The 54,578-nt window shown below is 73.0% G+C and carries 60 protein-coding genes (2 of these 60 only partly in view); 22 read left to right on the top strand and 38 right to left on the bottom strand.

Annotation, left to right across the window (positions count from 1 at the left end; translation table 11 throughout):
• A protein-coding gene (locus tag ABD993_RS04070; RefSeq protein ID WP_345412780.1) for a malonic semialdehyde reductase crosses the window boundary here: on the bottom strand, positions 1-237 show its 5' portion. Its footprint begins 381 nt before the window's first position; only the first 237 of its 618 coding nucleotides appear in the window; its start codon is at positions 235-237; its stop codon lies beyond the left edge, outside the window.
• A gap of 98 nt (positions 238-335) precedes the next feature.
• On the opposite strand from ABD993_RS04070, the gene ABD993_RS04065 reads away from it, so the two are divergent.
• Genes ABD993_RS04065 through ABD993_RS04050 form a run of 4 tightly spaced genes read left to right on the top strand, consistent with a single transcriptional unit; the run spans position 336 to position 2,023 of the window.
• On the top strand, positions 336-650 hold the full coding sequence (locus tag ABD993_RS04065; RefSeq protein ID WP_345412778.1) for a hypothetical protein: 315 nt from the start codon (positions 336-338) through the stop codon (positions 648-650).
• 19 nt (positions 651-669) lie between these two features.
• Positions 670-1,251 (top strand): ribonuclease H family protein, encoded by a 582-nt coding sequence (locus tag ABD993_RS04060; RefSeq protein WP_345412835.1) that lies wholly within the window; start codon positions 670-672, stop codon positions 1,249-1,251.
• 17 nt (positions 1,252-1,268) lie between these two features.
• Positions 1,269-1,457, top strand: coding sequence for an antitoxin VbhA family protein (locus ABD993_RS04055; RefSeq protein WP_345412776.1), 189 nt, complete (start codon positions 1,269-1,271; stop codon positions 1,455-1,457).
• On the top strand, positions 1,454-2,023 hold the full coding sequence (locus ABD993_RS04050; RefSeq protein WP_345412774.1) for a Fic/DOC family protein: 570 nt from the start codon (positions 1,454-1,456) through the stop codon (positions 2,021-2,023). Before ABD993_RS04055 ends, ABD993_RS04050 begins: the two co-directional genes overlap by 4 nt.
• Positions 2,024-2,436: 413 nt before the next feature.
• On the opposite strand, the gene ABD993_RS04045 is transcribed toward ABD993_RS04050, so the two are convergent.
• From ABD993_RS04045 to ABD993_RS04020, 6 genes are all read right to left on the bottom strand, one after another.
• Entirely contained in the window at positions 2,437-2,937 is a 501-nt protein-coding gene (locus ABD993_RS04045; RefSeq protein WP_345412772.1) for a hypothetical protein, read from the bottom strand.
• 27 nt (positions 2,938-2,964) lie between these two features.
• Positions 2,965-5,340, bottom strand: coding sequence for an ATP-binding cassette domain-containing protein (locus ABD993_RS04040; protein WP_345412769.1), 2,376 nt, complete (start codon positions 5,338-5,340; stop codon positions 2,965-2,967).
• Between the two features lie 17 nt (positions 5,341-5,357).
• Positions 5,358-5,777, bottom strand: coding sequence for a VOC family protein (locus tag ABD993_RS04035; RefSeq protein WP_345412767.1), 420 nt, complete (start codon positions 5,775-5,777; stop codon positions 5,358-5,360).
• Between the two features lie 4 nt (positions 5,778-5,781).
• Positions 5,782-6,228, bottom strand: coding sequence for a helix-turn-helix transcriptional regulator (locus ABD993_RS04030; RefSeq protein WP_345412765.1), 447 nt, complete (start codon positions 6,226-6,228; stop codon positions 5,782-5,784).
• 26 nt (positions 6,229-6,254) lie between these two features.
• The gene (gene bfr, locus ABD993_RS04025) at positions 6,255-6,740 is read right to left on the bottom strand and encodes a bacterioferritin (protein ID WP_345412763.1); all 486 of its coding nucleotides are present in this window, start codon (positions 6,738-6,740) and stop codon (positions 6,255-6,257) included.
• A 99-nt stretch (positions 6,741-6,839) separates the two neighbouring features.
• The gene (locus ABD993_RS04020; protein ID WP_345412761.1) at positions 6,840-7,037 is read right to left on the bottom strand and encodes a (2Fe-2S)-binding protein; all 198 of its coding nucleotides are present in this window, start codon (positions 7,035-7,037) and stop codon (positions 6,840-6,842) included.
• A gap of 107 nt (positions 7,038-7,144) precedes the next feature.
• Here ABD993_RS04020 and ligD point away from each other — a divergent pair, with 107 nt between their 5' ends.
• From ligD to ABD993_RS03995, 5 genes are all read left to right on the top strand, one after another.
• Positions 7,145-9,016 carry a non-homologous end-joining DNA ligase gene (ligD, locus tag ABD993_RS04015; RefSeq protein WP_345412758.1) on the top strand — a complete coding sequence of 624 codons (1,872 nt, stop codon included), beginning with the start codon at positions 7,145-7,147 and terminating at the stop codon, positions 9,014-9,016.
• 27 nt (positions 9,017-9,043) lie between these two features.
• A complete protein-coding gene (locus ABD993_RS04010; protein WP_345412756.1) occupies positions 9,044-9,811 on the top strand; it encodes a glycerophosphodiester phosphodiesterase family protein in 768 nt (255 codons plus the stop codon).
• Between the two features lie 9 nt (positions 9,812-9,820).
• On the top strand, positions 9,821-11,104 hold the full coding sequence (locus tag ABD993_RS04005; RefSeq protein ID WP_345412754.1) for an MFS transporter: 1,284 nt from the start codon (positions 9,821-9,823) through the stop codon (positions 11,102-11,104).
• A 326-nt stretch (positions 11,105-11,430) separates the two neighbouring features.
• Entirely contained in the window at positions 11,431-11,772 is a 342-nt protein-coding gene (locus tag ABD993_RS04000; protein ID WP_345412752.1) for an RNA polymerase-binding protein RbpA, read from the top strand.
• Between the two features lie 82 nt (positions 11,773-11,854).
• Positions 11,855-13,486: a DUF885 domain-containing protein gene (locus tag ABD993_RS03995; RefSeq protein ID WP_345412750.1), complete on the top strand. Its 1,632-nt coding sequence runs from the start codon at positions 11,855-11,857 to the stop codon at positions 13,484-13,486.
• Here the strand turns inward: ABD993_RS03995 and ABD993_RS03990 are convergent.
• From ABD993_RS03990 to ABD993_RS03965, 6 genes are all read right to left on the bottom strand, one after another.
• Positions 13,483-13,971, bottom strand: coding sequence for a phosphoribosyltransferase (locus ABD993_RS03990; RefSeq protein ID WP_345412749.1), 489 nt, complete (start codon positions 13,969-13,971; stop codon positions 13,483-13,485). The genes ABD993_RS03995 and ABD993_RS03990 overlap by 4 nt on opposite strands.
• On the bottom strand, positions 13,968-14,723 hold the full coding sequence (locus tag ABD993_RS03985) for a polyprenol monophosphomannose synthase (RefSeq protein ID WP_345412747.1): 756 nt from the start codon (positions 14,721-14,723) through the stop codon (positions 13,968-13,970). The genes ABD993_RS03990 and ABD993_RS03985 overlap by 4 nt, the downstream gene beginning before the upstream one ends.
• A complete protein-coding gene (gene lnt / locus ABD993_RS03980) occupies positions 14,716-16,338 on the bottom strand; it encodes an apolipoprotein N-acyltransferase (RefSeq protein WP_345412745.1) in 1,623 nt (540 codons plus the stop codon). Before lnt ends, ABD993_RS03985 begins: the two co-directional genes overlap by 8 nt.
• 9 nt (positions 16,339-16,347) lie before the next feature.
• On the bottom strand, positions 16,348-16,773 hold the full coding sequence (locus ABD993_RS03975) for a maleylpyruvate isomerase N-terminal domain-containing protein (protein ID WP_345412743.1): 426 nt from the start codon (positions 16,771-16,773) through the stop codon (positions 16,348-16,350).
• The gene (locus ABD993_RS03970) at positions 16,770-17,576 is read right to left on the bottom strand and encodes a PIG-L deacetylase family protein (RefSeq protein ID WP_345412741.1); all 807 of its coding nucleotides are present in this window, start codon (positions 17,574-17,576) and stop codon (positions 16,770-16,772) included. Before ABD993_RS03970 ends, ABD993_RS03975 begins: the two co-directional genes overlap by 4 nt.
• Positions 17,577-17,815: 239 nt before the next feature.
• Positions 17,816-18,004 carry a PspC domain-containing protein gene (locus tag ABD993_RS03965; RefSeq protein WP_345412739.1) on the bottom strand — a complete coding sequence of 63 codons (189 nt, stop codon included), beginning with the start codon at positions 18,002-18,004 and terminating at the stop codon, positions 17,816-17,818.
• A gap of 314 nt (positions 18,005-18,318) precedes the next feature.
• Here ABD993_RS03965 and ABD993_RS03960 point away from each other — a divergent pair, with 314 nt between their 5' ends.
• A complete protein-coding gene (locus tag ABD993_RS03960; protein ID WP_345412736.1) occupies positions 18,319-19,389 on the top strand; it encodes a GDSL-type esterase/lipase family protein in 1,071 nt (356 codons plus the stop codon).
• An 8-nt stretch (positions 19,390-19,397) separates the two neighbouring features.
• On the opposite strand, the gene ABD993_RS03955 is transcribed toward ABD993_RS03960, so the two are convergent.
• On the bottom strand, positions 19,398-20,525 hold the full coding sequence (locus ABD993_RS03955; protein ID WP_345412734.1) for a M24 family metallopeptidase: 1,128 nt from the start codon (positions 20,523-20,525) through the stop codon (positions 19,398-19,400).
• A 94-nt stretch (positions 20,526-20,619) separates the two neighbouring features.
• On the opposite strand from ABD993_RS03955, the gene ABD993_RS03950 reads away from it, so the two are divergent.
• Positions 20,620-21,567: a 5'-3' exonuclease gene (locus ABD993_RS03950; protein WP_345412833.1), complete on the top strand. Its 948-nt coding sequence runs from the start codon at positions 20,620-20,622 to the stop codon at positions 21,565-21,567.
• Between the two features lie 83 nt (positions 21,568-21,650).
• Here ABD993_RS03950 and ABD993_RS03945 read toward each other — a convergent pair whose 3' ends face one another.
• The 8 genes from ABD993_RS03945 to ABD993_RS03910 all read right to left on the bottom strand — a co-directional run bounded on the left by ABD993_RS03945 (position 21,651) and on the right by ABD993_RS03910 (position 30,383).
• Positions 21,651-22,877, bottom strand: coding sequence for a GNAT family N-acetyltransferase (locus ABD993_RS03945; protein WP_345412732.1), 1,227 nt, complete (start codon positions 22,875-22,877; stop codon positions 21,651-21,653).
• 53 nt (positions 22,878-22,930) lie between these two features.
• Positions 22,931-24,034, bottom strand: coding sequence for a DUF4333 domain-containing protein (locus tag ABD993_RS03940; protein WP_345412731.1), 1,104 nt, complete (start codon positions 24,032-24,034; stop codon positions 22,931-22,933).
• Positions 24,035-24,146: 112 nt separating this feature from the next.
• Positions 24,147-26,894, bottom strand: coding sequence for a DEAD/DEAH box helicase (locus ABD993_RS03935; RefSeq protein ID WP_345412729.1), 2,748 nt, complete (start codon positions 26,892-26,894; stop codon positions 24,147-24,149).
• Between the two features lie 80 nt (positions 26,895-26,974).
• Positions 26,975-27,874 carry a twin-arginine translocase subunit TatC gene (gene tatC / locus ABD993_RS03930; protein WP_345412831.1) on the bottom strand — a complete coding sequence of 300 codons (900 nt, stop codon included), beginning with the start codon at positions 27,872-27,874 and terminating at the stop codon, positions 26,975-26,977.
• Positions 27,875-27,928: 54 nt separating this feature from the next.
• Positions 27,929-28,192, bottom strand: coding sequence for a Sec-independent protein translocase subunit TatA (gene tatA, locus ABD993_RS03925; RefSeq protein ID WP_345412727.1), 264 nt, complete (start codon positions 28,190-28,192; stop codon positions 27,929-27,931).
• A gap of 79 nt (positions 28,193-28,271) precedes the next feature.
• Complete coding sequence (locus tag ABD993_RS03920; protein ID WP_345412725.1) at positions 28,272-28,457, bottom strand: hypothetical protein; 186 nt, start codon at positions 28,455-28,457, stop codon at positions 28,272-28,274.
• 1 nt (position 28,458) lies between these two features.
• Positions 28,459-29,412: a helix-turn-helix transcriptional regulator gene (locus tag ABD993_RS03915; RefSeq protein WP_345412723.1), complete on the bottom strand. Its 954-nt coding sequence runs from the start codon at positions 29,410-29,412 to the stop codon at positions 28,459-28,461.
• A complete protein-coding gene (locus tag ABD993_RS03910) occupies positions 29,409-30,383 on the bottom strand; it encodes a helix-turn-helix transcriptional regulator (protein ID WP_345412721.1) in 975 nt (324 codons plus the stop codon). Before ABD993_RS03910 ends, ABD993_RS03915 begins: the two co-directional genes overlap by 4 nt.
• A gap of 102 nt (positions 30,384-30,485) precedes the next feature.
• On the opposite strand from ABD993_RS03910, the gene ABD993_RS03905 reads away from it, so the two are divergent.
• On the top strand, positions 30,486-30,752 hold the full coding sequence (locus ABD993_RS03905) for a hypothetical protein (RefSeq protein WP_345412719.1): 267 nt from the start codon (positions 30,486-30,488) through the stop codon (positions 30,750-30,752).
• Positions 30,753-30,838: 86 nt separating this feature from the next.
• Here ABD993_RS03905 and pafA read toward each other — a convergent pair whose 3' ends face one another.
• Positions 30,839-32,200 carry a Pup--protein ligase gene (gene pafA / locus ABD993_RS03900; protein WP_345412718.1) on the bottom strand — a complete coding sequence of 454 codons (1,362 nt, stop codon included), beginning with the start codon at positions 32,198-32,200 and terminating at the stop codon, positions 30,839-30,841.
• A 42-nt stretch (positions 32,201-32,242) separates the two neighbouring features.
• On the opposite strand from pafA, the gene ABD993_RS03895 reads away from it, so the two are divergent.
• Positions 32,243-33,820: a bifunctional phosphatase PAP2/diacylglycerol kinase family protein gene (locus ABD993_RS03895; protein ID WP_345412716.1), complete on the top strand. Its 1,578-nt coding sequence runs from the start codon at positions 32,243-32,245 to the stop codon at positions 33,818-33,820.
• A gap of 30 nt (positions 33,821-33,850) precedes the next feature.
• Here ABD993_RS03895 and ABD993_RS03890 read toward each other — a convergent pair whose 3' ends face one another.
• The gene (locus ABD993_RS03890) at positions 33,851-34,897 is read right to left on the bottom strand and encodes an LLM class flavin-dependent oxidoreductase (protein ID WP_345412714.1); all 1,047 of its coding nucleotides are present in this window, start codon (positions 34,895-34,897) and stop codon (positions 33,851-33,853) included.
• Positions 34,898-34,949: 52 nt separating this feature from the next.
• On the opposite strand from ABD993_RS03890, the gene ABD993_RS03885 reads away from it, so the two are divergent.
• Positions 34,950-35,732 carry a methyltransferase domain-containing protein gene (locus ABD993_RS03885; RefSeq protein WP_345412711.1) on the top strand — a complete coding sequence of 261 codons (783 nt, stop codon included), beginning with the start codon at positions 34,950-34,952 and terminating at the stop codon, positions 35,730-35,732.
• On the opposite strand, the gene ABD993_RS03880 is transcribed toward ABD993_RS03885, so the two are convergent.
• On the bottom strand, positions 35,699-36,502 hold the full coding sequence (locus ABD993_RS03880) for a siderophore-interacting protein (RefSeq protein ID WP_345412709.1): 804 nt from the start codon (positions 36,500-36,502) through the stop codon (positions 35,699-35,701). The two genes, ABD993_RS03885 and ABD993_RS03880, sit on opposite strands and share 34 nt — an antisense overlap.
• 71 nt (positions 36,503-36,573) lie before the next feature.
• Here ABD993_RS03880 and ABD993_RS03875 point away from each other — a divergent pair, with 71 nt between their 5' ends.
• Together ABD993_RS03875 and fdhD are read left to right on the top strand one after the other, a co-directional pair.
• Complete coding sequence (locus tag ABD993_RS03875; RefSeq protein WP_345412707.1) at positions 36,574-37,080, top strand: LacI family DNA-binding transcriptional regulator; 507 nt, start codon at positions 36,574-36,576, stop codon at positions 37,078-37,080.
• Between the two features lie 121 nt (positions 37,081-37,201).
• Entirely contained in the window at positions 37,202-38,023 is an 822-nt protein-coding gene (fdhD, locus tag ABD993_RS03870) for a formate dehydrogenase accessory sulfurtransferase FdhD (RefSeq protein WP_345412704.1), read from the top strand.
• Here the strand turns inward: fdhD and ABD993_RS03865 are convergent.
• Complete coding sequence (locus ABD993_RS03865; RefSeq protein ID WP_345412702.1) at positions 37,993-38,592, bottom strand: alpha/beta hydrolase; 600 nt, start codon at positions 38,590-38,592, stop codon at positions 37,993-37,995. The two genes, fdhD and ABD993_RS03865, sit on opposite strands and share 31 nt — an antisense overlap.
• A gap of 17 nt (positions 38,593-38,609) precedes the next feature.
• Here ABD993_RS03865 and ABD993_RS03860 point away from each other — a divergent pair, with 17 nt between their 5' ends.
• Positions 38,610-38,969, top strand: coding sequence for a VOC family protein (locus tag ABD993_RS03860; protein ID WP_345412700.1), 360 nt, complete (start codon positions 38,610-38,612; stop codon positions 38,967-38,969).
• Between the two features lie 99 nt (positions 38,970-39,068).
• Here ABD993_RS03860 and prcA read toward each other — a convergent pair whose 3' ends face one another.
• The 5 genes from prcA to fdhA all read right to left on the bottom strand — a co-directional run bounded on the left by prcA (position 39,069) and on the right by fdhA (position 44,066).
• Positions 39,069-39,851, bottom strand: coding sequence for a proteasome subunit alpha (gene prcA / locus ABD993_RS03855; protein ID WP_345412698.1), 783 nt, complete (start codon positions 39,849-39,851; stop codon positions 39,069-39,071).
• Between the two features lie 46 nt (positions 39,852-39,897).
• The gene (gene prcB / locus ABD993_RS03850) at positions 39,898-40,809 is read right to left on the bottom strand and encodes a proteasome subunit beta (protein WP_345412695.1); all 912 of its coding nucleotides are present in this window, start codon (positions 40,807-40,809) and stop codon (positions 39,898-39,900) included.
• A gap of 101 nt (positions 40,810-40,910) precedes the next feature.
• Positions 40,911-41,108 carry a ubiquitin-like protein Pup gene (locus ABD993_RS03845; protein WP_093077575.1) on the bottom strand — a complete coding sequence of 66 codons (198 nt, stop codon included), beginning with the start codon at positions 41,106-41,108 and terminating at the stop codon, positions 40,911-40,913.
• A gap of 144 nt (positions 41,109-41,252) precedes the next feature.
• Positions 41,253-42,755, bottom strand: a complete 1,503-nt coding sequence (dop, locus tag ABD993_RS03840) for a depupylase/deamidase Dop (protein WP_345412829.1) — start codon at positions 42,753-42,755, stop codon at positions 41,253-41,255.
• A 96-nt stretch (positions 42,756-42,851) separates the two neighbouring features.
• Entirely contained in the window at positions 42,852-44,066 is a 1,215-nt protein-coding gene (fdhA, locus tag ABD993_RS03835; RefSeq protein ID WP_345412692.1) for a formaldehyde dehydrogenase, glutathione-independent, read from the bottom strand.
• A 52-nt stretch (positions 44,067-44,118) separates the two neighbouring features.
• Between fdhA and ABD993_RS03830 the strand changes: the two genes are divergently transcribed.
• Positions 44,119-44,634, top strand: a complete 516-nt coding sequence (locus ABD993_RS03830; protein ID WP_345412690.1) for an NUDIX domain-containing protein — start codon at positions 44,119-44,121, stop codon at positions 44,632-44,634.
• On the opposite strand, the gene lpdA is transcribed toward ABD993_RS03830, so the two are convergent.
• On the bottom strand, positions 44,624-46,036 hold the full coding sequence (lpdA, locus tag ABD993_RS03825; RefSeq protein WP_345412689.1) for a dihydrolipoyl dehydrogenase: 1,413 nt from the start codon (positions 46,034-46,036) through the stop codon (positions 44,624-44,626). The two genes, ABD993_RS03830 and lpdA, sit on opposite strands and share 11 nt — an antisense overlap.
• A 69-nt stretch (positions 46,037-46,105) precedes the next feature.
• Positions 46,106-46,609, bottom strand: coding sequence for a MarR family winged helix-turn-helix transcriptional regulator (locus ABD993_RS03820; protein WP_345412687.1), 504 nt, complete (start codon positions 46,607-46,609; stop codon positions 46,106-46,108).
• 85 nt (positions 46,610-46,694) lie between these two features.
• Between ABD993_RS03820 and ABD993_RS03815 the strand changes: the two genes are divergently transcribed.
• On the top strand, positions 46,695-47,252 hold the full coding sequence (locus tag ABD993_RS03815) for a YceI family protein (protein ID WP_345412685.1): 558 nt from the start codon (positions 46,695-46,697) through the stop codon (positions 47,250-47,252).
• A 63-nt stretch (positions 47,253-47,315) separates the two neighbouring features.
• Positions 47,316-48,122 (top strand): helix-turn-helix domain-containing protein, encoded by an 807-nt coding sequence (locus ABD993_RS03810; RefSeq protein WP_345412683.1) that lies wholly within the window; start codon positions 47,316-47,318, stop codon positions 48,120-48,122.
• On the opposite strand, the gene ABD993_RS03805 is transcribed toward ABD993_RS03810, so the two are convergent.
• From ABD993_RS03805 to ABD993_RS03795, 3 genes are all read right to left on the bottom strand, one after another.
• On the bottom strand, positions 48,062-48,460 hold the full coding sequence (locus tag ABD993_RS03805) for a VOC family protein (protein ID WP_345412681.1): 399 nt from the start codon (positions 48,458-48,460) through the stop codon (positions 48,062-48,064). The genes ABD993_RS03810 and ABD993_RS03805 overlap by 61 nt on opposite strands.
• Before the next feature lie 162 nt (positions 48,461-48,622).
• Positions 48,623-50,434 (bottom strand): proteasome ATPase, encoded by a 1,812-nt coding sequence (gene arc / locus ABD993_RS03800; RefSeq protein WP_425568886.1) that lies wholly within the window; start codon positions 50,432-50,434, stop codon positions 48,623-48,625.
• A gap of 161 nt (positions 50,435-50,595) precedes the next feature.
• Positions 50,596-51,432 carry a tRNA (adenine-N1)-methyltransferase gene (locus ABD993_RS03795; protein ID WP_345412825.1) on the bottom strand — a complete coding sequence of 279 codons (837 nt, stop codon included), beginning with the start codon at positions 51,430-51,432 and terminating at the stop codon, positions 50,596-50,598.
• A 244-nt stretch (positions 51,433-51,676) separates the two neighbouring features.
• Here ABD993_RS03795 and ABD993_RS03790 point away from each other — a divergent pair, with 244 nt between their 5' ends.
• Positions 51,677-52,624 carry a RecB family exonuclease gene (locus ABD993_RS03790; protein ID WP_345412679.1) on the top strand — a complete coding sequence of 316 codons (948 nt, stop codon included), beginning with the start codon at positions 51,677-51,679 and terminating at the stop codon, positions 52,622-52,624.
• Positions 52,625-52,653: 29 nt separating this feature from the next.
• Positions 52,654-53,469 carry a thioesterase family protein gene (locus ABD993_RS03785; protein WP_345412678.1) on the top strand — a complete coding sequence of 272 codons (816 nt, stop codon included), beginning with the start codon at positions 52,654-52,656 and terminating at the stop codon, positions 53,467-53,469.
• A 6-nt stretch (positions 53,470-53,475) separates the two neighbouring features.
• Here ABD993_RS03785 and hisG read toward each other — a convergent pair whose 3' ends face one another.
• Together hisG and ABD993_RS03775 are read right to left on the bottom strand one after the other, a co-directional pair.
• Positions 53,476-54,360, bottom strand: a complete 885-nt coding sequence (hisG, locus tag ABD993_RS03780) for an ATP phosphoribosyltransferase (RefSeq protein ID WP_345412675.1) — start codon at positions 54,358-54,360, stop codon at positions 53,476-53,478.
• Between the two features lie 14 nt (positions 54,361-54,374).
• Positions 54,375-54,578 carry the 3' portion of a phosphoribosyl-ATP diphosphatase gene (locus ABD993_RS03775; RefSeq protein ID WP_345412673.1) on the bottom strand. It continues 60 nt past the right edge of the window, so the window shows 204 of its 264 coding nt (coding positions 61-264); its start codon lies beyond the right edge, outside the window; it ends in the stop codon at positions 54,375-54,377.

Raw genomic sequence — 54,578 nt, 5'->3', positions numbered from 1 at the left:
CTCGGCGAGCAGCGGCAGGAGCCGGCGCTTGCCCTCCTCCGTGCGCACGAACACCACGCGCAGCGGCTGGGTGTTGGCCGCGGTCGGCGGCCACTTGGCCAGGTCCCACACGGCGGAGAGGGTCTCGTCGGACACCGGGCGGTCGGCGAAGGTGTTGGCCGTGCGCGCGTCGGTGAACAGGGCGGCGCGGCCCGCGTCGTCGAGGACGGGGAGGGTGGTGTCGATCGATGTGGTCACGAAACGGTAGAGCGCTCAACCGTCCGGCGATCTTCCCGTCGAGCGGGTGGTCTCGGTCACCGGATGACCACGACGAACCGGACAGTACGCTCACCGCCGTGCCCCGACGTCTGCGTCCCGCCCTCGCCGCCCTCGCTCTCGCGCTCGTCCTCGCCGGCTGCGGGGGAGGGGGATCGAGCACCGACTGCGGCCTCGACGGCTGCACGGTCACCTTCGCGCGCTCGGGCGAGACCGCCGTCTCCGTGCTCGGCATCGAGGCGCGACTGGTGGGTGTGCAGGACCAGGTCGCCGAGATCGCCGTCGCCGGGCAGACGGTGCGGGTCCCGGTCGGTGCCGAGACCCGGGCGGGCGGGTTCACCGTGGGCGTCGAGTCGCTGACCGACAGCGCGGTCGTGGTGCGAGTCCGGCCCTAGATAGGGTGTCCCCGTGCCGATGACCGCGAAGTACGCCACCACCTGCGGCCTCTGCGCCTCGCCCGTACAGCCCGGCGAGGAGATCGCCAAGTCCGGTCAGCGCTGGGCCCACGCGGCCTGCGCCGCCGACCCGCCCGCGAAGGCGGCCCGGGAGGACATGCCCGCGGTCGACGGCGCCCTCGAGGTCTGGACGGACGGGGCCTGCTCCGGCAACCCCGGTCCCGGCGGCTGGGCCTGGGCCACCCGAGACGGCCGCCAGGCCGCGGGCGGTGAGGCGCCGACCACCAACCAGCGCATGGAGATCCGCGCCGCCCTGGAGGCCGTCCGCGCGCTCGACGGGCCGCTGGTCGTGGTCAGCGACTCCACCTACGTCGTCAACTGCTTCCGGGACGGCTGGTGGAAGGGCTGGCTCTCCCGCGGCTGGGTGACCAGCGCCAAGAAGCCGGTCGTCAGCCGCGATCTCTGGGAGCCGCTGATCGAGCTGGTGAACTCCCGTGGGAACGTGTCCTTCCGGTGGGTCAAGGGCCACTCCGGGGACGAGATGAACGACCTGGTGGACCGGCTCGCCGTCGAGCAGAGCAAGTCGGTGTCGACCGCCTGATGGGGTATCCTCCGCTCGTGCCGCTGACCGAGAAGCCGCTCGCACCTCCCACGTGCGCCGAGGCCGTCGCGATCGTGCTCGGTTCGGTCCGGGCCGAGGGCGTCGAGCCGAGCGAGTTCGGGCACTCGGTGCTGTCCGCCCTGGCGCGCGAGGAGATCGACGCGGACGAGGCCTGCGCGCGTCTGCGGGCGCACTACCGGCGTTGACCTGGGACCCCTACCTCGACCTGAGCAGCGGCGTCCTACGCAACCGGCTCGGCCTGGCCGATCCCGAGGCGCTCGCCCGCGCCGAGGCGGAGTTCACCTCGGCGCGGATGTTCGCGCTGCAGCGCACTCCGCTGCCCGGTGGCTACGACCTCGGTCACCTGCAGGCCTTCCACTGGCACATCTTCGGGGACGTCTACTCCTGGGCCGGGCAGCTGCGCACCGTTCGCATCGGCAAGGGCCGCGCCTTCTGTCCGCCGGAGGAGCTCCAGGACCGGGCGGGCGTCCTGTTCGGAGCCCTCGCCGCGGAGGACCACCTGCGGGGCCGGGACCGGGACGACACGGTCACCGGGCTGGCGGACCTGCTCGCCGGGATCAACGACCTCCATCCCTTCCGCGAGGGCAACGGACGCACCCAGCGGGCGTTCCTGGGACAGCTGGCGGAGGACCGGGGCCACCGGATCCGCTGGGACGCACTGGATCCCGCGGACAACGTCACCGCCTCGAAGGCCGCGGCGGACGGCGACACCGCCCCGATGCGCGCCATGCTGGACCGCCTGATCCCCTGAGCCGGCTCAGGGCTCGACCCTGATGTCCGGTCCGGACCGCGGTCCTACCGTTCGGGGCACGAAGGCGATCCGGCAGGACCGGTAGGCGTCCCCGTACCCGTCAGACGTTATGACAGTCTCGTCGACCTGGCAGGGGGTCGTCGACGGGGAGAGCTGCGGGAGCCGCACTGCGCCCACGGGCGTCCTGGTGCTCTCCGGGGTGGAACGTCGGAGGGCGGGAGCCTGGTGTGGCGGTGGAGCGCAGCTATGCACTCGGCGATGTCCCGGAGGCCATCCGACACAGGGAGCGGGACCACACCCGGGGGAGCATGCTCGTCGTCTGCCATAACTGTCATAACATGGATTATCGGCTCGGGATCCCGGGTGCTCGAACAGGGGAGATCATCCGGTACATGCCACGTCGTGAGAGCCCGTCAGGCGCGGACGCCCCGCTGGCCGACCGCACCCCGCAGGCCGACACACCCGATGCAGCCGACGCAGTCCACACAGTCCACACATCCGAGGCAGCCCACGCACCGCCTGCAGTTCACGCAGGCGAGAGTGGCCACGCACCAGCTGACCCCGACGCCGAAGAACGTCAGTACGCTCGCCACGATCCCGAGGCTGCCCGCCGTGCCCGCGCTGCCCGCCACCGCCACGCTGCCCGCCGTGGCGGCGCTCCCGGCGACGGCGACGCTGCCCGCGGTCGCGACACTGCCCGCCACCGCGACGCTGCCGGCCGTCGCCGCGCTCCGGGCCACCCCGACGCTGCCCGCCGTCGCCACGGCGCCGGCCACGGCGACGCTGGAGGTGGTTTGGACGCTGCCCGCCACCGCGACACTGTCGGTGGTCTCGACACTTCCGGTGACGGCGAGCGAGTCGGCTGCGCTGTCCTCGGCTGCACTGTCCTCGGTGGCGCTGTCCTCGGCGGTCATGGTCGACAGTGTGCCGGCCCGCGGGCCTCAGCCCACGTACTCCGCGAGGTGCTTCCCGGTCAGCGTCGACCGCGCGGCCACGAGGTCCGCGGGGGTGCCCTCGAAGACGACCTTCCCGCCGTCGTGGCCCGCGCCGGGGCCGAGGTCGATGATCCAGTCCGCGTGCGCCATGACCGCCTGGTGGTGCTCGATGACGATCACGGACTTGCCGGAGTCGACGAGATGGTCCAGCAGACCCAGCAGCTGCTCGACGTCCGCGAGGTGCAGGCCGGTGGTGGGCTCGTCGAGGATGTAGGTGCCGCCCTTCTCCCCCATGTGCGTGGCGAGCTTGAGCCGCTGCCGCTCGCCGCCGGACAGGGTGGTCAGCGGCTGCCCGATCGTCAGGTAGCCCAGTCCGACCGCCTCCAGCCGCTCCAGGATCTTGTGCGCGGCGGGCACCCTGCCCTCCCCCGCGGCGAAGAACCCCACCGCCGTGGCGACGGACATCGCCAGCACCTCGCTGATGTCCTTGCCGCCCAGGTGGTACTCGAGCACACCGGCGCTGAATCGTTTGCCCTCGCACTCCTCGCAGGGTGTGGCGACGCCGGCCATCATCGCCAGGTCGGTGTAGATCACCCCGGCCCCGTTGCAGGCCGGGCAGGCACCCTCGGAGTTCGCGCTGAACAGGGCGGGCTTGACCCCGTTGACCTTCGCGAACGTCTTGCGGATCGGCTCCAGCAGACCGGTGTAGGTGGCCGGGTTGCTGCGCCGGGAGCCGCGGATCGCACCCTGGTCGATCGCGACGACGCCGTCGCGGCCCGCCACCGAGCCGTGGATCAGCGAGCTCTTGCCCGAGCCCGCCACCCCGGTCACGACGCACAGCACACCGGTGGGGATGTCCACGTCGACGCCCTGCAGGTTGTGGCTGCGGGCCCCGCGGACCTCGATCGCGCCCGTCGGCCGCCGCACGGAGGCCTTGAGCGCCGCGCGGTCGTCCAGGTGCCGCCCGGTCAGCGTGTCCGCGGCGCGCAGGCCCTCCAGGCTGCCCTCGAACACCACCTCGCCACCCAGCGAGCCCGCGCGGGGCCCCAGGTCGACGATGTGGTCCGCGATCGCGATGGCCTCGGGCTTGTGCTCGACGACGAGCACGGTGTTGCCCTTGTCCCGCAGCTGCCGGAGCAGGTCGTTCATCCGCTCGATGTCGTGCGGGTGCAGCCCGATCGTCGGCTCGTCGAACACGTACGTGACGTCCGTGAGAGACGACCCGAGGTGCCGGATCATCTTGGTGCGCTGGGCCTCGCCGCCGGACAGCGTGCCCGACGGGCGGTCCAGCGACAGGTAGCCCAGCCCGATCTCGACGAAGGAGTCGAGCGTCTCGCCCAGCGACGTGAGCAGCGGAGCCATCGACGGCTCCTGCAACCCCCGCACCCAGACCGCCAGGTCGCTGATCTGCATCGCGCAGCAGTCCGCGATGCTCTTGCCGGCGATCGTCGACGAGCGCGCCGCCGCGGTGAGCCGCGTGCCCTCGCACTCCGGACACGTCGTGAACGTGACCGCCCGCTCCACGAAGGCGCGGATGTGCGGCTGCATCGCCTCGACGTCCTTGGACAGGTAGGACTTCTGGATGCCCGGGATCAGCCCCGTGTAGGTGAGGTTGATGCCCTCGACCTTGATCTTCGTGGGCTCCTTGTAGAGCAGGTCCTGCAGCTGCCGCTTCGTGAAGTCCTTGATCGGGGTGTCCGCGTCGAAGAACCCGCAGCCGCGCAGGATCCGGCCCATCCAGCCGTCGAGTGAGTAGCCGGGGATGGTGAGCGCGCCCTCGTTGATCGACTTGGACTCGTCGTAGAGCTGGGTCAGGTCGATGTCGTTGACCGCCCCGCGGCCCTCGCACCGCGGGCACATGCCGCCGGTGATGCTGAACTCCCGGCGCTCCTTGACCGTCTGCCCGTTCTTCTCGACGCTCACCGCGCCCGCGCCGCTGATCGACGCGACGTTGAACGAGAAGGCCTGCGCCGACCCGATGTGCGGGTCGCCGAGTCGCGAGAACAGGATGCGCAGCATCGCGTTGGCGTCGGTGACCGTGCCGACCGTGGAGCGGGGGTTGGCGCCCATCCGCTCCTGGTCGACGATGATCGCGGTGGTGAGCCCGTCGAGCACGTCGACGTCCGGCCGGGCGAGCGAGGGCATGAAGCCCTGCACGAACGCGCTGTAGGTCTCGTTGATCAGCCGCTGGGACTCCGCGGCGATCGTGCCGAAGACCAGCGAGCTCTTGCCGGAGCCGGACACGCCGGTGAACACCGTCAGGCGCCGCTTCGGGATCTCGACCGAGACGTCCTTGAGGTTGTTCACCCGCGCGCCGTGCACGCGGATCAGGTCGTGGCTGTCCGCGGTGTGGATCTCCGTCGGCTCGACCGCCGTGCTCATACGCGAGCTCCCCCTCCTCACTTGGTCTGCTGGATGCGGAGCAGGTTGCCCGCGGGGTCCCGGACGGCGCAGTCCCGGATGCCGTACGGCATGTCCGTGGGCTCCTGCACGACCTCGACGTCCTTGGCCACGAGCCGCTCGAAGGTCCCGTCGACGTCCGGGGTGGCCAGGTTGAGCGCGGCGAAGGTGCCCTTGGCCATCATCTCCGCGACGACCTTGCGCTCGTCCTCGGTGATGCCCGGGTCGACGGCGGGCGGGGTCAGCACGATCGAGACCGCGGGCTGCCCGACGGGTCCGACGGTGATCCAGTACAGGTCGTTGTACCCGACCTCCTGGCGCACCTCGAAGCCGAGCTTGTCCCGGTAGAACTCGATGGCCGCGTCCTTGCCGGTGTGCGGCAGGTAGGTCTGGCTGATGGCGAGGTCGGGTGTGCTCATGCCGTCACGCTAGGGGTGCGCGGGCGGCCGGTGCTTCTCGATTCCTGATCGGTCGCGTGACCACCCGCGCCTGGCACGACGGCAGCCCGGACAGCTCGCCGTGCTCGTCCCGGTAGGCGCTCGGGGACATCCCGACGAGCTCGGAGAACCGGGTGCTGAACGTGCCGAGCGACGAGCAGCCGACGGTGAAGCACACCTCGGTGACCGACAGGTCCCCGCGGCGCAGCAGTGCCATCGCGCGCTCGATGCGCCGGGTCATGAGGTAGGAGTACGGCGACTCGCCGTACGCACGCTTGAACTCCCGGCTCAGGTGCCCGGCGGACAGGTGCACCCCGCGCGCCAGCGCCTCGACGTCCAGCGGCTTCGCGTACTCGCGGTCGATGCGGTCCCGGACGCGGCGGAGCAGCGCCAGGTCACGCAGCTGCTGCTCCTGATCGGGACGCGCGGTCACACCCCGGATTCTGCCAGAGGTGGTCCTCAGCCCGGCGTCGGCGGCTGATCGACGAGCTGGGCGTAGTACAGCTGCTCGCCGAGCCGGTCGATCAGCTCGAGGTTGGTCTCGATGTAGTCGATGTGGTGCTCCTCGTCGGCGAGGATCTCCTCGAAGAGGTTCGCGGTGGTGATGTCGCCCTTGGAGCGGCACAGCGCGATCCCGGGCCGCAGCCGCTGCACGACCTCCAGCTCGATGGCGAGGTCGGACTGCAGCTGCTCGCGGACCGTGGTGCCCACGCGCAGCTGGAACAGCCGCTGGTAGTTCGGCAGACCCTCGAGGAACAGGATGCGGTCGGTGATCTTCTCCGCGTGCCGCATCTCGTCGATCGACTCGCTGCGGGTGTAGGCGGCCAGCTTGGTGAAGCCCCAGTTCTGCTGCATCTTCGCGTGCAGGAAGTACTGGTTGATCGCGGTCAGCTCGCTCGTCAGCTGCTCGTTGAGCAGCGCGATGATCTCAGGGTCCCCGCGCATCGCGGCTCCTCACGGTCGCTGTGGTGGGCGCCGGTGAGGCTAGTGGTCACTCCGCCGAGCGGTCCACGAAGGACCGGCTGGTGATCGTTGAGCCTGTCCTTACGCGCTCATCGGCAGCGCGGACACGACCGACGGGGCCAGCTCGGCCGCCAGCAGCACGTCCACCCGGTCCAGGCAGGTGCCGCAGCCGGTACCGGCGCCACAGGCGTCCCCGATGTCCTCGACCGTCCGCGCGCCCGCGCCGATGCAGTCACGGAGCTCGACCTCGGTGACCGCGAAGCAGATGCAGGCGTACATGAGCAGACCCTTCGTTCAGGTAAGGCTATGCTCGCATTCGATCATGTCGCCTGGCAAGGGTCCGTTGTGCTCGGCCTGAAAGACCAGGTCGGGCCTAGGCTGGGCACATGCCGCTCGACGACTACCGGCGCAAGCGTGACCGGGCGCGCACGCCGGAGCCGGTGCCCGCGGACGACCCGGCGGGCGACGGTGCGGGCGACCGGTTCGTCGTCCAGGAGCACCACGCCCGCGCCCTGCACTGGGACCTCCGCCTCGAACACGACGGCGTCTTGGCCTCCTGGGCGGTCCCGAAGGGGCTGCCGGTGGACACCGAGACGCTGCGGATGGCCGTCCGCACCGAGGACCACCCGATGGAGTACCTGGAGTTCTCCGGGGAGATCCCGCGCGGCGAGTACGGCGGCGGCACGATGACGATCTGGGACTCCGGCCGCTACACCTGCGAGAAGTGGTCCGACCGCGAGGTCGCGTTCACCCTGCACGGCGAGCGGGCCACCGGCCGGTACGTGTTGATCAAGAGCGCCCGGGACCGGAGGGACGGGTGGCTGCTCAAGCGCTCGGACAGGACGGGCACCACTCCCCTCCCCCACGACACCGCCCTCATGCGCGGCGTCCCCGGCGACCTCCCGACGGCGGGCGACTGGCTGCTGCAGGTGCGCTTCGGTGGCCGCCGGGTGCTCGTCGAGATCGACGGCGGGCGCACCCGGGTCCTGGCCGACGGCGACGAGCTGACCGTGCGGTCCCTGGCGGGACTGGGCCCGTCCGTCGGGGCGACGGCGATACTGCTCGACGCCGAGCTCACCGCCGCGGGCGAGCTGTGGATCGGCGACCTGCTGTTCCTCGCGGGCCGCGACACCTGTCCGCTGGGTTTCGCCGACCGGCACGCGCTGCTGGAGGAGCTGCCGCTCTCGGGTGCGCACTGGCGGCTCGCGCCGGTCTACCCCGCCGACGCCGCCGTGCTGGAGGCCGTGCGCGCGCAGGGGCTTCCGGGTGCGGTCGCGAAGCGGGCGGACTCGCCCTACGAGCCCGCGCGGGAGCGGGACACCTGGGTCGAGATCGGCGAGCGCCGCGCGCCCAGGTCCCGCGGCCGGGCCGGCGTCGGTCGCGCGACCCTCAGCAACCCGGACAAGGTCCTCTACCCGCTGACCGGCACCACCAAGGCGGACGTGCTGCGGCACTACCGCACCGTCGCCGAGGTGATGCTCCCCCACCTGCGCGGCAGGCCGGTGACGATGGTCCGCTGGCCGGACGGGGTCGAGAAGCCGTCGTTCTTCGAGAAGGACGTCTCGCGGCACGCGCCCTCCTGGATCCGCACCGAGCGGGTCGGCACGCCCGGCGGACGCTCGGAGACCGCCGACTTCCCGTTCCTGGAGAGCGAGGAGGGGCTCGCCTGGGCCGCGAACCTCGCCGCGCTCGAGCTGCACGTACCGCAGTGGACGATCGGGCCCGGAGGTGGCCGGAACACCCCCGACCTGGTCGTCTTCGACCTGGACCCGGGCGAGGGGACGACCGTCGTGGAGTGCTGCCGGGTCGCGGAGTCGATCGTCGACGTGCTGGCGGAGGACGACCTCGTCGCCTACCCGCGGACGTCGGGCGGGAAGGGGCTGCAGCTCTACCTGCCGGTCACGGTCGGCCGCGCCGAGCAGACGATCGAGTTCGCGAAGGCGCTGGCCGAGCGGCTGGCCGAGGAGTCGCCGCGGACGGTCACGTCGATCATGGCGAAGCAGCGCAGGCGCGGGAAGGTCTTCGTGGACTGGAGCCAGAACAACACCGCGAAGACCACGATCGGCAGCTACTCGCTGCGCGGCCGGGCCCGCCCGACCGTCGCCACCCCCGTCACGTGGGACGAGGTGCGGGCCTGCCGCAAGGCCGCCGACCTGGTCTTCACCCTCGACGACCTGCCCGGACGCCTCGACACCCACGGCGATCTCCTGGAGCCCCTGCTGTTCACCGAGCGGCAACGCCTGCCCCGTCGCGGGTGACGGACGGCGGATGGCAGGGTCTGCGGCGTGAGTGACCGTCACCCCTACCTGGACGGACCCCATCCCCGCCTCTACGCGCACCGCGGCTGGCACATCGGGGAGCTGGCGGGGTGCGAGAACACGCTCGCGGGGTTCGTCCACGCCGTCGAGCAGGGATTCTCCTACCTCGAGTTCGACGTGCACGCCTCGGCGGACGGCGTCCCGATGGTCCACCACGACGCCACCCTCGACCGCACCACGACCGCCACCGGGCTGCTCGGCACGCGGCAGGCCGCCGAGCTGGACGAGGTGCTGGTCGCGGGCCGGGAGCCGATCCCGCGGCTGGAGACCGTGCTCGCCGCGCTGCCGGACACCCGGGTGACGATCGAGCTGAAGTCGGACGACGTCGTCGCGCCCACGCTGGCGGTCCTCGAGCGACTGGACGCCTGGGACCGCGTCTGCCTCGGCTCGGTCAGTGAGGCCCGGCTGCGACGCGCCCGGGCGGCGGGCCCCCGCCTGATGACGTCGATGGGCACCGGCGCCGTCCTCGGCCTGTGGTCCCGCGCGTGGCTGGACGGGTTGCCCGTGCGCCTGCCGGACCTGCTGCTCCCGCCCGTCGCCGGCGGGCTCGCCCAGCTCCCGCGCCGCTTCGGCCCCCTCGTGGTGGTCGACGCGGCCCTGCTCGCCCGCACCCGGGCGGCCGGGCTCGAGGTGCACGTGTGGACGGTGAACACGCTGCCGGAGATGCGGGCCCTGCTGGACCTGGGCGTCGACGGGCTGCTGTCGGACCGTCCGGATCTGCTGCTCGACCTCTAGGCTGCCGCGGTGAGCAGCGCGACGGGGTCGATCGCCCGGCGGCAGGTGGTCTCGTGGGGGCTGTGGGACTGGGGGTCCTCCGGCTACACGACGATCTTCCTGACCTTCGTCTTCTCGGTCTACGTCACCGACTCGGTCGGCGCCGACCTGCCCGGCTCGGTCAGTGCCGAGAGCTGGCTCGGCTGGGCGATCGGCGCCGCGGGGCTGATCATCGCCCTGCTCGCCCCGGTCGTCGGGCAGAGCGCGGACCGCGGTGGGCACGTGGTCCGCTCCACCGGCGTCTGGACGGCCGCGACCGTGGTGACGACCGCAATCGGGTTCCTGGTGCTCGACGACTGGCACTACCTCTGGCTGGGTGTGGTCCTGCTGGGCGTCGGCTCGATCTTCTTCGAGCTCGCCGAGGTGTCCTACAATGCGCTGCTCTCCCGGGTCTCCACGCCGGAGACGATCGGCCGGGTCTCCGGTTTCGGCTGGTCGATGGGCTATTTCGGCGGAATCGTGCTGCTGCTCGCGGTGTACGTGCTGTTCATCGCGGGCGAGGGCGGCGCGCTCGGGCTGTCCACGGCGGACGGGTTCAACATCCGCGTCGTCGCCGTGGTGGCGGCGGCGTGGTTCGCCCTGTCCGCCGTCCCGCTGTTCCTGGCGATCCCCGAGCGGCCGCCGGTCGGCGACCGGGGCCCGCGGCTGGGGGTGGCCGGGAGCTACCGCAGGCTGGTCACCGACCTCAGGGCGCTCTACCGCGAGTCCGCGCAGACCGTGTACTTCCTCGGCGCGAGCGCGCTGTTCCGGGACGGGCTCGCGGCGGTGTTCACCTTCGGCGCGGTCCTGGCGGTCAGCGTCTACGGCATCGGCGCGGGAGACGTGCTGATCTTCGGGGTGGCCGCGAACGTGGTGTCGGCGCTCGGTGCCCTGGCGGGCGGGTGGCTGGACGACCGGATCGGACCCAAGCCGGTGATCGTCGGGTCGCTGATCGGGTTGATCGTGGCCGGGCTGATCCTGCTCGTCGTCTCCGGGCCCACGATGTTCTGGGTGTTCGGGTTGCTGTTGTGTCTGTTCGTCGGCCCGGCGCAGTCCTCCTCGCGGACGTTCCTGGGCCGGTTGTGCCCCGTCGGGCACGAGGCGCAGATGTTCGGGCTCTACGCCACGACCGGGCGCGCGGTGTCGTTCCTGGCGCCCACGCTGTTCGGCGTGTTCGCCCTGCTGTCCGACCGGGCGGGGATCCTGGGGATCCTGGTCGTCCTGGCGGCCGGGCTGCTCGCCCTCTGGAAGGTGCGTCCGCCGGTCCGTGCGTGATCATCGTGCTCTCCCGCGCAAGCGCCCCGACCTGCGGATATTCCTACCGACCGGTAGCGTGGGTAACGGCCGCCGACACCCGTGTTAACTCTCGTCGTCACGAGAGTGAGCTAAGTCACAGACGGCTGACACGTCACATTCGCGTGTGGCAAAGCGCGAATTCGGGGACACTCTGACACCGGGACGGGAGCGGGCTGTCGAGGCCGTGAGGCATCGCGCCGGCTCGGGAAGGCTTCCCGCCGGGAATGAACGTCTGCTCTCGCGACGTTACACCCGGTGGCGACGACGTCGAGGGGGTACCCCTCGGCAGAACGGGAGGAAGACACATGGCCGACCGCGTGCTCCGTGGCAGCCGGCTCGGGGCTGTCAGCTACGAGACGGACCGCAACCACGACCTCGCACCGCGGCAGGTGGTCCGCTATGTGTCCGCGACGGGCTTCGAGTTCGAGGTGCCCTTCGCGAACGACGCCGAGGCTCCTGCCACCTGGGAGTCCCCGCAGGGCGGCCTCGGCCGCCGGGCGGACGGCATCGAGCCCGAGGGCAAGAAGACCAAGCCGCCGCGCACCCACTGGGACATGCTGCTCGAGCGTCGCTCCATCCCGGAGCTGGAGGAGCTGCTGGACGAGCGGCTCGACCTGCTCCGCGAGCGCCGCGCCGAGATCGCGTAGGACCGCCGGGTCGCGTCGCAGCACACCACGAAGCCGGGCCACCTCCCGTGGGGCCCGGCTTCGTCGTGTCTAGGGTCGGGTGATGGCCCGTACCTTCCGAGACCTCGCGGACGCCCACGTCGCCGCGCACGCCGAGCTGGACCCGCTGCTGGCCACCTCACTGGGCCTGTCGACCGGCCAGGACCGGCTGCCCGACCTCTCCCCCGCGGGCGTCGAGGCACTCGACGCGTTGGAACGGGACACGCTCGCCCGGCTGGCCGCCCTCCCCGACCCCGACTCCGGGACCGAGCGCCGCTGCGCCCGGCTGCTGCGGGAGCGGCTGACCAGCTCGCACGCGGTCACCGGCGCGGGTGAGCACCTGCGCAACGTCCAGATCCTGTTCGGCCCGGTCCAGGGCCTGCGGACCGTGCTGACCCTGATGCCCACCGACACCGCGGAGCAGCGCGCGGCGATCGCCGCGCGACTCGCGGCCGTGCCCGAGGCCCTGGCCGGCTACACGGCCACGCTGCGCGAGGGCGTCGCGCGCGGGCTGCTCGCCGCACCCCGCCAGGTCGACGCGGTGGCGGCCCAGTTCGGCGCCTGGCTGTCCGCGGACTGGTTCCGCTCCTTCGCGGCGGCCGCGGGCCTGTCCGAGGACGCCGCGGGCGCGGCGACGGCCGCCCTGGCCGAGCTGCGGGACTTCCTCCGGACCGAGTACCGCCCGCGCACCGAGGGCGTGCCCGACGGCGTCGGCGAGGAGCGGTACCGGCTCGCCGTCCGGCGCTGGCTCGGTGCGGACCTCGACCCCCGGGAGGCGTACGAGTGGGGCTGGGCCGAGTTCCACCGGATCCTCGCCGAACAGGCGGCCGAGGCCGCGCGGATCCTGCCGGGCGCCACCCCGCGCGAGACCATGGCGCACCTCGAGACCGCGGGCGAGGCCGTCGACGGGGTCGAACCCGTGCGCCTGCGGCTGCAGGCGATCATGGACGAGACCGTCGCCGCCCTGCAGGGCACGCACTTCGACCTGGCCCCACAGGTCCGGCGGGTCGAGGCGATGATCGCGCCCGAGGGCTCGGCCGCGGCCCCGTACTACACGCAGCCCTCGCTGGACTTCGCCCGCCCGGGCCGCACGTGGCTGCCCACCCTGGGCCGGGAGCGGTTCCCGATGTGGGACCTGGTCAGCACCTGGTACCACGAGGGCGTCCCCGGCCATCACCTGCAGCTCGGCCAGTGGACGCTCTGCGGCGGGGAGCTGTCGACCTTCCAGACCTCCGCCGGGATGATCAGCGCGAACATCGAGGGCTGGGCGCTCTACGCCGAGCGCCTGATGGACGAGCTCGGCTTCCTCACCGACCCCGCCCACCGGCTCGGCTACCTCGACGCCCAGATGATGCGGGCGCTGCGGGTGATCGTCGACATCGGGATGCACCTGGAGCTGCAAGTCCCCGCGGACTCCCCGATGTTCGCCGGGGAGCGCTGGACGCCGGAGCGCGCACGGGAGTTCTTCGGCGCCTACTGCGGACGGGACGCGGCGTTCCTCGACAGCGAGCTGCTGCGCTACCTCGGCGGGCCGGGCCAGGCGATCAGCTACAAGCTCGGCGAACGGGCCTGGCTCGCGGGCCGCGCCGCCGCCTCCGCCAAGCCGGGCTTCGACCTCAAGACCTGGCACATGGCCGCGCTGTCCCAGGGCTCACTGGGCCTGGACGACCTCGAGGCCGAGCTGGCGGCGCTCTAGGCGTCCAGCATCGCGTTCTCGACCACCGGGGGCAGCGTGGACCAGGGGAAGTTGATCCACAGCGGGGTGCGGCGCCACACGTACTCGCACTGCACCCCGCTCTGCGGCTTCTCGTAGACCACCGCGCAGCGGACGTCCGCCACGTGCTCGCCGCAGAAGTCCCGGACCAGCTTGAGGGTGGCGCCGGTGTCCGCGACGTCGTCCGCCACGAGGACCTTCGCACCGGACAGGTCGATCACGTTCGGCACGGGCGGCAGCATGACCGGCAGCGGCAGCCGCTCCCCCACCCCGGTGTAGAACTCCACGTTCATGACGTGCAGGTTCTTCACGTCGAGCGCGTAGCCGAGGGCGCCCGCCACGAAGAGCCCGCCACGGGCGATCGACAGGATGATGTCCGGGCGGTACCCGCTGTCGGCGACCTGCTCGGCCAGCTCCCGCGACGCCGTGCCGAAGAGCTCCCAGGTGAGGATCTCGCGCTCGCTCACACCCGTGCCCTCGGTCGCAGCCAGGACGTGCGGTGCTCCAGGCCCCAGCGTGCCACGTTCACGAACGCCTCGCCCATGACCGAGGCGTCCATCTTGGACGAGCCGATCTCGCGCTCGGTGAAGGTGATCGGGACCTCGCGGACCCGGAAGCCCGCCTGCAGCGCCCGCCAGGCGAGGTCGATCTGGAAGCAGTAGCCCTGCGAGATGACCGAGTCGAGGTCGAGCTCCTCGAGGACCTGCCTGCGGTAGACCCGGTAGCCCGCGGTGATGTCGCGGATCGGCACCCCGAGCGCGAACCGCGCGTAGAGGTTGGCGCCGCGGGAGAGCCACTGCCGGTGCACGGGCCAGTTCACGACCTGCCCACCCGGGACGTACCGGGAGCCGAGGACCACGTCGGCGCCGGGACCGTCGTCCAGGGCGGCGAGCAGCGCGGGGAGGTCCTCGGGGGCGTGCGAGCCGTCCGCGTCCATCTCCACGACGACCTGGTGCTCCCCGGACAGGGCGTGCCGGAACCCGGCCAGGTACGCCGCGCCCAGCCCGTTCTTGCCCTCGCGGTGCAGCACCCGGACCCGTGGGTCCTCGGCCGCCATCTCCTCGGCGAGCTCGCCGGTGCCGTCGGGGCTCGCATCGTCCACCACCAGGATGTCGGCGGTGGGGACGGCGGCGTTCAACCGCGCGACGACGCGCCCGAGGTTCTCCCGCTCCTCATAGGTCGGGATGACCACCAGGACCGGTCCCGGAGGCTCAGCCATCGATGTCCTCTCCTGTCCGCGCCGCCGACGCGGCCGCCACCTGCGCGGTCGTCCCGCGCGCGCGACGCTGCCGCCGCCCGACGACGACCGCGGCGGCGATCGCCGTGACGCCCAGTGCGGTCAGCACCCACTCGGGGACGGACCGCAACCGAGTGGCCAGCGTAGTCGTCTGCTTCAGCGTCTCGACAGCGACCAGGGTGCCGGGGACGAACTGGCCGGTACGCCCGGTGACGCGGCCGTCGGTGTCGATCAGCGCGCTGACCCCCGACGTGGTGGCGACGACGGTGGCCCGGTCGTGCTCGACCGCCCGGACCCGGGACATCGCGAGCTGCTGGTAGGTCATCTCCGACAGCCCGAACGTGGCGTTGTTGCTCGGCACCGCCAGCAGGGTCGCGCCCGCCGAGACGCTGTCGGCCACCACGTCGTCGAACGCGATCTCCCAGCAGATCGTGATCCCGATGTCCGCACCGCCCGCCGAGACCACGCCGGGTCCGGGGCCGGGCACGAAGTTGCCCGCGCGGTCCACGTAGGACGAGAACAGCCGGAAGAACGACCGCCACGGCATGTACTCACCGAAGGGCTGGATGCGCCGCTTGTCGTTGCGCGCCACCGGCCCCAGCACGGGGTCCCAGACCAGGACGGAGTTGCTCGTGGTCCGGTCGGCGTTGACCAGCACCGAGCCGACGAGGATCGGCGCCTTCACCGCCGCGGCGGCCCGGGCGATCTCGGCGGCCGCGTCCGCGTTGCGGAACGGGTCGATGTCCGAGGAGTTCTCCGGCCAGATCACCACGTCCGGCTGCGGCTGCAGGCCCGCCCGGACGTCCGCCGCGAGCTGCTCGGTGACCTTCACGTGGTTGTCCAGCACCGCCCGGCGCTGGGCGTTGAAGTCCAGGCCGAGCCGCGGCACGTTGCCCTGGACCGCGGCGACGGTGAGCTGTCGGTCCGGGCCGTTCACGGTGGCGGGCACCAGGCCCGCGAGCGGACCGGCGGCCAGGGCGACGACGAGCAGGACCGCGGGGACGACGGCGCCGCGGACCTCCTTCGCGACGAGGCGCCGCACCAGCTCGCCGAGCGCGAGTCCGGCGAGGACGGTCACGAAGGACAGCAGCGGCACGCCGCCGACCGACGCGGTGGGCAGGAACAACCCGTCCGGCTGTCCGAACCCGATCCGCCCCCACGGCAGGCCGCCGAACGGCACCCGGCTGCGGACGGCCTCGACCCCGACCCAGATCGCGGCGCCCCAGAGCGGCGCCACGGGCAGCCGGGCGGTCACGGCCATCCCGGCCCCGGCGAGCCCGAAGAACACCGCCTCGGCCGCGCTGAGCGCCAGCCACGGCAGCGCCCCGACGAAGCCGCCCGTCCAGGACAGCAGGGGTACCAGGAAGGCCAGCCCGAACACGAACCCGAGCAGGAACCCCCGGCGCGCGCGGACGCCGCGCAGCACGGGCCCGAGCACCGCGAACACCAGCGGCGCGAGCCACCACAGGTCCCGGGGCGGGAAGCTCAGGTACAGCACGACACCCGCCGCAGCGGCGGGGAGCAGGCGGACGAACAGCCGGGCGGCACGGGAGCGGCCCGGGGCGTTCGCCGCCGGATCGAGGGTGGGGGCGGCCACGGTGGGAGCCTACGGGCTCCACTCCGGGTCGCGGCCGCTGCGGGCGACCAGTCCGGCCCGGCCCGCCCCGCCGCCGGTCTCCGTGGCGAGGTCCCACCCGTGCAGAACGGTCTCGGCGACGAGCTCGGCCACCAGGACCGGCACGGCGGTGCGGCCCCGGTAGGGCGGGTCGGCGAAGGCGGGGGCGGTGTCGACCGCGGCGAGCAGGGCGGCGGACGACTCGCGCAGGTCCGCCGCCGGGTCGCCGAGCACGTGGGTCGAGTCGCCCTGCTGCGCCGTGCCCGTCGGGCAGGCGGCGAAGACGTGGTGCCGGCCGACGACGTGCGTGAGCAGGCCGCGGACGTCGAAGTCCGCGCAGGGGGTGGGAAGGTTCAGCCGGTCGGGGGCCACGGGGACCGCGCGCAGCGCGTCCAGGGCGGCACCGAGGGCGGTCACAGCAGGTCGAGCACGCCCGGGCCCGCCGCACCGGCCCGGCGGAACCACTCGCGGCCGTAGGCGGCGGCGAAGTCCTTCTCCGGCAGCACGGCCGGGTCCACCTGGCTCTCGTGGGCGAGGATCGCGGCGCGTTTCACCGTCAGGTGCCGGGCGTCGCCGGTCACGGTCAGGGCGATCTCGTCCGCCGCGCGGCCGAACGTGACCGCCGCGGCGCGGGCGGCGCCGTGCACGAGGTGGCCGCCCTCGGCGACGCCGCCGCGGTCCACGGTGGCGAGGTAGGTCTCGGCCCCGGTGAGCTCGGCGGCGATGCTGCCGACGGCACCCGCCATGCGGTGGTCGGGATGGCCGTAGACGCCCTGCTCGTCGTCCGCCAGCAGGGTGCCCGCGCCCTCCTGGTCGAGGATCTCGGCGACCCGGGTGGCCAACGACAGCGGCTCGGCGCCCGCCAGCGCGCGGGCGTGGGTGCTGTCCGGGCCGCCGGGCAGCCCGGAGTCGCGGCGGTTCAGCAGGACGAGCCGGGAGACGCCGAGCAGCTCGGCGGCGTGCTCCAGCTCGGCGAGCCTGCGCTGCCGCACGGTCTCGCCGCTGCGCAGCGGGACGCGCGAGCCGCCGAGCTCGCCGCCGGTCGCCATGACCAGGACGGTGCGGGCGCCTGCGTCGGCCAGCCTGCGCAGCGTGATGCCGGTGAAGATGGCCTCGTCGTCCGGGTGCGGGTGCAGCGCGACGACGGTCTGTCCGCGCAGGTCCGGCTCGGTCCGGACGGCGGTCGGGAGGGTGCGGGGGAGAACGGTGGTGACGGACACCGGGGGCTCGCAGACTGTGCGGGCCTCGCCTCCGGGCTACCGGGGCGGGCGATGGACGGGGTGGTCAGCGCGAGTGGCGACAACACCCCGGACAGCAGCGACCCACGAGGGGTCGGCGGCTGGTCCGGTCCATCACGGGCGGAAGCATGGCACAGGTGCGAGCGGCGGCGACAGCCGACCCGCCCACGTCACACGACGGGGTGTGACGCGGGCGCTCGGTCCGGTCGGGCTCGGGTCGGTCAGTAGGGCGCCTTCGGCATGAGGATCCACAGCACGATGTAGATCACGAACTGCGGGCCGGGCAGCAGGCAGGAGATCAGGAACAGCAGCCGCACCAGGAACGGGGACATCCCGAAGCGCTGGGCGAGGCCCGCGCAGACCCCGGCGATCACGGTGCCGTGGCGGGGGCGGGTGAGGGTGGTGGCCATCGGGTGGTCAGTGCTCCTTCTTCGGTGGCGGCGGGTCTCGCCGCTCGGGTCCCACCCTGCCGTCTGCGGCGGGATCGGACATCAGGAGAACGTCCCGATGCGGGTCGGGGTTCCCCCGGAGACCGCGCTAGCACGCCGGACCGACGGTTCCGGCGCGCGCCCGGGGGTTGTCCCCAGGACGGGGCGCTCGGAGGCGTCCGATGGTCCGCACGGTGGTGTGCCCATGCCGCCCGACGGGTGAGTCGAGGCGGTTGTCCCCAGCCCACGTGATCGACGCCGGCGGGGAGGGGTGGGGCGTTCCTAGCCTTCCCGGCGTGCTGAACCCCCTGGTCCCCCGCCCCCTGCTCCCCCGCCCCCTGCGGATCCCGCTCCTCGTGCTCGGTGCACTCGCGCTGGGCGCCCTCGGTCTCGGCGGCCGCGCCCACGCCGACGTGCGGGACGGGCCGCCCGTGGTCGTCGCGCTCGGCGACAGCGCCGCGTCCGGCGAGGGCGCGGGCGACTACGAGCCGGGCACCCGCGGTGAGGGCGGGGACTGGTGTCACCGCTCCCCCGCCGCGTACGTCCACCGCACCACGCTCGGATCGGGGGTCGACCTCGCCTGCTCGGGCGCAGGCACCGCGCACGTCGCCCTCGGCGCCGCCGTCCACCACACCGAGGGCTCGCAGGCCGCCCGGCTGGCCGAGGTCGCCCGGCGCCACCGCGTCACCACGGTCACGGTGCAGGTGGGGGCGAACGACGACCCGGACCTCTCGGGCACCGCCGTCGCCTGCATCCGCGCGTTCCTGGATCCCCGCGAGCCGGGCTGCCGGCACTCGCTGGGGCCGGGGTGGGCGGGGCGGCTGGCCGCCGTGGCACCGCGGATCGAGGGCGCGGTGCGGGACGTGCGGGGCGCGATGGGCTCGGCGGGCTACACCGAGGCGGACTACACCCTGGTGCTGCTCTCGTACGCGGCACCGGGCAGCGAGGCGATGCCCGCCTGGCACGCGGTACAGGGCTGTCCCTACTCGCGACCGGATGCCGGCTGGATCCGGACCGAGGCCTTCCCCCGGCTCACCGAGACGATCGGGGCGGTCGCCGAGCGCACCGGCGCCCGGTTCCTGGACCTCACCCGGCTGGCCGAGGGCCGCGAGGCCTGCACGGGCACCCTGCGGGACGAGTGGCAGCGCAGGCTCACGGTCGACCCGCGGAGCCTGGTGCAGGGCACACTCGGCGCCGCGGGCATGCGGCTGTTCCAGGAGTCGTTCCACCCCACCGCGGCCGGGCACGGCGCGATCGCAGGCTGCCTGTCCGAGTTCGTGCGGTCGGCCGCCCCGCGCGCGGCCTGCCTGCCCGCGCGGGACGGTCTGGCGCACCCGGTGCCCACACCGCGAGGGGTCGCGGCGTGAGCGGCCGGTCAGAGCACGACGAGATCGCGCGGCCCGTTGTTCAGCCGCTCCGCCCCGGTCTCGGTCACGACCACGATGTCCTCGATCCGGGCGCCCCACTCGCCGTCGAGGTAGATGCCCGGTTCCACGGAGAAGGCCATCCCGGGCTCGAGGGTCAGGGAGTTGCCGCCGACGATGTAGGGCTCCTCGTGCACGTCCAGCCCGATGCCGTGGCCGGTGCGGTGCACGAACTGCGCGCCGAACCCGGCCTCCGTGATCGGCTCGCGGGCCGCGTCGTCCACGCTCTGCGCCGTCACCCCCGGGCGGACGGAGCGCACGGAGCGCTCCTGCGCCTCCTGCAGCACGGCGTACGTGTCGGCCACCGACTTCGCGGGCTCGCCGCCCACGGCGTACGTGCGGGTGCAGTCCGAGTTGTAGCCGCTCGCCAGCGGGCCGCCGATGTCGATCACCACGACGTCCCCGGGCTCGATCACCCGGTCGGACACGTCGTGGTGCGGGCTGGCCCCGTTCGGCCCGGAGCCCACGATCACGAACGCGGCCTCGGTGTGCCCCTCCGCCACGATCGCCGCCGCGATGTCGGCGCCGACCTGCGCCTCGGTGCGGCCCGGCTTGAGCAGCTCGCCCATCCGCGCGTGCACCCGGTCGATCGCCGCACCGGCCTCGCGCAGCTGCGCGATCTCGGCCGCGTCCTTGCGCATCCGCAGCTCGCGCAGCACCGGCCCGGCCAGGGTCTGCCGCACGTCCGGGAAGGCGTCCCGCAGCCCGAACACGTGGTGGGCGGGCATGCCGTCCGCGACCGCCATCCGGGTCGGGCCGCCTGCGAGGTCGCTGACCAGCAGGTACGGGTCCTCCCCATCGGTCCAGGTCAGCACCTCGATGCCGAGCTCCTCCAGCGGCACCCCGGCGAACCCGGGCGCCTCCAGGCGAGGCACCACCAGCGCGGGCGGCGCCCGGTGCCCGGCCGCGGGCAGGACCAGGCAGGTCAGCCGCTCGTGCGACTCACCGCTGTGGTCGATCAGGTACCGCAGGTCGGTTCCGGGCGTGACGAACAGGACGTCATCGCCCTGCGCGGCAGCCACCTCGCCGGCCCGGCGCAGCCGGTCCGCGAGCAGCTCGGTGGGGACGGCGTGGGTCATGCGCCGAGCTTAGGGCGCTCACCCTGCGCATCCTCGGGGCCTGGCATGCTGGCGCACCGTGACGGCTCCCGCGAAGGCCCCCGCCGGTTCGTTGATGCTCCTCGACTCGGCGAGCATGTACTTCCGCGCCTACTACGGCGTGCCGGAGTCCATCACCGCGCCGGACGGCACACCGGTCAATGCGGTGCGCGGCTTCACCGACATGATCTCCCGGCTCGTCACCGAGCACCGCCCCGCTCGGCTGGTGGCGTGCCTGGACCTGGACTGGCGGCCCGCTTTCCGGGTCGCGGCCCTGCCCTCGTACAAGGCGCACCGGATCGAGGGCGCGGTCGAGGACGGCCCCGCCACCGCTCCCGCGGGAGTCCCCGAGGAGGTGCCGGACACGCTCGCCCCGCAGGTGCCGATCATCCTGGACGTGCTCGCGGCCGCCGGCATCGCGACCGGCGGGGCGGAGGGCTGCGAGGCGGACGACGTGATCGGCACGCTGGCCCACCGCGAGGGCACCGACCCGGTGCTCGGCGTCTCCGGGGACCGCGACCTGATGCAGATCGTCCGCGAGGAGCCCACCCCGGTGCGGCTGCTCTACGTCGGGCGCGGGCTGGCGAAGGCCGAGCTGCTCGGGCCCGCCGAGGTCGCCGAGAAGTACGGCGTCCCGCAGGGCCGCGCGGGCGAGGCGTACGCCGAGATGGCCATGCTCCGGGGCGACCCCTCGGACGGGCTGCCCGGCGTGCCCGGGGTCGGTGCGAAGACCGCGGCCACACTGGTCGGGCGCTTCGGCTCCTGGGCGGAGCTGCTGGCCGCGGTGGACGACCCCACCGACGGCAGGCTCGTCTCCTCGGCCCGGCAGAAACTGGCCAAGGCCACCGACTACCTGTCGGTCGTCGAGCCGGTGGTGCGGGTGGTCCAGGACGCCACGGTCGAGCTCTCCCGTCCGGACGTACTGCCCCGGACCCCGGCCGACCCGGACGCGCTGGTCGCCCTGGCCGAGCGGTGGGGCCTGAGCAGCTGCCTGGAGCGACTGGTCAAGGCGCTCGCCGGCTGACCGGTCTGCGAGGGTGGGGCAGGCTCACCCGGGCCCGGACGTCGCTGCTCCGGCGGGCGGGCGGATCGCCATGGGGGCGACCGTCAGAAGAACGTGCCGCTCCACGGGCTGACGGTGGTCGCGAACAGCGTGTCGGCCCGGGCGACCGCGGCCGGGTCGTGGGCGGTCCACCAGCCGCTCGCCACCAGCTCCGACGGGCGCCGGTCGCCCAGGTAGGCCATCGCCAGCCCGGAGACGTCGCACTCCAGCTCGGCCGGGCCCGCGGGATCGGTGGCGCCCTTGTCGCCCGCCACGTGCACGCCGTCGTTGGCGGGCAGCAGGGCGTCTCGGACGCCGATCCGCACCGGGGCGGCGTCCCCCCAGGAACGCGCCGCGAGGGCGGCGGGCACGTCGACCAGGCGCAGCCAGGTCTCGTCGGACAACGAGGAGGTGGAACACGCGCGCGGATCGGTGAGGAGCAGGTCGAGCGGGTCGTCGAGCGGGCGCAGCGGCGCCGAGACCGTCGAGACGAGGTCGACGCCCGTGAGGAACCGCCAGAGGTCCGCCTCGGCGGCGGGCGAGGCGGCGTGCAGGTCGCCGACCCGGAGCTCGTTCGCGGCGAACCCGGGGCCCTGGTGGGTCACGGTCCAGGTGGCGAACCCGTCGTCCCCGTCCGGGCCGGTGTGCACGGCGAGGCCTCGGGCGGCGTCCGCGGCCGGGCGGTGGAGCGAGAGCTCCCACCAGCCCGGGGTGCGCTCGATCGCGCCCGGTCGCGCGCTCCGGGACCGCAGCCCGGCGGCGAGCGCGGGAAGGAGGGTCGTGGCCTCGTCCACCGTGACCATCCGGACCCGGCCGCCGGTCGTCGGGGCGTCCGGTCGGAAGGTCGCGCCCGGCTGCACGGTGAGGTCGCGGCCCCGGGAGGCCACCCCGTAGCCGAAGCGGCCGTAGATGCGGGCCTCGGTGGCGCGCAGGGTCGCGGCGACCTCGCCGCGCTCCGCGGTGTCGCGGAGCTGGGCGGTCATCAGGGCGCGGAGCAGGCCGCGGCGGGTGTGGTCGGCGCGCACCCCGACCCGGGTCACCGCGGCCATCGGCACGGACCCGCCGCCGGGGACGGTGAGCCGGGAGCCGAAGGACATCGCGGTCCCGGCGAGGACCCCGCCGTCGCCGTCCACGCCGAGGGTCCGGCCCGGCTCGTACAGCGCGGTCGTGCGGGACCAGCGCTCGTCGTCCACCGGCCCCGCGTGCAGCGAGTGGCCGAAGAGGGTGTGCGAGGCGCGCAGCTCCCCGGCGTCGAGGACACGGACCTGCGGCGTGATGGTCGAGGGGGTCACGGGATGATCGTCGCCCGGACGGGCGGTGGTGTCATCCCGGTTCGGCCGTCGCTTCAGACCCGACCGACCTGGTAGGTGCCCTTGTCGTCCAGCACCGTGATCGGCACGTCGACGTTCTCGCCGTCGACGGTCGCGGCACAGGTGAACGAGGAGCCCGCGGTCACCCGCCGGCCCTCCGGGCAGCTCAGCGCGGTGACCTCGAGGCCGTAGTCCCGGCTGAGGACCTGCGTCACGCCGTTCTGCAGCGCCTGCTGGTCGAACTCCTCGACCAGGAAGTACCCCGGCCGCCAGAAACCGACCACGAGGACGGCTGCGACCACCAGGAGGGCCACGACCCCGGCGATGATCAGCGGCAGCGTCCGTCTGCCGCCGCCCGATCCCGACCGGGAGCGCCGGCTGCGCACCGCGGTCGCCGCGGTCGCGTCACCCCGGGGGTCCCAGCCGGCCTGCGGCCCACCCGGAAGGCCCCCGCCCGGCTGCGCGCCGCCCGGCCGGCCGTCGGTGGGCCATGCGCCGTCCTGCCGACCAGCGTCCTGCCGACCGGTGCCGTGCTGCCCGACCGCGCCGACGACCGGGCCCCAGCCGCCCTGCGCGGAACCACCCGCCGGGTCCCAGCCACCCTGCCCCGAACCGCCCGCCGCGTCCCAGCCCTGCGCCTCCCGTCCCGCATCCCCGGAGCCCCGCGTCGCCTGGTCGGTCGGGGAGGAGGCCCAGGGGGCCGCGCCGAGCCCGTCCGCCGGTGCGGAGGTGTACGCCCCCGCCGCCGCACCCTCCGGACGGTCCCAGGGGCTCGCCGCCTCCTGTGCACCGGCGGGCGCCCAGTCCGAGGAGCCGCCCGGGCGCCAGGAGGGATCGTCCTGGCTCGGACCGGACGCGGCGTCTGCGGCCGAGCTGGCAGCGGAGTCGGCAGCGGAGTCGGCAGCGGAGTCGGCAGCGGTGCCCCGCGGGCCGGTGCCGGTCGCCTCCCAGCCGTGCTGCGGCGTCTCCGGCTCGTCCCGGGCCCCGTCGGCACCGGGCTCGCCCGCCACCACCGGGATGCCGAGCGTGGGCGTGGGCGGGTCGGCCGTGGGATCCGAGGGGCCCACCGACCCCCAACCGCCCGCGGGCGGACGGCCCCAGTCCCGGTCGCCGCCGTGCGGGTCCTGTGGGGTGCTCATCGGGGCCTTCCTATCGCCTGCGGGGGTCGCGCGCCTGCGAGGCGCGTCGGCCGTCGATCCAAGCACACCGACCGGACCCGCGGCGCGTCTCACCGGGTTCCGCACGTCCGGCTCAGCCGACCCCGGCCGCCACCACCCCGCGGCGCACCGCACCCGCCGCCTTCGCCGCCGTGCGACCGACGGGCGTGGTGCGGCCCGCGACCCCGGCGATCTGCTCCAGCAGGTCGAGGACCTGACGCGCCCACCGCACGAAGTCCCCCGCGGACAGCTCCTGGCCGTTGCGGTCCGCGGCCTCCAGCACCTGGGCCAGCGACTCGCCGCGGGCCCAGCGGTGGATCGGCCAGGCGAAGCCGAGGTCGGGCTCACGGGTGCGGTCGATCCGGTGCCGACGCTCGTCCTCCGCCAGCTGCGACCAGATCTGCACGGTCTCCGCGAGCGCCTCGGTGACGGCGCCGACCGGGACCCGCGGGACCGGTGTGGTGTCCCGCCGGGACTCGAACACCAGCGCGGACACCACGGCGGCCATCTCGTCCGGCTCCAGGCCCTCCCAGGCGCCGTGGCGCAGGCACTCGGCGGCGAGCAGGTCCGACTCGCCCCACAGCCGGGACAGCCGCCTGCCGTGGTCGGTGACGGTCTCGCCGTCCAGGTAGCCGCGTTCGGTGAGCAGCGCGCGGATCCGGTCGAAGCCGCGGGCCAGCGAATGGGTGGTCGCGCGGACCTTCTGCCGCAGCTGCTCGGTGTCCCGTTCGAGGCGGGCGTGCCGCTCCCCCCAGCGGGCGTGGGCCTCGCGGTCGTCGCAGCCGTGGCACGGGTGGTTGCGCAGGGCGCGGCGCAGGGCGAGCAGCTCGGCGTCGTCCGCCGCGCCGCCCCGGCTGCGCCGCCGCTCGGGCACCGGCGCGTGGATCCCGGTGTCCCGCAGCGCGGACGCCAGGTCGCGGCGCACCCGCGGCGTGCGGTGGTCCACCCGCTTGGGCAGCCGCATCCGGCCCAGGACCTTCACCGCGGCGGGGAAGTCCGCCGTCGACAGCCGCCCGGCCCAGCGGTCCTCGGTCAGCACCAGCGGGCGCGGGTCCTCGCCGTTCCCCGGCGGCTCCAGCACCACCGCCAGCCCCGAGCGCTTCCCGCTCGGCACGGCGATGACGTCCCCGGACCGCAGGGCCATCAGGGAGGAGCCCACCTCGTCCCGCCGCTCCGCGGAGCCCTGCCTGCGCAGCGCCCGCTCGCGGTCCGCGACCTGTCTGCGCAGCCGCGCGTACTCGGCGAAGTCCCCGAGGTGGCACTCCATCGACGCGGCGTAGGTCTCGAGGGTCTCGGTGTTGCGCTCGATCCGCCGCGCCATGCCGACGACCGAGCGGTCCGCCTGGAACTGCCCGAAGGACTGTTCGAGCAGCTCGCGGCCCTGCTCGATGCCGAGCCGCTCGACGATGTTGATCGTCATGTTGTAGTCGGCGCGGAAGGAGCTGCGCAGCGGGTAGGTCCGTGTGGAGGCGAGTCCCGCGACCTGCTCCGGGTCCACCCCCGGCGCCCAGACGACGACGGCGTGCCCCTCGACGTCGATCCCCCGCCGCCCGGCCCGCCCCGTCAGCTGGGTGTACTCGCCGGGGGTCAGCTCGACGTGCGCCTCGCCGTTCCACTTGACCAGCCGTTCGAGCACGACCGTGCGCGCGGGCATGTTGATCCCGAGCGCCAGGGTCTCGGTGGCGAACACGCACCGCACCAGCCCGGAGACGAACAGCTCCTCGACGGTCTCCTTGAACGCGGGCAGCATCCCCGCGTGGTGCGCGGCGATCCCCCGCTCGAGCGCCTCGCGCCACTCCCAGTACTTGAGCACCCCGAGGTCGGCCTGCGGCAGGTCCCCCGTGTGCTTCTCGACGATCCGCCGGATCTCGGTGACCTCGGCCTCGGTCGTGAGCCGGAGACCGGCCCGCACCACCTGGCCGACGGCGGCGTCGCACCCCGCACGGCTGAACACGAACGTGATGGCGGGCAGCAGCCCGGCCCGGTCCAGCCGGTCGATCACGGTGACCCGGGAGGCGGGCCGGATGCCGCTGCGTGGGCGCGGACCGCCCCGGTTGCGACCACGCCCGTTCGTGACCCAGTTGGCCATGTCGTCGCGGCGGGACAGCTCACGGGTCTCGCGCAGCAGCTCGGGATCGACCGCGAGCTCGCCGCCGCGCTCGGTGAACAGGTCGTGCAGCCGGTTGCCGACCATCATGTGCTGCCACAGCGGCACCGGCCGGACCTCGTCGACGACGACTGCCGTGTCCCCGCGCACGGCGACCAGCCAGTCCCCGAATTCCTCGGCGTTGCTCACCGTGGCCGAGAGGCTGACGATCGCGACGTGCTCGGGGAGCTGGAGGATCACCTCCTCCCACACCGCCCCGCGGAAGCGGTCGGCGAGGTAGTGCACCTCGTCCATCACGACGTAGCCGAGCTGGTCCAGGTTCCGTGAACCGGCGTAGATCATGTTGCGGAGCACCTCGGTGGTCATCACGACCACCTGGGCGTCCCCGTTGATGCTGGAGTCCCCGGTCAGCAGCCCGACGGCCGCCGCCCCGTGCCGCTCGACGAGGTCCGCGTACTTCTGGTTCGACAGCGCCTTGATCGGCGTGGTGTAGAAGCACTTGAGCCCCTGGGCGAGGGCCAGGTGGACCGCGAACTCGCCGACCACCGTCTTCCCCGCCCCGGTGGGTGCGCAGACGAGGACGCCGTGCCCCTCCTCGAGCCGCTCGCACGCCTCGCGCTGGAAGGGGTCCAGACCGAACGGGAGCGCCCCGGCGAACTCCGCGAGTCGCGGACGGGCTGCGCGAGCCCGGGAGGCCGCGTACGCGTCCGCCGGGGCCGGTGTGCTGCTGGCCACCGCCCCAGGCTGTCACACCGCACCGACGGTTCGCTGTCGAGACACCGCGTGGCCCCGGTCACGCCCCTCCCGGCGGCGGGTCAGGTGACGTCGTCGACGTTCCGCGCGGTCGGCTCGGCGCTCGGCGTCGAGACCGGGTCGGGGTCCTCGATGCGGCTCGGGGTGGTGTCGATCGGGCTGGGGGCGTCCGGGTCCCAGCTGTCCCAGCCCTCGGCGGTGCGACGCTTGGCCGCGCGGCGGTCGTGCACCCTGGCGACCTGGATGGCCAGCTCGAACAGCAGCGTGAGCGCCGCGGCCAGCGCCGTCATGGAGATCGGGTCCTGGCCCGGGGTGGCGACCGCGGCGAACACGAACAGGCCGAAGATGATCCCGCGGCGGGACTTGGCCAGCCGCTCGTAGGACAGGATCCCGACCTGGTTGAGCATCACGACGAGCAGCGGGATCTCGAAGCTCACCCCGAAGATCAGCAGCAGCGCGATGACGAAGCCGAAGTAGCTCTCGCCGGTCAGCGCCGTCGTCTGGATCTCGGACCCGATCGTCAGCAGGAACCCGAGGCCCTGGGCGACCACGAAGTACGCGAGCACCGCGCCCGCCACGAACAGGACCGCCGCCGTGGCCACGAAGATCCGCGCGAACCGCTTCTCCTTGGCGTACAGCCCGGGCACGATGAACGCCCACAGCTGGTAGAGCCACACGGGGCAGGCGAGCACGACACCCGCGACCGCGCCGACCTTCAGCCGCAGCATGAACTGGTCGAACGGCCCCGTGCCGAGGAGCGTGCAGGACCCGTCCGCGGTGAACACCGCGCGCGACGACGCGGGCAGCGAACAGTACGGGTCCTTGAGCAGCGCACCCAGGCTCGGCCAGCCGAAGAACGAGGTCTCGAACCAGACGTAGCCGATGATCGTGGTGAGCAGGATCGCCAGCAGGGCGATCCCGAGCCGGTTGCGCAGCTCGTAGAGGTGTTCGACGAGCGTCATCGTGCCGTCGGGGTTCTTCCGCCGACGGCCGGGGAGCTTCACCACGGGAGGAGGCTACTGACGGGTGTCGGGGTGCTCCGCCCTGGCCGCCTCGGTGGGCTGGGCCTGGACGGGCGGCAGCTGGGCGGGCGGCGCCTGCACGGGCGGCTGCGCGGGCTCGTCCTTCTTGTCGTCGCTCTTCATGCCCTTCATCTCGCCCTTGAAGATCCGGGCGGACTGGCCCACCGAGCGAGCCATGTCGGGCAGCTTCTTGGCGCCGAACAGCAGGAGCACCACGACCACGAGGATCACGATCTCCCACCCACCGAGGCTTGGCATGGGGGTCCTTTCGCCGGAGACGACGCGTGCGGGGTCGACCAGGGCCGACCTCACCGTTCGTCCGTGATGGTACGCGGGGTCAGCGGCGCGTCCTGAGCCGCGCCGCTTGCTGTGTCAACGGTCGGACGACCATCGAGGTGCGGGCGCGCGACCGCTCCATCGTGTGGGTGAGCCTGCGCACGTGCGAGACGGTCACCACCGCCGCGGCCAGCAGCAGCACGACGCCGAGCGCCCCGATGAGCACCGGCACCCAGTAGAAGCCCATGTCAGCCCTTCGCTCCGGCGAGCGCCGCGCGCGCTCGCTCCGCCACCGCCGCGGCCAGCGCGGGCGGCTCGACCACCCGGGCCGCGCCGCCCAGCCCGAGGACCAGCCGGACCAGCCAGGCCGGGTCGGCGTAGCGCAGCAGGACCCGGGCCGAGCCGGACCCGTCCGGGTGCTCGACGACCTCGTCCACCGGGTAGTACTCCGCGATCCACCGGGCCTCGCGGTCGATCTCCAGCACGGCCGTGCGGTGCTCCTCGCTGGGCGAGAACAGCCCCGCCGAGACGTCCGTCGGTTCCGCGTCCGGCGGCGGCGCCGACGCCTCGTCGAGCTCGGTGACCTCCTCGACCCGGTCCAGCCGGAACAGCCGCACGCCCTCCCGCTCCCGGCACCAGGCCTCCAGGTACCCGTGGCCCTCGACGAGCAGCAGCCGCATCGGGTCCACGGTCCGGCGCGAGACGGCGTCCCGTCCGGCGGTGTAGTAGACGATCTGCAGCGCGCGTCCGCGATCCAGCGCGCCACGCACCGCGGTCGCGGTGGCCTCCTCCTCGCGGCTGAGGTCCACGGCCACGGTCGCGATCCCCGCGTCCCCCACCGCGCGTTCGATCTTCGCGGTCGCCCGCTGCACCGCCTCCGTGTCGACGACTCCGGGGGCCTCCCCCAGCGTGCGCAGCGCGACGAGCAGGGCGGTCGCCTCGGCCGTGGTCAGCCGCAGCGGACGGCGCATGCCCGCGTCCTCGGTGACGGTCACGGTGTCCCCGCTGAAGGACAGGTCCACCAGGTCGCCGGGGCCGTAGCCGGGCAGCCCGCACATCCAGAGCAGCTCGAGGTCGCGGCGCAGCTGGCGCGGCGTCGTCCCGAAGTCGGCGGCCGCCTCCGCGATCGGGATGCCGGGGCGGGCGAGCAGGTACGGGACCAGCGACAACAGCCGCGGCAGCCGGTCCGCCAGCCCGCTCACGCGCGCACGCCCTCGTGGGCGGCGAGTGCGCCCTCCCACAGCCCGCGCACCCGGGCGGCGAGCGCGGGCGGCTCCAACACGACGACGTCCGGTCCGGCGCCCGCCAGCCACCGCGCCACCGTCCGCTCGCTGCGCAGCTCGATCTCCAGGACGTCTCCCCCGTCCCGGCTCTCGACCACGGTGCCCAGCCTGCGCAGCCCGTGCGCGTGCCCCTCCGGGACCCACACCCGCGCGGTGCCGGTGACGGGCCCGTAGTCGAAGTTCCGCCGGACGGACGCCATCAGGTCCGTCCCCGGTGGGACGGTCACCTCGCCCGGGTCCCCGACGGTCTTGACCGGCTCGAGGATGCGGGACAGCCGGAAGGACCGGACGTCCGCGCGGTCGCGGTCGTGGCCCACCAGGTACCAGCGACCGCGCCAGGACACGACGCCCCACGGCTCGACCGTGCGCCGGACGATCTCGCCGGTCGGTCCGCCGCGGCGGTGGTCGAAGGTGACCGCCTGCCCCGCCTGTACGGCCGCGAGCAGCGCGCCGAAGGTCGGTTCGGTGGCCCGCACCCGCGGCTGCACCGATCCCCGCGTCTCGTCCACCTCGACGCCTGCGGCCCGCAGCTTGCGCAGCGCGCCGTGCGCGGCCCCGGCCAGCTCCGGGGAGTCCCACAGCGACCCGGCCAGCGCGACGGCGGCGGCCTCCTCGGTGTCCAGGTCGATCTCGCCGAGCTCGTAGTCGCCCCGGGCGATCCGGTAGCCCTCGACGGTGTCGAACGCCGACTGCCGTCCGGTCTCCAGCGGAACGCCCAGCTCCCGCAGCTCGGTCTTGTCCCGCTCGAACATCCGGAAGAACGCCTCGTCGCTCGGCGCGTCCGCGTAGCCGGGGACCGTGGCGCGGATCCGCTCGGCGGGCAGGAACTGGCGCGTCGACAGCAGGCAGAGCACCAGGTTCACCAGGCGCTCGGCACGGGCGGAGGACACGGTGGGCAGCATACGACCAACCGTTCGAACGTCGTGGGCGCCCCGCGGAACGCGTGTCTCAGGAAGCGACACCCGCACACCTTGACCCGGCGATCACCCGGGATGACGCTGACGCATGTGACCGGGAACACCGATGGGCAGACCGAGACGTTCAACCCCTGGAGCGTGGTCAACCTCGTCTTCCACCACCTCGCCGACGGGGGGCTGCACCCGGTCCTCGGCGAGGCCGGGGACCCGAAGGCGGCGGCCGAGGCGCTGCTGCTGGCGATGGGGATCCAGCCCGCGCACGACCACGCGGGTCCCGCGGCCGGGCCCGTCCAGGACGAGCTGGCGGAGCTGCGGCGCAAGATGATGCCCGGTATCGAGTAGCGCTCCGGACTACGCACGAACGGCACTCTCGTGCGGACCTACCGCACGAGGGTGCCGTTCGTGCGCACCAGGGGAGGCGGACGTTCCTAGAGGGACTGGATGAGCCGGTCCACCCGCTCGTCGACCGAGCGGAACGGGTCCTTGCACAGGACCGTGCGCTGCGCCTGGTCGTTCAGCTTGAGGTGCACCCAGTCGACCGTGAAGTCCCGGCCCGCGGCCTGGGCGGCGGCGATGAAGTCGCCGCGCAGCTTGGCCCGGGTGGTCTGCGGCGGGGTGTCCTTGGCGACCTCGATCTCGCCGTCGTCCGTGACGCGCTCGACCAGGCCCTTGCGCTGCAGCAGGTCGAACAGGCCGCGGCCGCGCCGGATGTCGTGGTAGGCCAGGTCCAGCTGCGCGATCCGGGCGCTGGAGAGGTCCAGGTCGTGCTTGTTCTGGTACCGCTGGACGAGCCGGTGCTTGATCGCCCAGTCCACCTCGCGGTCGATCAGCGAGAGGTTCTGCGACTCGACGGCGTCCAGCGTGCGCCCCCACAGCTCGACGACCCTCTCCAGGGAGCGGTCCTCGCTGCCCCGCGCGGCCAGGTGCTCGACGGCCTTGGCGTGGTACTCGCGCTGGATGTCCAGCGCGCTGGCCTCCCGGCCGCCCGCGAGCCGGACCGTGCGCCGCCCGGTGAGGTCGTGGCTGATCTCGCGGATCGCGCGGATCGGGTTGTCCAGGGTGAAGTCCCGGAACTGCACGCCCGCCTCGATCATCTCGAGCACGAGGTGGGTGGCGCCGACCTTCAGCAGGGTCGTGGTCTCGGACATGTTGGAGTCGCCGACGATGACGTGCAGGCGGCGGTAGCGCTCCGCGTCCGCGTGCGGCTCGTCCCGGGTGTTGATGATCGGGCGGGACCGCGTGGTCGCCGACGACACGCCCTCCCAGATGTGCTCGGCGCGCTGCGAGAGACAGTAGACCGCGCCGCGCGGGGTCTGCAGGACCTTGCCCGCGCCGCAGATCAGCTGGCGGGTGACCAGGAACGGCAGCAGCACGTCCGCGATCCGGGCGAACTCGCCCTGCCGCGCGACGAGGTAGTTCTCGTGGCAGCCGTAGGAGTTGCCCGCCGAGTCGGTGTTGTTCTTGAACAGGTAGATGTCCCCGCCGATGCCCTCGTCGACGAGCCTGCGCTCGGCGTCGACGAGCAGGTCCTCGAGGATCCGCTCGCCGGCCTTGTCGTGCGCGACGAGCCCGCTGAGGGTGTCGCACTCCGCGGTCGCGTACTCGGGGTGGGACCCGACGTCCAGGTAGAGGCGGGCGCCGTTGCGCAGGAAGACGTTCGACGACCTGCCCCACGACACGACACGCCGGAACAGGTACCGCGCCACCTCGTCCGGGGACAGCCTGCGCTGTCCGTGGAAGGTGCACGTGACCCCGAACTCGGTCTCGACCCCGAAGATCCGACGCTGCATGTCCTCCAGCGTAAGCGCAGGAGGCCCCATAAGGTCACGCCTGTGACCGACTGGTTCCGGCGAGTCGCCGTGAAGTCCCGCCATCTCGACCGGGGGTTGGCCCATGTGTCGGACACCGACCGGGGGCTGACCTCCACCGTCGCCTCGCTGCCGCCGACGCGGTGGGACGCCGCGATGTGCAGGCTGTCCAAGGCGGCGGACCACTCCGCGCTCTGGGTGGTGGTGGCAGGCGTCCTGGCCGTCCGGAGAGGCGCGGGGCGCAAGGCCGCGGGCCGCGGGCTGTTGTCCATCGCCCTGTCCAGCGGCATCGCGAACGGGATCCTCAAGCCGCTCCTGCCGCGCCGCAGGCCCGCCGCCGCGGAGCTGCCGTGGCACCGGCGGATCCCGGACCCGCCGACGTCGTCGTCGTTCCCGTCGGGGCACGCGGCGTCCGCCGCGGCGTTCGCCACGGCGGTGGTGCTGGAGAACCCGAGGATCGCCCCGGCCGTGGTGCCGCTGGCCGCCGCGGTCGCCTACTCCCGCGTGCACGTGGGCGTGCACTGGGCGTCGGACGTCCTCGCGGGCGCCGCGGTCGGCTCGACCGTCGCGCTCGCCACCCAGCGCTGGTGGCCCGTGCGGCCCACCGACGAGGCCCGCGCCCGGCCCGTCGACACCGTCCCCGACCTGCCGCAGGGGGACGGACTGGTCATCATCGCCAACCCGTTCTCCGGCCCGCCGGACTACGACGTGAGCGACGAGATCGCCGCGGCCCTGCCCGCCGCGCGGCTGCTGCGGGTCACCGAGGACACGCGGGTGGACGACCAGCTGAAGGAGTCGATCGCCGAGCTCGGCGACTGGGTGCGGGCCATCGGCGTGGCGGGTGGCGACGGCACCGTCGCGAGCGCCGCCGGCGTCGCGGACGAGTACCGGCTACCGCTGGTCGTGGTGCCCGCGGGCACGCTCAACCACTTCGCCCGGGACGTCGGCGTCTACGACCTGCAGGAGGCCGTGGACGCCACGCAGGCCGGCGAGGCCGTCGCCGTGGACCTGGGGCTGGTCGAGGCCCACCCGGGCGCGGGAGACGACCCGGAGAACCCCGACGTCATCCGCACCCGGTACTTCCTCAACACCGCCAGCGTGGGCTCGTACCCGGAGCTGGTGCGGCTGCGCGAGAAGTGGCAGCCGCGGTGGGGCAAGTGGCCCGCCTTCCTCGCCGCGCTGGTCACCGTGCTGCGCCGCTCCGAGCGGGTGCAGGTCAAGTTCGACGACCGGTGGCACGAGGTCTGGTTCATCTTCGTCGGCAACGGGCCGTACCACCCGCGGGGCATGGTCCCGGCGTGGCGGCCGACGCTGGACTCCGGCCTGCTCGACGTCCGGTGGCTGCGCGCGGACGTCCGGTTCTCCCGGCTGCGGGTGGTCGTCGCGATGATGCTCGGCGCGCTCGGCCACAGCCGCGTCTACCACCAGACCGAGGTCGCGGAGCTGGACGTCGAGCTCAAGGTGCCGTCCATGCTCGCGACGGACGGCGAGGTCGTCGAGGAGGCGGGCCGCTACACCTTCCGCGTGGCGAAGGACCCGATCCCGATCTACCGCCGCGACGAGGACCGCTGGAGCGGCCGGGACCGCCCCTTCCGGGGCTGAGCCGGTCCGGCGCCGATCGCCACCCGGGTGTCAGGCCGCGGCCTCGGAGGCCAGCAGCTCGCGGACCCGCGGCGCCACCTCGGTGCCGTAGAGCTCGATGGCCCTCATCTGCTGCGCGTGCGGCAGCGTGCCCGTCGTGTACTTGAGGTCGAAGCGCTGCAGCCCCAGCGCCTGTACCGTGCGCACGATCTTGCGGGCCACGGTCTCCGGCGACCCGACGTGCTGGGCCCCGCCGCGGACGTCCGCCTCGAACTTCGCGCGGGTCAGCGGCGGCCAGCCCCGCTCCGCGCCGATCCGGTCCAGCATGACCTTGGCGTGCGGGTACAGCGTCTCGATCGCCTCCTCGTCCGTCTCCGCGACGAACCCGGGCGCGTGCACGGCGATCGGCAGCTCCTCCCGTCCCAGCTCGCGCAGCGCCTTGCGATAGAGCTCGGCGTAGGGCGCGAACCGCACGGGGTCCCCGCCGATCACCGCGAGGACCAGCGGCAGCCCGTAGCTCGCCGCCCGGACCACCGACTGCGGGCTGCCGCCCACGCCGACCCAGGTCGTGATCCGCCCGGACTCGGTCTTCGGGTACACCTGCTGGTCGCGCAGCGCGGCCCGGATGGTGCCCTCCCAGGTCACCGGACCCTCGTCGAGCAGGTGGGTCATCAGGTCGAGCTTCTCGGCGAAGAGGGTCTCGTAGTCGGCGAGGTCGTAGCCGAAGAGCGGGAAGGACTCGGTGAACGAGCCGCGGCCCAGGGTGATCTCGGCGCGGCCGTGCGCCAGGGCGTCGAGGGTCGCGAAGCGCTCGAAGACGCGCACGGGATCGTCCGAGCTGAGCACGGTCACCGCGGTGCCGAGCTTGATCCGCTCGGTGCGGGCGGCGATCGCCGCGAGCACGACCTCGGGCGCGGAGACCGCGAAGTCGTCCCGGTGGTGCTCCCCCACCCCGAACACGTCGATCCCGACCCGGTCGGCGAGCACGGCCTGCTCCACGACGTCCCGGATGACCTGCGCGTACGGCGTGCGCTCACCGTCGGCCCCGACCGTCACGTCGCCGAAGGTGTCCAGCCCCAGTTCCACCATGTCCGTCATGCTACCGACAACGATTGAGCACTCAACATTATGCCCTCGCTACCCTCCCGGGATGACCCTCTCCTTCGACGACGAAGGCACCCGGGCGATGGAGCGCACCTACACCACGCCGGACGTCGTCCGGCAGCGCGCGCAGACCCTCGCCCTGCTCGCCCCGGCACCCGGTGAGCGCATCCTCGACGTCGGCTCCGGGCCCGGGTTCCTGCTCGCGCAGCTCGCCGAGGCCGTCGGGTCCGGGGGTGCCGTGCGCGGACTCGACCCCAGCCCGTCCATGAACGCCGTCGCGACCGCCCGGTGCGCGGCGCTCCCGCAGGTCGAGGTCGTCCAGGGTGGGGCGGAGCGGCTGCCGTTCGCCGACGGGGAGTTCGACGCCGTCGTCTCGACCCAGGTCTACGAGTACGTCGCCGACATCGCGGGCGCGTTCGCCGAGGTGGCGCGGGTGCTGCGGCCCGGAGGGCGGGTGCTGGTCCTCGACACCGACTGGGACTCCGTGGTGTGGGCCGTCACCGACCGCGAGCGGCACCGGCGGGTCATGGAGGCCTGGGACGCGCACCTGGTCGACCCACACCTGCCGGTGAGCCTGGCGCGCAGGCTGACCGAGGCCGGGCTGTCCGTGACCGGGCAGCAGGTGATCCCGATCCTCAACGTGTCGCCGGACCCGGACACCTTCAGCGTCCACATCCTGCGGACCATCGCGACGTACGTCCGGGACCGCCTGCCGGCCGGGGAGGCCGACGCATGGCAGGAGGACGTCCTCGGCGGCGACTACCTCTTCAGCATCAACCGGTACTGCGTGCTGGCCTACAGGCCCGCCGCGGCGAGCCCGGCCTCGTAGAGCGCGCGGACCTCCTCCTCGTCCCGTCCGGCGGCGAGGGCCCGCTCGTAGATCGCCGCGGTGTCCACGCCGGAGGCCTCCAGTCGGGCGTTCCACTTCTCGATCTCGGCCCGCCAGTACCCGACGACCCCGTACGAGCCCCGCGGCAGACCCCGCGCGCGCAGATGGGTGCGGACGCTGCGGGTCGCGGAGGCCTCCCCGGCGACGTAGACGTACCCGGACCCCTCCGGCAGCGCGATCCCGGCGACGATCTCCCCCAGCCTGCTCGCCCGCGCGAGCCCCGGCGTGTGGTGCCAGACGACCTCGGCCCCGGGCAGCTCCTGCGCGTCCGCCGGGTCCGGGACCTCGACGTGCACGATCGTCCGCAGCCCCGCGCTCTCCTCGACGATCCGCCCGATCGCGGGCAGCGCCGTCACATCGCCCGCCAGGACCTGCCACGCCGCACCCTCGGGCCTGCGGAACCAGCTGTTGCCGTGCGTGCGCCGCAGCCGGTCGCCGACCCGCGCCACCGCGGCCCACTCCCCGCCGACGCCGCCGGGGTGCAGCACGATGTCCACGGTCAGCCCGGCTCCGTCGATGCGCCGGACGGTGTACCAGCGCCCACGCTCCGCGGTCGGCTCCCCGTCGGCATCGGGGAACTGCAGCACGCAGGCCTCGTCCGGGACCCCCGCGGACGGCACCGCGCCCCGCAGCTCGACGCGGACCAGGCTCGGCGAGAGCCGACGGGTGGCGACGACGTCCAGCTCGACGTCCCCGGTGACGACCGGCACGACAGGCTCCTCTCGGTTAGGCCAGGCTCACCATAGCTGGGGCGATCGGCGCGGCGCACTGGGCTCGTCCGGTGACCTCGCGCCTCGCCACCGTGGTGGACGCGGCACGCCGGGACGGCGTCGGGAAGTCGACGGTGTCGAACGTGCTGCGCGGCACCGGACGGGTGTCCGAGCCCACGCGCGAACGGGTCCTGACCGGCAGCCGCCCGCCCCGCGTCGACGGGCTGATCCTGTCCGACGCGCTGCCGGGCGAGCCCCTGCTCGCGACCGGGATCCCGATCGTGACCTGCGAGGACGTCCGCGGCGGGCCGACCCCGGACGGTGTCGTCCGGGCTGACCACGGCCGCGCCCTGCACGCCCTGCTGGACGAGCTCGGGGCCGCGCGCCCGGCCCTGCTCGTCCCGGAGGAGACCGGCGACTGGGCGGCCCGACTGGGCGAGGCGTACCGCGGCTGGTGCGCCGCGGCAGGCACCCCGGAGCTGCTGGGCCGCATCGACTGGGCGCCGACCGTCGCCGGCCTCGAGGCCCCGGTGAGCCCGACGATCACGTCCGGGCGCAGCGCCGCGACCTGCTCGTAGTCGAGGTCGGCCCGCGGCAGCTCACCGGGTCTGTGATAGTAGGTGAGGCTCACCATATTGCTGGAACGTTCCACCATCGATCGTCAGGCCCGCCACGGCGGGCGCGCGTAGGCTCGGCGGCATGGGACGGCTCACCGCGCGGCGCCCGGTCCTCCGGATCGGCACGGACGGCACGACCCGCCGCAGGCCGGACTCCCTCGCCGTCGAGGAACCCCTGGAACTGCGGGTCGACGGGAAGCCGTTGAGCGTCACCATGCGCACCCCGGGCCACGACGTCGAGCTCGCGCACGGCTTCCTGCTCACCGAAGGCGTGATCGGTTCGGCCGAGGACCTGGCGTCCGCGCGCTACTGCGACTCGGTGGACGCGGAGGGCCGCAACACCTACAACGTGCTGGACATCGCCCTGGACCCGGGCGTCGAGCCGCCGGACGCCTCGATCGAGCGGAACTTCTACACGACGTCCTCGTGCGGGGTGTGCGGGAAGGCGTCGCTGGACGCCGTGCGGCTCAAGACCCGCTTCTCGCCGCGGGGCGGCCCGGTTCCGTGGTCGGTGCTCCGCACGCTGCCGGAGCGCCTGCGTGAGGCGCAGAAGGTCTTCGACTCCACCGGCGGCCTGCACGCGGCGGGCCTGTTCACCGCGGACGGGACCCCGCTGGTGGTGCGCGAGGACGTCGGCAGGCACAACGCCGTCGACAAGGTGCTGGGCCACGCCCTGCTCGCGGGCCGGGTCCCGGCCGCGGACACGGTCCTGCAGGTCTCGGGCCGGGCCTCCTTCGAGCTGGTCCAGAAGGCGGTCATGGCCGGGATCCCGATCCTCGCCGCGGTGTCGGCGCCCAGCTCGCTCGCCGTCGAGCTGGCGGACGAGGCCGGCCTGACGCTGCTGGGCTTCGTCCGCGAAGGCGCGGGAAACGCCTACACGCACCCCGAGCGCGTCGCGCTCTGAGCGAGCTCCACCAGCCGCGCTCCCTCGGCGAGGAACAGGTGGTCCGCGCCGGGCAGCTCCTCGACCACGGTCGCCGCCCAGTCCGCGGTCGCCGCCCGGACCGCGTCGGGCACCGCCACCGGGTCCCGGCCGCCGACGACGAGCATCTTCGGCCGCGGATCCGCGCCGCGCGGGGACGCTCCGAACCGCAGGGGCGGCGCCACCGCAAACCATCCCGCGATCCGCTCCGGCGCCGTCGACAGCGCGACGTCCGCGCCGAACGACCACCCCGCCAGCAGGATCGGCCCGCTCACCTCCTCGGCCAGCCGCTCGACGGCGGCCGCGGCGTCGAGGCGCTCGGCGTCCCCGCCGTCGTGGGTGCCCTCCGAGGCGCCGACCCCGCGGAAGTCGAAGCGCAGCACGGCGATCCCTCCCTCCGGCAACCCGCGGAACAACGCCTCGACGACGGGGGTGTGCATGGAGCCGCCGTGGTGCGGATGGGGGTGGCACACGACCATCCCGGCCCGGGCGCCCGCGGGGACGGCGAGCTCCCCGTCGAGGGCGGTTCCGTCCGCCGCGGAGAAGCGCATGGCGCCACACTAGGCGGATGCGTGTGCAGGGACTGGACCACATCGTGCTGGTCAGCGCGGACCCCGAGCGGCTGATCGCCTGGTACCGCGAGACCCTCGGTCTCGAACCGGTGCGGCTCGAGGAGTGGCGCCGCGGCGAGGTGCCCTTCGCCTCGCTGCGCGTCTCCCCCGACACGATCATCGACGTGCAGCGGGGCGAGCGCTCCGGCACGAACGTCGACCACCTGGCCCTGGTGGTCGAGGCCGATCTGGGGGCCCTCGCGGCCCACCACGGCGTCCCCGGCCCGAAGGACCTCTTCGGCGCCCGCGGCGTGGGCCGCGGCATCTACCTCCGCGACCCCGACGGCACCGGCGTGGAGCTGCGGACCTACGGCTGAGCCGCCGCAACCGCGCGGCGGCTCGGGGTGGGCCCGGCAGCAGGGAGAAGTTCGGCCCATCGCCACCACCGACGATGGGCCGAACGGACGAGCAGAGAGCTACTCGGTGCTGCCCGCGGCGACGTCGTCCCCACCGCGGACCTCGGGCTCGTCCGCCGTCTCGCCGCGGTTCGCGGCGGGCAGGATCCCGCGCAGGACGGGGCCGGTGATCCGCCGGAACGCGCGGCCGGGGCGGCCGCGGTCCAGCACGGCGACCTCGAGCGCGCTCTCCCCCAGCACCCGCGCCTCGCTGGTGCCGTTGCCCGGGGCCGCGCCGGGGACCTGCAGGCTCTCGAGCGCGGTGGCCAGGGCGGCGGCCAGGTCGTGGGCCGGGTCCACCACGTCCTTGAGCTTCGCCGAGATGGGCTCGGTGCTGCCGCCCATCACCACGTAACCGGGCTCGTCGGTGATCGAGCCGTCGTAGGTGATCCGGTAGAGCTGGTCGTGCTCCTGGGTCTCGCCGACCTCGGCCAGGCAGATCTCGGCCTCGTACGGCTTCTGCTGCTCGACGAACGCCGCGCCGATGAACTGCGCGTACGTGTTCGCCAGCCACCGGCTCGTGACGTCCCGGCGGTCGTAGGAGAACCCGCGGGAGTCGGCGAGCCGGATGCCCGCGGTGCGCAGGCCCTCGAACTCGTTGTACCGACCGACGGCCGCGAAGCCGATCCGGTCGTAGATCTCGGAGACCTTGTTCAGCGCACTGGAGTGGTTCTCGGCGACGAACAGCACGCCGCCCGCGAAGGACATGACCACCACGCTGCGGCCGCGGGAGATGCCCTTGCGGGCGAGCTCCGAGCGGTCGCGCAGCAGCTGGTCGACGGAGGAGTAGAAGGGCATCGTCATCGGGGAACGCTCCTGATCTCGTGCTTACCGGGGGGCGAGCGCAGGCTCAGCCGCCCGGGTTCTCCGCCCGGTCCGCCACGATCTGCTCGACGACGGCCGCCAGCTCGTCCTCCGAGCGCCGGACCGCGCCCTCGGGACCGGTGATGCTCACGACGACCGGCCAGATCTTGCGGACCAGGTCCGGGCCGCCGGTGGCGGTGTCGTCGTCCGCGGCGTCGTACAGCGCCTCGACGGCGGTGCGGATCGTCGTGGTCAGGTCGTTCGTGGTGCGGTGCAGCTTCTTCAGCGACGACTTGGCGAACACCGAACCGGACCCGACGGCGTGGTAGCCGAGCCACTCGTCGTACCGGCCGCCGGTGGGGTCGTAGGTGACGATCCGGCCCGCCTTGGCGGGGTCCGGCTCCTCGACGTCGTAGCCCGCGAACAGCGGGACGACCACGAAGCCCTGCATGGCCGCGCCGAGGTTGCCGCGGACCATCCCGGCGAGGCGGTTGGCCTTGCCGTCGAGGGACATCTGGACGCCCTCGATCTTCTCGTAGTGCTCCAGCTCCACCGTGTAGAGCCGCACCATCTCGATGGCGATGCCCGCGGAGCCCGCGATGCCGACCGCCGAGTGCGAGTCCGTGAGGAAGATCTTCTCGATGTCCCGCTGCGCGATGACGTTGCCCGCGGTCGCCCGCCGGTCACCGGCGATGACCACGCCCTCGTTGAACTGCAGCGCGACGATGGTGGTGCCGTGGGGCACGCCCAGGGCCTCGGGGCTCGCGTGGGAGGCGCCGGTGCGCGGGGCGTCGAACATCCGCGCCGCGGGGAGCAGGTGCGGCTGGGTGGCGGCGACGTAGTTGCTGAACGACGTCTCACCGAGCGCGGCGAACGCGGCACGGTGGCCGAGCTGACTCCCGGGCTGCGGCTCGGGACCGAACTGACGGGGCCCGGGGATGCCCTCGCGGAACTCCATGGTGGGGTGCGTGCCTCTCCTCGTCGATGTGGCTCAACTACTCCGGATACCGCGGACGGGCCGGATCCGGGTGGATCCGGCCCGTCCGGCGGGCAGGGTGGCTACTCGCCGCCCTTCTGCACGTACGCGCGGACGAAGTCCTCGGCGTTCTCCTCGAGGACGTCGTCGATCTCGTCGAGGATCGTGTCCACGTCCTCGCCCAGCTTCTCCCGGCGCTCCTGGCCCGCCGCCGAGGCGTCCGCACCCTCGTCGTCGTCTCCGCCGCCGCCGCCCTGGCGCTTGGTCTGCTCCTGGGACATGACCCTCCTCGTCACCGAGTCCCCGGGCCACCGCAGCACCGTCGTGCCAGGTGGACACCGAGGTCCGATGCCGCCAACACTACTTGGCGGGACCCCTGCACGCCCATGCTTCGCGCATTGCGAACGTATGACCGGACGGGTGGGCTACCCCTGGGTGAGCGCCGTGACCAGCTCTTCGGCGGTACCGGACCGGTCGATCAGCTCGCCGACGTGCTTGCGCGTGCCGCGCAGCGGCTCCAGCGTGGGGATCCGGACGAGCGACTCGCGGCCCAGGTCGAAGATCACCGAGTCCCAGCTCGCCGCGGCCACGGCGGACGGGTAGCGCTCCAGGCAGCGGCCCCGGAAGTAGGCCCGGGTGTCGTCCGGCGGGTTCTGGATGGCGTTCTCGATCTGGTCCTCGGTGACGAGCCGCTTCATCGACCCGCGGGTGGCCAGCCGGTTGTAGAGGCCCTTCGCCATCCGGACGTCGGTGTACTGCAGGTCGACCAGCGACAGCCGCCCCGCGCCCCACTCCAGGTCGTCCCGGCGCCGGTAGCCCTCCAGGAGCTGGAGCTTCGCGGTCCAGTCCAGCCGGTCCGCGGTCCTCATCGGGTCGTCCGAGAGGTCCTCGAGGATCTCCCCCCACAGCTGCAGGATCTCGGCCGTGTCCGCGTCCACCTCGGCGCCCTGGGTGTTCTCGACGTGCTTGAGCGCCTTCTCGTGGTAGAGCCACTGCAGCTCGACGCCGGTGAGCTTCCGCCCGTCCGTCAGCTCCACCTTCTGCCTCAGCGACGGGTCGTGGCTGATCTGGTGCACCGCGCGCACCGGCTCGGCCAGGCGCAGCTCGTCGAACCGGACGCCGTTCTCGATCATGTCCAGGACCAGCGCGGACGTGCCGACCTTGAGCAGCGTCGAGTACTCGCTCATGTTGGCGTCGCCGATGATGACGTGCAGCCTGCGGTACTTGTCCGCGTCCGCGTGCGGCTCGTCCCGGGTGTTGATGATCCCGCGCTTGAGCGTGGTCTCCAGGCCGACCTCGACCTCGATGTAGTCCGCGCGCTGGGAGAGCTGGTAGCCCTCGCCGTCCCCCTGGGCGCCGATGCCCACGCGGCCCGCGCCCGTCACGACCTGGCGGGAGACGAAGAACGGGGTGAGCCCGCCGACGATCGACGGGAACGTGGTCTGCCGGGCCATCAGGTAGTTCTCGTGCGAGCCGTAGCTCGCGCCCTTGCCGTCCACGTTGTTCTTGTAGAGCTGGATCCGCGGCGCGCCGGGGACGGTGGCGGCGCGCTCGGCGGCCTCCTCCATCACCCGCTCCCCCGCCTTGTCCCAGATCACGACGTCCCGCGGGCTGAGCACCTCGGGCGTGGAGAACTCGGGGTGGGCGTGGTCGACGTAGAGCCGGGCACCGTTGGTGAGGATGACGTTCGCGGCGCCCAGGTCGTCCAGCTCCGACTCGTTGCCGTGGGACGAGACCGAGGGTGCGGACAAGTCGAAGCCGCGGGCGTCCCGCAGCGGGGACTCCACCTCGTAGTCCCAGCGGGCGCGGCGGTTGCGTGGGATGTCCTGCGCGGCCGCGTACGCGAGCACGATCTGGGTGGAGGTGATGACGGGGTTGGCGGTGGGGTCACCGGGCACGGAGATGCCGTACTCGACCTCGGTACCCATGATGCGACGAGCCGTCACGCGCGGACCTCCCGGGAGTGCATCCGCAGAGCCTAACCCGCTCGGGAGGCGCCCGTCGCGCCTCCCGAGCGGGTGCCGCTAGGCCGCGGGCACCATCCCGTGCGGGTCGAGCACGAACTTCTGCGCCGCGCCGCGGTCGAAGTCGCGGTAGCCGCGCGGGGCGTCCTCCAGCGGGATGACCGTCGCGTTCACCGCGTCGGCGATGTGCGCCCTGTCGTGCAGGATCGACTGCATCAGCCCGCGGTTGTAGCGCAGCACCGGGCACTGGCCGGTGGTGAAGCTGTGGCTCTTGGCCCAGCCCAGGCCCAGCCGGACCTTGAGCGTGCCCTCCTTCGCGTCCGGGTCCGCGGCGCCCGGGTCACCGGTGACGTAGAGCCCGGGGATGCCCAGCCGCCCCGCCGCCCTGGTGACCGTCATGATGTCGTTGAGCACCTGGGCGGGCCGTTCCTCGCCGCCCCCGTGCCCGGTGGCCTCGAACCCCACGGCGTCGACCGCGCAGTCGACCTCGTTGGTGTGCAGGATCTGGTCGATCTGCTCCTCCAGCGTGGCGCTCTGCCCCACGTCGACGGTCTCGCAGCCGAAGGACCGCGCCTGCTCCAGCCGCTCCTTGTTCAGGTCCCCGACGATCACCACGGCCGCCCCGAGCAGCTGCGCGGAGTAGGCGGCGGCGAGCCCGACCGGGCCCGCGCCTGCGACGTAGACCGTGGACCCGGTGGTCACGCCCGCGGTGAAGGCGCCGTGGTAGCCCGTCGGGAAGATGTCCGAGAGCATCGTGAGGTCCCGGATCTTCGCCAGCGCGCGGTCGCGGTCCGGGAACCTGATGAGGTTGAAGTCGGCGAACGGCACCATCACGTAGTCGGCCTGGCCGCCCTCCCAGCCGCCCATGTCGACGTAGCCGTAGGCCGAGCCCGCCCGGGCCGGGTTCACGTTCAGGCACACCCCCGTATGGCCCTCGCGGCAGTTGCGACACCGCCCACAGGCGATGTTGAACGGCACCGTGACGATGTCCCCCACCTCGAGGAACTGCACGTCCGTGCCCTTCTCCACGATCTCGCCGGTGATCTCGTGGCCGAGGGTCTGCCCCGGCGGCGCGGTCGTCCGGCCCCGGACCATGTGCTGGTCCGAGCCGCAGATGTTGGTCGAGACGCACTTGAGGATCACCCCGTGCGGTGCCTTGCGGTCCATCCCCATGGCCGCGGCGACGTCGGCCGGGATCTCCAGCGTCGGCATGTCGTGGTCCTCGATCTCCACGACACCGGGTTCCTTGTAGACGACGATCCTGTTTCCACCCATGCACGCCATCCCTACGCTCTTGTGCTCAAGGTCACATCGCCAGGATGGAGCAATGACGTCCGAGGAGATCATCGCCGTGTTCGACGCCGCGGGCGCGATCGTCGGGAGTGCGCCGCGCAGCGAGGTCTACGCCCGGTCGCTGTGGCACGGCTCGGCGGGGGTCGTCCTGACCCGCGGGGCCGAGGTCTACGTGCACCGGAGGGCGGACACCAAGGCGGTCATGCCCGGGCTGTGGGACTGCGTGGCGGGCGGGGTCGTCGACCCGGGCGAGACGCCCTACGAGACCGCGGTCCGCGAGCTGGGTGAGGAGCTCGCGGTGCACGGCGTCCCGCTCTCGCCGCTGCGGACGGTGGCCTGGGAGTCCGGGCCCGGACCCGGCCTGGGTGGGCCGGAGGGGCTGCGCTGCCACCTCTTCGGCTACACGGCGACCTGGGACGGACCGGTCCACCACCAGCCCTCGGAGATCGCCGAGGGCCGGTGGATGTCGCGGGACGAGCTCGCGGCCCTGCTACCGGGCCCGTTCGCACCCGACAGCAGGATCCTCGCGGAGTACTGGCTCAGAAGTTGATCATGTGGCCGGTCAGGCCGTGGAAGCACTCCTGCAGGGCCTCGGACAGCGTGGGGTGCGCGTGGACGTTGCGCGCCAGCTCGTGGCTGGTCAGGTCCCACTTCTGCGCCAGGGTCAGCTCGGGCAGCAGCTCGGTGACCTCCGGGCCGATGAGGTGCCCGCCGAGCAGCTCGCCGTAGGTCTCGTCCGCGATGAGCTTGACGAAGCCGTACGGCTCGGCGAGCCCGTGCGCCTTGCCGTTCGCGGTGAACGGGAAGGTCGCGACCTGGACCTTCCAGCCCTTCTCCTCGGCCAGCTCGCGGGCCTGGGCCTCGGTGTAGCCGAAGCTCGCGACCTGCGGCTGGCAGAAGGTCGCCCGCGGCATCATCGCGTACTCGGTCGCCCCGAAGCCCATGGTCTCGGCGCCCGCGATCGCCTCCGCGGCGATGACGCCCTGGGCCTCGCCGACATGGGCCAGCATCAGCTTCGCGGTGACGTCCCCGATCGCGAAGATGTGCGGCACCGAGGTGCGCATGACGTCGTCGATCTTGATGGCCCTGCGCTCGGTCAGCTCGACGCCGGTCTTCTCCAGCCCGTAGCCGTCCACCCGCGGGGCGAAGCCGATGGCCTGGACGACCTTGTCCGCCTCCAGGTCCCGGGTGCCCTTCTTGTCCGAGACGGTGACCGTGACCTTCGCGCCGGAGTCGTCGATCTTCTCGACCCTGGTGCCGGTCAGCACCTCGACGCCCAGCTTCTTGTACTGCTTGAGCAGCTCCTTGGACACGTCCGCGTCCTCGAGCGGGAGGAGCCGGTCCAGGAACTCGACGATCGTCACCTGCACGCCGTAGTTGCTCAGCACGTAGGCGAACTCGACGCCGATCGCGCCGGCCCCGGCGATGATCACGCTCTCGGGCAGCTCACGGGTGGTGATCTGCTCCTCGTAGGTCACCACCCGCTCGGACAGCTCGGTGCCCGGCAGCAGCTTGGTGGTGGCGCCGGTGGCGATGATGGCGTTCTCGAACTCGACGGTCTCGGTCCCGCCCGCGCTCAGCTCCACCGAGATGGTGTGCGGGTCGGTGAACGTGCCCGTGCCGTCGAACTCGGTGATCTTGTTCTTCTTCATCAGGAAGTGGACGCCCTTGACCCGGCCGTCCGCGACCGTGCGGCTGCGGTCGAACGCCGCGCCGAAGTCGAACGTCACGTCCCCGGAGATGCCGAAGGTCTTCTTCTCCTTGGCGAAGATGTGCGCGAGCTCGGCGTTGCGCAGCAGCGCCTTCGACGGGATGCAGCCGACGTTGAGGCACACCCCGCCCCAGTACTTCTGCTCGATGATCGCCACGCTCTTGCCGAGCTGGGCAGCACGGATCGCTGCCACGTAACCACCAGGACCGGCACCGAGAACGACGACGTCGAAACGAGACATGACGCCAGCCTAGAACTCCGCACTCCCGCACGTCGGAGCCGGTGCCGTGATGCGACCCGGGCCACAGCGTCAGCCCGCCTCGGGACACCCCGCGTCACTCTCGGCCGGCCACACGGGGCGGTCGGTCAGATGGTCGACGAGCGCGTCCGCCACCTCGCCCAGCGCCGCGACCTGCTGCGGGGTCAGCGCGTCGAACAGGAGGCTCCGGACGGTCTCCACGTGCCCCGGGGCCGCCCGCTCGAGGGCGGCCAGGCCCGCGTCGGTCAGCCGCGCCCAGGCGCCGCGCCGGTCGGTCTCGCACGTGGTGCGCTCGACCCAGCCCGCCTCCTCCAGCCGGGCCACCGCGTGGGAGAGCCTGCTGCGGCTGGACAGCGAGGTGTCCGCCAGCCTGCTCATCCGCAGGGTGCGGTCCGGCGCCTCGGAGAGCCTGGCCAGGATCTCGTAGTAGGCGTGGGGCATCCGCGCCTCGTTCTGCAACTGCCGCTCGACGCGCTCGAACAGCAGCCGGTTGGCCGTGAGGAAGGCCCGCCAGGTCCGCTGTTCGTCGTCGTCCAGCCACCGCGTGTGGTCCACGTCACCTTCTTTATGGTTGAACACTCAAGCGCAACGGGTCTATCGTCACTCTCAACAGCTGAGAGTTCAAGCATATGGAGCGCACATGACCACCGCCACCCAGATCCCCGGCTATGTCGTCGGGACGTGGGACATCGACCAGGTCCACTCGGACGTCTCCTTCTCCGTGCGCCACATGATGGTCAGCAAGGTCAAGGGGCGCATCGCCCGGTTCGGTGGCACGGTCGTCACCGGCGAGACCTTCGAGGACTCGAGCGTCACCGCCACCCTGGACGCCTCCTCCATCGACACCAACAACGAGCAGCGGGACGGGCACATCAAGTCCGCCGACTTCTTCGAGGTCGAGAAGTACCCGGAGTGGACGTTCGTCTCCACCGGGATCGTCGCCGACGGCGGCGACTACAAGCTCAACGGTGACCTCACCATCAAGGGTGTCACCAAGCCGGTCTCGCTGTACCTCGAGATCGGTGGCTTCGGGCCGGACGCCTACGGCGGCACCCGCGCGGGCTTCACCGCCACCACCACCATCAACCGCAACGACTTCGGCGTCGACATCTCGATGCCGCTCGACGGCGGCGGCGTGGTCGTGGGCGAGAAGGTCCAGCTGACCCTCGAGATCGAGGCCGTGCTCCGCGCCGCCTGATCCCTCGCTCACGGGCCCGTCCGCCGGTGGTGGGCGGGCCCGCGGCGTGTCTACGGTGGGGCGATGTACCGGGAGACCCCGCCCCCCGCGTCGCTGCGCGGGCTGGTCGAGTGCGCCTGGTGGTCGGACGCGCGGGGGAACCGCGTCCTCCCGGACGGCTGCATGGACCTGCTGCTCTCGCCCGACGGCGGGTGGTCGGTCGCGGGCCCGGACACCTCCGCGTTCCTCGCGAGCGGCACCGCGGACTGGACCGCCGGGATCCGCTTCCACCCCGGCGTCCTCCCCCGCCTCCTCGGCGTCCCCGCCGAGGAGCTGAGAGACCGCCGCGAGCCCGTCGAGTCTGTGGCTCCGCGAGCCCTCCGCCCCCTGGTCGCCGACCTCCGCCCTGCCCGCTCGGATGCGGGCGCGGGTCTGTTCGGCGCTGTCGAGCGGCTGGTCGACGCGGCGGTGGAGCGGCGGGAGACGGCGCCCTGGTCCCTGACCGCGCTCGGCCACGTCACCGCACGGCTCGGCACCGGGGCGGCGGTCGCGGACCTCGCCGACGAGCTCGGCTGGTCCACCCGCTCCCTGACCCGCCACTGCACCGCCGTCTTCGGCTACGGCCCCACGGTGCTGCGCCGGATCCTGCGCTTCCGCGCCGCCGCGGACCTCCTGTACAGGGGGGTCGCGCCCGCCGAGGTCGCGGCCCGCACCGGCTATGCGGACCAACCCCACCTGACCCGCGAGGTCAGGTCGCTCGCCTGCGTCCCGCCCTCGGCCCTCGTCGCCGACTCCCGACCCGACCCGGTGATCATCAGCCCCCACGCAGGTCAGGGCAGCGCTGCGAAGAGGTCGATGTGGGTGCCGTCGGGGTCGGTGACCGTGGCGTAGCGCTGGCCCCAGGGTGCGTCGAACGGGGCGTGAACGCTCGGGGCGCCCGCTCCGACCAGGGCGCCGTGGGCCTCGTCGACCTCGGCGGGGGTGTCGAAGCCGAAGGCCAGCGCGACCCGACCCTCCCCCGTCGGCGGCGTGTAGCCCTCGGTGACGCTCGCGACGGTGGACTCGGGGTCGAACGCGAGCCGGTTCCCCCCGGGCAGCGGCACCTCGACGTGCGGTGCCTCGTCGACGCCCTCGGGGACCCCGAGTCCCAGCGCTCGGTAGAAGGCGAGCGCCTCGCCCAGATCGGCGGTGACGATCTCGATCACGGTCTCGGTGCTGCGAAAACCCATGCCGAGCACGCTAGCGACGGGCTCGGCAGGCGGGCTTGAACGGATCGGACAGCCCGCGTGCAGCCGTGCGGGCAGGGCAGAGGGTCCCCGCGGACCACTCCCCCGACACGCGTCGAGGCCCCGCCCGGAACTCCGGACGGGGCCTCGACGGGCGAGCGGGTCCTACAGGTACTGGCCGGTGTTCGACGCGGTGTCGATCGCGCGGCTCGAGGCGTCGTTCTTGCCGGTGACGAGCGTGCGGATGTAGACGATCCGCTCGCCCTTCTTGCCGGAGATGCGCGCCCAGTCGTCCGGGTTGGTGGTGTTGGGCAGGTCCTCGTTCTCGGCGAACTCGTCGACGATCGCGTCGAGCAGGTGCTGGACCCGCAGGCCCTTCTGCCCGGTGTCCAGGACCGCCTTGATCGCGGACTTCTTCCCGCGGTCGACGATGTTCTGGATCATCGCGCCGGAGTTGAAGTCCTTGAAGTACAGGGTCTCCTTGTCACCGTTGGCGTAGGTGACCTCGAGGAACCTGTTCTCCTCCGACTCGTCGTACATCCGCTCGACGATGCGCTGGATCAACGCGTCCACGCACGCCTTGCGGTTGCCCGCGAACTCCGCCAGGTCCTCCTCGTTGATGGGGAGGGTGTCGGTGATGTACTTCGAGAAGATGTCCTGGGCCGCCTCGGCGTCCGGACGCTCGATCTTGATCTTCACGTCGAGTCGGCCGGGGCGCAGGATCGCGGGGTCGATCATGTCCTCGCGGTTGGAGGCGCCGATGACGATGACGTTCTCCAGGCCCTCGACACCGTCGATCTCCGCCAGGAGCTGCGGCACGATCGTGGTCTCGACGTCCGACGAGACACCCGAGCCACGGGTCCGGAAGATCGAGTCCATCTCGTCGAAGAACACGATCACCGGGGTACCGGCGCTCGCCTTCTCCCGAGCCCGCTGGAAGATCAGCCGGATGTGCCGCTCGGTCTCACCGACGAACTTGTTGAGCAGCTCGGGGCCCTTGATGTTGAGGAAGAACGCCCGACCCTCGTTCGGGTCGTCCCCGCGCTGGGCCGCGATCTTCTTGGCCAGCGAGTTGGCGACCGCCTTGGCGATCAGCGTCTTGCCGCAGCCGGGGGGCCCGTAGAGCAGGACGCCCTTCGGGGGCCGCAGCTCGTACTCGGTGAACAGCTCGGCGTGCAGGAAGGGCAGCTCGACGGCGTCCCGGATCTGCTCGATCTGCCGGAACAGACCGCCGATGTCCTCGTAGCCGACGTCCGGGACCTCCTCGAGCACGAGGTCCTCGACCTCGGCCTTCGGCACCCGCTCGTAGGCGTAGCCCGCCTTGGTGTCCACCAGGAGGGAGTCGCCCGGCTTGAGGGCGACGAAGTCCTCGACGGTGTCGTCGAACAGCGGGGCGGCGAGCCAGACGACCCGCTCCTCGTCCGCGTGCCCGACGACGAGGCCGCGACCCGCCATGGAGTCGGTCGGCTCGGAGAGGACCTCGCGAAGCCCGCAGACCTCGCCGATCTTCTCCCAGTCGCAGCCCTCGACCACGGTGAGCGCCTCGTTGAGACGCACCGACTGGCCGCTGCGCAGGGTGTCGATCTCCACCGCCGGGGAGACCGCCACCCGCATGCGGCGACCCGAGGTGAACACGTCCACCGTGCTGTCCTCGTACGCGGTGAGGTAGACGCCGTACCCGCTCGGCGGCTGGGCGAGGCGGTCCACCTCCTCGCGCAGCGCGATCAGCTGGCTCCGCGCTTCCTTGAGGGTCTCGGTCAGCTTCTCGTTGCGCGCGCTCAGCTGGGACAACCGGCTGGCGGACTCCGCGAGACGCTGCTCGAGCAGACGCGCGTGCCGGGGGGATTCGGTCAGCTTGCGCCGCAGCATCGCGACTTCTTCTTCGAGGTAGCGGATCTGGGCCGCAGCCTCAGCCGGGGTCAGGGCCCCGCCTTCGCCTGGCTCACGAGTGCCGGGACCATCGTCGTAAGGGTTCACGGCATCCTCCCTCCGTGCTCCGTTTCCATACGGTACCCGGAAGCGTCGCCCATCGCGGTGAGGCGATTCGGTGATCCGTCACTCACGCGGACGGCACCTTGACGCCATCGGGATGTCTGGTTCCCGTAATCGGCCGGAAGGGAGTACTCGACCGGATGCCCTCAGCGACTGGTCGGTCTGCGCTGCTGCCGCGGCGGGACCACGCCCTCGGCCAGCCGACGAGCGGTCACCAGGAACGCTGTGTGACCGATCATGCGGTGCTCGGGTCGGACCGCCAGACCCACCACGTGCCAGGGCCTGACCAGCGACTCCCAGGCCTGCGGCTCGGTCCAGCACTGCATCTCGCGGAGCTTCTCGACGACCTGCGACAGCTGGGTCGTGGTGGCCACGTAGGCCACGAGGACGCCACCCGGGATGAGCGTGTCGCGCACCGTCTCGAGGCACTCCCAGGGCGCCAGCATGTCCAGGATGACGCGGTCGAACGGCTCGGCGGCGCCGTCGTGAGTGTTAAGGTCACCGATCCGCAACGTCCAGTTGGGTGGCGCGTCGCCGAAGAACCGTCGCACGTTGCGATCGGCGTGCTCCGCGTGGTCCGCACGCACCTCGTACGAGACCACCGAACCCGACGGGCCGACGGCCTGGACCAGCGAACAGGTGAGCGCCCCCGACCCGGCGCCGGCCTCCAGCACGCGGGCGCCCGGGAAGATGTCGCCCCAGACGAGGATCTGCGCCGCGTCCTTCGGGTAGATCACGGCCGCGCCGCGCGGCATCGACAGCACGTAGTCGGCGAGCAGCGGCCGCAGGGCCAGGTAGGGCGTGTTCGCCGCGGAGTGGACGACGGACCCCTCCGGCCTGCCGATCAGCTCGTCGTGCGCGATGGAGCCGCGGTGGGTGTGGTAGCTCGCGCCCGCCTCGAGGATGACGGTGTACTTGCGGCCCTTGGGATCGGTCAGCTGGACCCGGTCACCCTCCCGGAAGGGCCCGCCGCGGGTGCGCAGGTGCGGCTCGCCGTTCGCCGAATCGATCTCCGGTTCGGGCGTGTCGGGGCCCGCCGCCCCCTCGGGAGCGGGGTCCACGGGGTCGGGGGTGGGGTCGGCTCCGTCCGCGACGGTGGCGTCGGCGGGCTCGGTCGGGGGGTCGGCCGGGGCGTCGACGGTGCGGAGATCGGAGTCGGGCACGGGGCGCAACGCTACTTCGTGGGTCCGCGGGGACTGTCGGTGCGGTCACCTACTGTTCTGCGACGTGGACGAGGAGCAGGTCGGGCAGGAGCGGGACGAGCGCCGCAGACCCGCCCTGTCCCCGTCCCGGGCCGCGGACTTCAAGCAGTGCCCGCTGCTCTACCGGTTCCGCGCGGTCGACCGGCTGCCGGAGTCCCCCAGCCCGGCCGCGCTGCGCGGCACGCTGGTCCACGCCGTCCTGGAGCGGCTGTTCGACCTCCCCGCCGCCGAGCGCCTGCCGGACACCGCCCGGTCGCTGCTCGGCGCGGTGTGGTCGGAGATCGCCGCCGAGGCGCCCGAGCTGGTCGCGGTGATCCCCGAGCCGCGTCCCCCGGCCCCGCCCGAGCTCCCCGGGGACGCCGACCCGGTCCCCGTCGAGGAGCCCGCCGCCCCGGACCGGATCGGCGCCTGGCTGGCCGGCGCGGCGGACCTGCTGGACACCTACTTCGCGCTGGAGGACCCGCGAGCCCTCGAACCCGGCGAGCGGGAGCTGCTCGTCGAGACCGAGCTGGCCTCGGGCGTCCCGCTGCGGGGGTACCTGGACCGGCTGGACGTCGACGGCGCGGGCGGGCTGCGGATCGTCGACTACAAGACGGGGTCGGCGCCGCGGGAGTCCGGCGAGTCGCGGGCGCTGTTCCAGATGAAGTTCTACGCGCTGGCGCTGCTCGAGCTGCGCGGCCGCGTCCCGGAGCAGCTGCGGCTGGTCTACCTCGGGAGGGGCGGCGAGGAGCTGACCTACCGCCCGGAGGCCGCCGAGCTGCGCCGCTTCCAGCGGATCCTGGAGGCGATCTGGGCCGCGATCGTCGAGGCGGACCGCACGGGTGACTTCCGGCCGAACCGCGGCCCGGGCTGCGCCTGGTGCGACCACAAGGCGCTGTGCCCGGCGTGGGACGGCACTCCCCCGCCCTATCCGGGCTGGCCGGAGCTGCGCGGCGAGGCGCCGACGGCCCCCTTCGGGGCAGCGGCGAGCTGAGCCGGGGGCGCGCGGGGCATGATCGGGGCGTGAGCGAGGAGCCCTTCTACCGACCGCTGGACAGCGATCCCACCGATCCGTCCGCCGGCCTCTTCCACGCGACGGCCGCGACGACCGGGCCGTGGTTCGCCGACGCGCAGCACCTCGGCCCGCCCTCGGCGCTGCTGGTCCGCTCCTTCGAGCGGGTCCCGCCGAGCCGCCCGGACGCTCCGCCACTGCAGCTGGCCCGCTACTCCATCGAGGTCCTCGGTGCGGTGCCCGCGGGCGAGGTCGCGGTGCGGGCGTGGGTGGAGCGGCCGGGGCGCACGATCGAGCTGCTCGCCGCGGAGATGACCGCGGGCGGGCGCGCCGTGCTGCGGGCCCGCGCCTGGCGGCTGGCGATCGCGGACACCGCGGACGCGGCCACCGGCGCGGGCGACCCCATCCCGGGGCCCGAGACCGTCGCGCCGCAGGTCGGCAGGCCGGAGGGCTGGCTGCCCGGGTACCTGGACGCCGTCGAGTGGCGTTGGGTCGCCGGGCACTTCGACGAGCTCGGCCCCGGTGCGGCGTGGGGGCGGCTGCGGGTCCCGGTCGTGGAGGGTGAGGAGCCCAGCGGCCTGCAGCGCCTCGCCGCCGTGGCCGACTCCGCGAACGGGGTGGCGGCGCCGCTGCCGATGAGCGGCTGGCTGTTCCTCAACACCGAGCTGAGCGTGCACCTGCACCGCCCGCCCACCGGTGGGTGGACGGGCATCGACGCGCAGACCGTGATCGGCCCGACGGGCACCGGGACCGTCTCGGCCCGCCTGTTCGACGCGGACGGCCACGCGGGCCGGATCACCCAGGAGCTGACCGTCCGCAGGCGCTGAACCCGGCTAGTGCAGCCCGCCGTCGACCGCCCGGCAGCTCCGGATCTCCGAGGTCAGGATGCCCCGCGCGCCGACGGCGGCGAGCTTGTCCATCACCCGGTTCGACTCCTTCTTCAGCACCATCGAGCGCACCGCGACCCAGTCCGGGTCCGACAGCGGGGCGATCGTGGGCGACTGGAGACCGGGGGTGATCTCCTTGGCCGCCTCGAGCTTCACCTTGGGGCAGTCGTAGTCCAGCATCAGGTACTGCCGGGCGTAGACGACGCCGCGGATCCGCTCGGCGAAGATCTTCTTGAGGTCGATGACCTCCTGCGTCTCCTGCCGGTCCATCCGCGGCTCGCGCTCGATGAGCATGGCCTCGGACTCGGCGATCGGGTCGCCGATGACCTTCAGCCCGTGCTGGCGCAGCGTGCGCCCGGAGGACACGACGTCCGCGATCGCGTCCGCCAGGCCGAGCTGCACGGAGATCTCCACCGCGCCGTCCAGCTTGATGATCTTGGCGCCGATCCGCTTGCCGGACAGGTGCGAGCGGACCAGCCGCGGGTAGGACGTGGCGATCGTCTTCCCGTCCAGGTCCTCGAGCTTCCACTCCCGGCCCTCGGGCGCGGCGAAGCGGAACTTCGACGCGCCGAAGCCCAGCTTGAGCACCTCCTGCACCTGGCTGCCGGACTCCTCCATGAGGTCGTGCCCGGTGACCCCGAGGTGCAGGTCCCCGGACCCGACGTAGGTCGCGATGTCCTTGGGCCGCAGGTAGAAGAACTCGATCCCGTTCTCCTCGTCGATCATCGAGAGGTCGCGGGAGTCGGTGCGCTGCCGGTAGCCGGACTCGCGCATCATCGTCGCGGCGGGCTCGGCCAACGTCCCCTTGTTGGGAAGTGCGACGCGCAGCATGGGTCAGTCCGTTTCTAGAGGTACTTGTAGACGTCCTGCAGGGTCAGTCCACGACCCAGCATGATCACCTGCGTGCGGTAGAGCAGCTGCGAGATCTCCTCGGCGAGGGCGGCGTCCGACTCGTGCTCGGCCGCGATCCAGACCTCGCCCGCCTCCTCGAGGAGCTTCTTGCCCTGGGCGTGGACCCCGGCCTCGAGTGCCGCGACGGTGCCGGAGCC

This window comes from Pseudonocardia xishanensis (assembly GCF_039541715.1).
GTDB classification, from domain to species: Bacteria; Actinomycetota; Actinomycetes; order Mycobacteriales; family Pseudonocardiaceae; genus Pseudonocardia; species Pseudonocardia xishanensis.
Note: the sequence above shows the minus strand (reverse complement) of the source record. Positions and strands in the feature narration are given on the sequence as shown.

Excerpts from the sequence above, each read along its gene's own strand:
- ABD993_RS03810 (WP_345412683.1), top strand. The coding sequence starts at position 47,316 with ATGTACCGGGAGACCCCGCCCCCCGCGTCGCTGCGCGGGCTGGTCGAG.
- lpdA (WP_345412689.1), bottom strand. The coding sequence starts at position 46,036 with ATGTCTCGTTTCGACGTCGTCGTTCTCGGTGCCGGTCCTGGTGGTTAC.
- ABD993_RS03860 (WP_345412700.1), top strand. The coding sequence starts at position 38,610 with ATGCGTGTGCAGGGACTGGACCACATCGTGCTGGTCAGCGCGGACCCC.
- ABD993_RS03845 (WP_093077575.1), bottom strand. The coding sequence starts at position 41,108 with ATGTCCCAGGAGCAGACCAAGCGCCAGGGCGGCGGCGGCGGAGACGAC.
- ligD (WP_345412758.1), top strand. The coding sequence starts at position 7,145 with ATGCCGCTCGACGACTACCGGCGCAAGCGTGACCGGGCGCGCACGCCG.
- ABD993_RS04035 (WP_345412767.1), bottom strand. The coding sequence starts at position 5,777 with ATGAGCACACCCGACCTCGCCATCAGCCAGACCTACCTGCCGCACACC.
- ABD993_RS03805 (WP_345412681.1), bottom strand. The coding sequence starts at position 48,460 with ATGGGTTTTCGCAGCACCGAGACCGTGATCGAGATCGTCACCGCCGAT.
- ABD993_RS03965 (WP_345412739.1), bottom strand. The coding sequence starts at position 18,004 with ATGGCCACCACCCTCACCCGCCCCCGCCACGGCACCGTGATCGCCGGG.
- ABD993_RS03940 (WP_345412731.1), bottom strand. The coding sequence starts at position 24,034 with ATGAGCACCCCACAGGACCCGCACGGCGGCGACCGGGACTGGGGCCGT.
- pafA (WP_345412718.1), bottom strand. The coding sequence starts at position 32,200 with ATGCAGCGTCGGATCTTCGGGGTCGAGACCGAGTTCGGGGTCACGTGC.
- ABD993_RS03865 (WP_345412702.1), bottom strand. The coding sequence starts at position 38,592 with ATGCGCTTCTCCGCGGCGGACGGAACCGCCCTCGACGGGGAGCTCGCC.
- ABD993_RS03955 (WP_345412734.1), bottom strand. The coding sequence starts at position 20,525 with ATGACCCACGCCGTCCCCACCGAGCTGCTCGCGGACCGGCTGCGCCGG.
- ABD993_RS03815 (WP_345412685.1), top strand. The coding sequence starts at position 46,695 with ATGACCACCGCCACCCAGATCCCCGGCTATGTCGTCGGGACGTGGGAC.
- ABD993_RS03985 (WP_345412747.1), bottom strand. The coding sequence starts at position 14,723 with ATGGCTGAGCCTCCGGGACCGGTCCTGGTGGTCATCCCGACCTATGAG.
- prcB (WP_345412695.1), bottom strand. The coding sequence starts at position 40,809 with ATGGAGTTCCGCGAGGGCATCCCCGGGCCCCGTCAGTTCGGTCCCGAG.
- tatC (WP_345412831.1), bottom strand. The coding sequence starts at position 27,874 with ATGACGCTCGTCGAACACCTCTACGAGCTGCGCAACCGGCTCGGGATC.
- ABD993_RS03905 (WP_345412719.1), top strand. The coding sequence starts at position 30,486 with ATGACGCTGACGCATGTGACCGGGAACACCGATGGGCAGACCGAGACG.
- ABD993_RS04040 (WP_345412769.1), bottom strand. The coding sequence starts at position 5,340 with ATGAGCACGGCGGTCGAGCCGACGGAGATCCACACCGCGGACAGCCAC.
- prcA (WP_345412698.1), bottom strand. The coding sequence starts at position 39,851 with ATGACGATGCCCTTCTACTCCTCCGTCGACCAGCTGCTGCGCGACCGC.
- ABD993_RS03890 (WP_345412714.1), bottom strand. The coding sequence starts at position 34,897 with ATGACGGACATGGTGGAACTGGGGCTGGACACCTTCGGCGACGTGACG.
- tatA (WP_345412727.1), bottom strand. The coding sequence starts at position 28,192 with ATGCCAAGCCTCGGTGGGTGGGAGATCGTGATCCTCGTGGTCGTGGTG.
- ABD993_RS03950 (WP_345412833.1), top strand. The coding sequence starts at position 20,620 with ATGCTCCTCGACTCGGCGAGCATGTACTTCCGCGCCTACTACGGCGTG.
- ABD993_RS04020 (WP_345412761.1), bottom strand. The coding sequence starts at position 7,037 with ATGTACGCCTGCATCTGCTTCGCGGTCACCGAGGTCGAGCTCCGTGAC.
- fdhD (WP_345412704.1), top strand. The coding sequence starts at position 37,202 with ATGGGACGGCTCACCGCGCGGCGCCCGGTCCTCCGGATCGGCACGGAC.
- hisG (WP_345412675.1), bottom strand. The coding sequence starts at position 54,360 with ATGCTGCGCGTCGCACTTCCCAACAAGGGGACGTTGGCCGAGCCCGCC.
- bfr (WP_345412763.1), bottom strand. The coding sequence starts at position 6,740 with ATGCGCGGGGACCCTGAGATCATCGCGCTGCTCAACGAGCAGCTGACG.
- ABD993_RS03995 (WP_345412750.1), top strand. The coding sequence starts at position 11,855 with ATGGCCCGTACCTTCCGAGACCTCGCGGACGCCCACGTCGCCGCGCAC.
- ABD993_RS04000 (WP_345412752.1), top strand. The coding sequence starts at position 11,431 with ATGGCCGACCGCGTGCTCCGTGGCAGCCGGCTCGGGGCTGTCAGCTAC.
- ABD993_RS03830 (WP_345412690.1), top strand. The coding sequence starts at position 44,119 with ATGACGTCCGAGGAGATCATCGCCGTGTTCGACGCCGCGGGCGCGATC.
- ABD993_RS03885 (WP_345412711.1), top strand. The coding sequence starts at position 34,950 with ATGACCCTCTCCTTCGACGACGAAGGCACCCGGGCGATGGAGCGCACC.
- ABD993_RS04060 (WP_345412835.1), top strand. The coding sequence starts at position 670 with ATGACCGCGAAGTACGCCACCACCTGCGGCCTCTGCGCCTCGCCCGTA.
- dop (WP_345412829.1), bottom strand. The coding sequence starts at position 42,755 with ATGGGTACCGAGGTCGAGTACGGCATCTCCGTGCCCGGTGACCCCACC.
- ABD993_RS04045 (WP_345412772.1), bottom strand. The coding sequence starts at position 2,937 with ATGACCGCCGAGGACAGCGCCACCGAGGACAGTGCAGCCGAGGACAGC.
- fdhA (WP_345412692.1), bottom strand. The coding sequence starts at position 44,066 with ATGGGTGGAAACAGGATCGTCGTCTACAAGGAACCCGGTGTCGTGGAG.
- ABD993_RS03920 (WP_345412725.1), bottom strand. The coding sequence starts at position 28,457 with ATGGGCTTCTACTGGGTGCCGGTGCTCATCGGGGCGCTCGGCGTCGTG.